The sequence below is a fragment of the Pediococcus ethanolidurans genome, from assembly GCF_964062635.1.
In the GTDB taxonomy this organism is placed as follows: Bacteria; Bacillota; Bacilli; order Lactobacillales; family Lactobacillaceae; genus Pediococcus; species Pediococcus ethanolidurans.
In genome coordinates this window covers 1-55735 of sequence record NZ_OZ061251.1, presented here as the reverse complement: position 1 = coordinate 55735, position 55735 = coordinate 1, and the positions used below count along the sequence as shown (strand labels likewise).

The following is a 55735-nucleotide window of genomic DNA, read 5'->3' as shown; positions in this document are numbered from 1 at the left end:
ATTAGAACGCCAATGTCCTGATGATCCTTCTCAACTCGGTACTTAGCATTTAAGATAATGCCAATGAACCGGCGCATTTGTTGTGGAGTTCGGCACCAGAAGCTAAGTAATTGCACGGCTTCGGGTTCTAAGAAAACGGGGAGCCCACTGTCTTCATCAGTTAAGAAGTCATTAGCATGGTTCACCAAATCCTTGTTTTGCTTTTCTAGTTCTGCTGGTGAGAATTGGGCTGTGGAAAAGTCCAACTTTTGAGTATCTATATTATATCTATTAGTATCTATATTATTAGTATAGTCTAGATCTTGTCTCTTTTTGAGAAGTCCGCTTGTACCAAGAGATTCAGACGTATCAGAAACGGTATCATACGGGTTTCTCTTTTTGAGAAGTCCGCTTGTACCAAGGGGTTCAACGGTATCATACGGGTTTCTCTTTTTGAGAAGTCCGCTTGTACCAAGGGGTTTAGGCGATTTTATTGGCTCTCGCTTAATATAAACGTCTTTTGCTGTTACTTCCAAATCTGCCAAATATAATCTATTTGGTTCGTTTTTGCCTGATCTTGGATTAAAACCCATATGTTTTTGATACAAAAGGTTTGCGTCCATTAATTCGTGTTTAATCTTATTGATTTTATTATTTGACCAGTTTCGTAAATCTTTTAGTTCATTGTTTGTGTATATGAAATATACGTTGTTATTTTCGTCAACCCAATTATTGCTTAGTGAGTAACTTAGACGATCGCGTAATACCGAATAAAGTAAAATGGCACTATCGCTAAGATCCTTATATTTTTCTCCTTGGAGTAAGATCTGCGGCAAAGCGTAGAACTTTACTTCATAGGCTCTTTTAGCATTTGTAAAGTTAAAGTTTGATTGATCCATAATAAAAGCTCCCTTTCTTAACTGACACAGGCCGTCTTAAAAGAGAGTTGCTAAAACATCTGACTTGTTTTAAAATACAAATCTGATATGCTTTAACTGAATTACAAAGCGAACATTGGACGTGATCGGCTTTGTAAATTCACCGGCATGTGTCTATTCGGGTTGCCTATACGGCAACTTTTTTAATTTCTAACAACAAAAATGGACTAAATAGCATTGGTTAGCTACTTAGTCCATTGGATTTAATTTGTTTTTAACTATCCTTCACTTGTCCCATAGGACTGGTTTGCGGTATAATTAACCTACAAATTAAGAACAATGTTCAGACGATTTTAACTTGGCGGTCTAAATTGTCTGAATCTAAGTAGCTCTCTATTAGCTACTTGTTAAACCTAAAATCCCCGATTCCTCGTGAATCGGGGATTTTTCTGTTTAGCTTGATCTCTTTATTTGGTTGTCAAATTAATCTTAGTCTAGCATAGCGCTTACTTACAGGCAACCGTATTTGGTTCAGTGCACTTTACTAGCTTTTACCTAAGCGCAAATTAATCAAACAAATAAATTGTGCATTTGCTTGTTTGATTAATTATTTATTTAATTACTAAATTGCATCTATGATTGAAGCTAAGAATTCTGAACGATTTTTAAATCCGTTTTTTCGGGCAGCCGTATCCATTTTTTTTAGTTGGCTTTCAGTAATTGAGAAGGTAACTGATCGCTTACGCTCTACTTCCTTTCGGCTGATATTTTTCAAAAATGCGACTGCATCTTTCTTGTTGTCTTTCAATGTAGTTTCGTAACTTTCTCTCATTTCTTCGTCTTTTTTATGATTGAATGAATCTAAACTCATAATCTAACTCTCCTTACTTGGTTTTATTTGCTAATTCTTGAAAAAGATGATCGGCGTGTTCTATGAACTTTTGATTTTGCTTTAAAATGGATTCATCATGATTGGCTAATTCAAATATTGAAGCGTGCCTTGCAGTAGCTTTATTAAAGAGCTCTCTTTCAGGAAATATAGTTGCGACTGTTTCATCGCCTTCTATGTGTTTTAGCAAATCGCGAGACATGCTTGTATTATGTCTAATCATATTACCTATAAAGAAAAGCTTTGCGTCAACGTAAGTTTCGCCAGTTCGATAATCAAAAAGTGATTTTCTGAATTTTTCGAGTCGTGTTTCTAGGTCAAACTTGGCATTGTAGCCATGTTCACTGGGTGTAATGGGACTAAGCAGGTAATTACTGATAGCAATAGCGTTTTTAGTGATGGTGCTAAAATCTGGGTGCGTATCAATTAAGATATAGTCATAGTCGGTTAAGCTTAATGAATCGGAGTTGTTTTTAAACCACATGAACAACATCATTTCTTTGTTACTGTTATTTTCTAGATAACTTCCTAAAACATCTAGGTCTATAAAACCGGCTATTAAATCTAGATTCGGTCCGACACTGTCAATTTTTACTTTTTGAGCATTGTCATTTTCTTTAAATGCTTCAGCGATGGTATTGTTTCGTCGTGTCTTTTCAAAAACGGTTGTTAAATTGCACTGATGGTCTAAATCGATTAATAGAACCTTCTTACCATGTTTGGCTAACCAATCACCATAATTTAAAGTCAAGGTTGTTTTACCAACACCACCCTTGATAGCAGTAAAAGTAATAATCTTCATCTTGATACCTCCTTCATCTAGCTTAATTATATCATTAGCAGACAAACAAATAAACAATTTATTAAATAATTAATTCAATGGCTTTGGCCGGCTTAATCACGTACTTCGGCAATATCAACATCACTCATTCTCGGCTGATAAGGCTTAAACTAGTCTGATATGCTTAACACTTCTTTACTGTATATTGATTTAAGTGTACACCGTCAGGCTTTTTTACTGTCTAAATTTAACTAGCACCACGCGTATGAGTATTATAATTGGGTAGATTGTAAAATTAATCCGAACGCTGTTCGGACAAAAAAGATCAGCTTCCTTTAGAACGTGTTTGGATACTTTGACATTCGATTTGATTTTAGTTAAATTAGATCAAAAACAGGAGTTTTTAATCCATGAAAAGCTTTGCACACCATTATAGTAGCGACATCTCTCGTGAACAATTTGAACTAATCCGGACAGATCTAGAAGGCATACGTAAGCGGACTAAGCCAAGAAAGGTTGATTTATATGATATCTTTTGTGCCCTGCTTTATACCTTGAAAAATGGGTGCGTTTGGCGCGATTTACCCAGCGATTTTCCTAAATGGGAAACCGTTTATTATTACTGGTTACTTTGGACTAAAACGCCATCTCCTGCTGGTATCACTCCTCTGGATAAGGTTTTAAAAAAATTGTCAGCCAACATCGGTTGGCTCAGAAGCGTTCAGTTTATACATCGTTCATCATTCTAGATGCTCAAAGTGTCAAGAATACCGATCCTGCTGAAAGTAGCGGCTACGATGGTGGTAAAAAGGTGAGTGGGATTAAGCGCCATCTTGCTGTAGATATCAATGGGCTGCCGATGGCAGTCCATGTGACAACCGCCAATGTTTCTGAGCGTGATGGCGCCAATGCGCTACTGGCGTTAAACAAATCACAGTTTGACCTGGTTCAACGAGTAATGGCCGATGGTGGTTATACTGGTAACAACTTTGCTCAATCAGTTCAGGCAATGATTAACGCTGAAGTCATTATTGCTAAACAGAGTGACCTTAGGCACGGTCAAGTGACCCCGCAACGCTGGGTTATCGAACGCAGTTTTAGCTGGCTAGGAAAATATCGGCGCTTCTGGCGCAATTGTGAGCGAAAGCTGAACACCAGTAAGATGATGATTAGCTTAGCCTTCCTGCGAATACTCTTGAAAAGATTCTAAACACATTCTAATGCAGCAAAGGCACAACAAAAAGCCGCTGAAGAGCAACAGAAGCAACAAGAACAGCAATTAGCTCAGCAACGACAACAACTCCAAGCCCTGCAAAACCAGCTGAAAGACGCTGACGACCAACTTAAAGAACGGAAACAACAACGAATTAAAGCCGCTCAACAGGAAATCGACCAAAACGACTTACTTGATAATAATGACCAACCAATTACAGTAAACGAAAATAACGTAGCTGAAATGGAACAAGAGCTCGACAGCTGGCGTCAAGAACAGCGTGCTGATTGGGAAAAAGACAAACAAAACCATCAAGATGAACTTGATAATCTAAACCAGGAGATAACTACTGCTCGTACTAAAAAGGCTGAATTATCAAGTACCAATCAACAATTAACCGCTCAAAATCAACAACTCCAGGCCACTAACAAAACAGTTCAGAATCAAATTGACGGTTACAAGAACCAATTAATTAATACGATTGTCGAAAATGACCCGACCCACAAGGTTGAGCAACCACTTCTCCAACCAAACGAGGTCGCCCAAGAAGTTCAAACTGATACTGGCCGGCAGCAACACTTCCGACAAACCCTTAAATATCTAATGGACACGGCTACTAAATCCCTACAAAAGATTAAAAATAAAGCCACCGAATTCATCAAACAAGTAACCAAAACTCTCACAACACCATCTACTAAAGAATTAAACCAACCAATATCAAACCTGCACAGCGCCCAACTTGACACAAACAGTATTCGACCCTCAAAACACCCCTTCGATTATCATAAAGAACGGCAACTTGAAAATGACCCTATTATCAAACTAAAAAAGGCCATACTACTGGCCAATAACCAACAATTACAACAAGCTGACAAGCAAATTGATGATGATTACCAATTATAAAAACTACTAATGTCCAATTATCCTAGAGAAGGCTAAAGTATGAGTAAAAGTTAACATATATAATCCCAGAATTAGCAAGAAATTTAGTATTTCAACATCTTTGTAATTTTACCTTCACGGTTCTAGTTAAAACTGGTTAGCACAACGCTAGACACTATGATGGCGCAGTTTTTAAACAAATAGATAGCATTGAATAGCATTACTAAGATAAGCCTAAAGCACAAGAAAAACAGCCTTATCCAACAACTAAAGACACAATTAATGAAGGCATGTGTGTTTTTAGAAAATAACTAAATTACGTTGGAAATACGGTAGTTTGGGCTTATAGGAGTAACTTTACAATACTTCTCTTAATTATGGCTTAACCGTTCATATCCTGCTTCCACGAATTCATTTAACATTTGAACATCATGAAACCATTTTTCGTCTTTTACAAACTTGTGGGCGCGATTCACTGCGAAAGAACCGTGAATTACATATCTAAATAAGGTTTCCGCTTCTTCTCTTGAAAGATGTGTTTTTTCAATTACAAGTGGTAGTACTTTCTCGCGCTCATTTATCATTATTCTGCCAATTATATATTCACTTAAATCTGGATCCATCAATAATTTTCGATACTTACCATTATCACCAATTCGCTGACATGCTGGTACTAATGATTCGTTGCTTTTTAAATAATTAAATGATTTATCCTTTCCCATAAAAAATGGTGAAGAATTGGTCTCAGTTAACAGCAATGCATCGTTAAGTACATCATTTAAGACATCAGTTGTTGAAGAGTAATGGATATAGAAGGTAGACCGGGTGATTTCAGCTTCACGACAAATACGTGCGATATTGACATGTGAAAATGAATCTTTATTGACTATGTTCAAGAAAGCGTCCTTAATTAATTTCAATGTATAGAGCGTACGTCTATCCGTTTTTCTGTTTTTCATCACGAATCCATCCTAAATACAGAAATGTTCAATAATATCTTTTTGGTCTGGGAACATTTTCAGTAACTTATCTTTCTTTGGTACTAGAATAGCACCATCACCTTTAGTAGGCATTTCAGTGCTAATCTGTGAAAAACCAACGCCCATATTATTAGTACATTCGATTGCAGTAAAAGTGCCCGGATCGACATAGAAGCCATGAACTTCGCCTTTTCTTTTGTTGAGTCCCAATGTAACTTTGTAATACTTCCCGTCTTGAGTAAAGCAGTGAACAATTGCAGCATCTCCGATGGAATACATCATTGATTGTCCATACTGAATTGCATGCAAATAAGATGGATGCCTTGAATCAATAGTCAGATACATTGGAAAGCTACCAGGTCTAAATCCTGGGTCTGCCATATAATTTGGATAAAATTGCTGCATCACTTTTTCTTGTTCTGCCTTTTGTTCAGGGGTCAATTTTGGTTTGGGTTTCCTTTTCGTCGGTCCTTGCGTTGTTGCACCATAGCTTTGACCAGATAAAATTTCCTTAAAAGCATCACTAATTGAAGCGGAATACCCGATACTACGATCAGCAATCAAGTCTGGAATATTTAGTTCTCCTTTATTAATCGTGATATAACGACTATTGCTAGTAGCAGCTACTAGTTGCATACTTGGTGCCTTGATCATTTGGTTGCGTGGACCAATTCCCAATTCAATGACTACTAATTTCTTATCTTGGTATTTTTGGATAAAGTTTTCAAACGCACTAACTTGCTTTTGATCAATTTGAAAGTTTGGATTAGCAGTAGTGTTAATTTTAAGTGGCGCACCGCATTTTTCACAAGTAGGAATATCAGCCTCGGTTAAAGTCCCTGCTTGATCTTTAGTGTAAAACTCATGGATTTTCTGAGCTAAATCAACTACACCATGTTGCTTAGGATGAGCACTGCAAATCCCTTTTAGCCAGTTTCCTTCAACTTCAAAGACATTGTCAAAACCAGCTAAGGAGAAATGATGGTCAGCATTTGAGGTCCAAGCAAAGTATGGCTTATCGCCAATAATGCCGTGCAAATCTTTCATATAGACGCTAGGTTGATATCTTTTACTGTAGTATTCAACCGTTCTAGCAATTACACGCCAATAGTCTAATTGACTTGGATATTGAAAGCTAAACGCAGCAATAAGATTCGGCAAGTGGTACTTATCAACCAAATCCCCTAAGACTTCCCTTAATTTTGCATCGCTAGCAAATAAATTTAATCCTTCAGAAATAGATAAACCATTGCTTGCAGTTACTAAAATTGCATCAGCATCGTTAATCCATTTTTTTGTTGTCTTAGCAGCTTCCTTAGTCATTTTGGTCCTCCTTAACTTTTATGCTTGCTTCTTTAAGAGCCTTATTAATATCCTCTCTAATCAATAAAGAACAATCTTGAATAGCCGGATTAGTTTGTACATCTCGTGGATTAATATTGATATAGAAAGAGTTAGGCATATATTGTGTCATTTCCCAGAAGGGTTCTTGAATAAACATTGGTGTCATACGGCCAACTCCCATTTCAAGAAAGAGCAACTTTTCACCACGATGAGCAGCCATAAATTGGTTCCATTTTTTATGTTCTTCGTAGTACTTTTGATCTTCCAAAAATTCCGGACCACGAACCCATGGCATAAGCGGTGCACCATCGACGTCACTTTTAGGAATTAACTTGCTTGGCAATCGGTGGTTTTCAATCTTACCGTACAAAACATCTAACATTCCCTTTGTCGGATACAGCTTACGATCATTCGTTGGCCGCGAACTCTGGAAATAATTCCACGAGCCTTGAATTTCACTAACCTGATCTTCGGGAAAGTACTTAGTAAAAAGCATATCTTGGTTAGTAGTGACGTAATGAGCTGATTTATTACCAATCAAAGTTTTTAAGTATTCATAAGTTGGCTTTTGTGGAGGAATTTCTATCATCATCTTGTATAATTCAAGATAAAATGCCCAATGCTCTTCTTCTGATTCAAAATGGTTATAGAATCCTTGAAATAATCCTTGAAAACCATACTTTTTCGCAAAATATTTCATATTATCCATATACAAGGGACTATCTTGATACCAGAAGTCCAGGGCAGTAGCTCTGGACATTCCACTTCCTGCACCAACAATAATAGCGTCTGCATCATTCACACGCTTAACTAATTCATCTATTTTGTTCATAACTACCTCACTAAAAAATACATACACTATGTTTTCAAATTTTAATAAAATTAAAACATGTCTTGAATAAGCGGTTAAGAACAGTTTCAAACAATATGACTAGTTGTAAACACAATTTCTATATTTGTAGTGAACTTTTCAACGCATAAAATCTAATATCAGCAATTAAATACCAAAATCTAAGAATACGTTACTGTTTTACCAAAGGACATTTAACATTCCCATATCGCACATCGTTTTAATAAAACTAGAATATATTAATATTTTCTGATATTTAAAGGATTCCCTATTTGTTGATACACCGACAATAAAGGTGCCTTATTTTGTAAACAACTGAAAGATGATAAAAGAATGATGAATTTGCTGAATTAATTTAAGCTTTTGATTATATAACTTTTGTGATAAATCGACGGGATATTCTTGTGGATTCAATTGACGTTTATATTCGCCCCATAAGTTATCTAGTTCTTTTCGAGCATACCTTCTTACATCAGTAAGATCGGGTTGATGATATATTAATTGTCCTTGTCTAAGAACGTGTTTGGATACTTTGACATTCGATTTGATTTTAGTTAAATTAGATCAAAAACAGGAGTTTTTAATCCATGAAAAGCTTTGCACACCATTATAGTAGCGACATCTCTCGTGAACAATTTGAACTAATCCGGACAGATCTAGAAGGCATACGTAAGCGGACTAAGCCAAGAAAGGTTGATTTATATGATATCTTTTGTGCCCTGCTTTATACCTTGAAAAATGGGTGCGTTTGGCGCGATTTACCCAGCGATTTTCCTAAATGGGAAACCGTTTATTATTACTGGTTACTTTGGACTAAAACGCCATCTCCTGCTGGTATCACTCCTCTGGATAAGGTTTTAAAAAAATTGTCAGCCAACATCGGTTGGCTCAGAAGCGTTCAGTTTATACATCGTTCATCATTCTAGATGCTCAAAGTGTCAAGAATACCGATCCTGCTGAAAGTAGCGGCTACGATGGTGGTAAAAAGGTGAGTGGGATTAAGCGCCATCTTGCTGTAGATATCAATGGGCTGCCGATGGCAGTCCATGTGACAACCGCCAATGTTTCTGAGCGTGATGGCGCCAATGCGCTACTGGCGTTAAACAAATCACAGTTTGACCTGGTTCAACGAGTAATGGCCGATGGTGGTTATACTGGTAACAACTTTGCTCAATCAGTTCAGGCAATGATTAACGCTGAAGTCATTATTGCTAAACAGAGTGACCTTAGGCACGGTCAAGTGACCCCGCAACGCTGGGTTATCGAACGCAGTTTTAGCTGGCTAGGAAAATATCGGCGCTTCTGGCGCAATTGTGAGCGAAAGCTGAACACCAGTAAGATGATGATTAGCTTAGCCTTCCTGCGAATACTCTTGAAAAGATTCTAAACACGTTCTTAGGGCGTTAAAGTAACGTCTCAAGGCTTTAGTCATTAAAGATTTAAGTTCTTCGTCATCCAGTGAGATTATGACGCCAATATCTTTACGATCCTTCTCAACTCGGTACTTAGCATTTAAGATAATACCAACGAAGCGACGCATCTGTTGCGGGGTACGGCACCAAAAACTAAGCAGTATTCATCATGTTACAGCACCCAAGTAAAAGCTACAGAAGATAAAAACATTCATCCTCAAAATATGTAACCTAGAAAAAAGGCCTCCAGTGTTAAACCGGGAGCCTTTTTTAGTATACCAATTTCTACTTCACATAAGGCGGCTTATCCCAAGTGACCCCCTCACTCCCTGATAAAACAACGATCCGTTATTTGTCCTTTGTGAAATTTGACGGGAGAGGAGTGGTCTAGATGAAAAATCCCCAAAAAATCAGTAAACTCACTTTGTGAATTTAACCGCCTAAACTCCTAGACCATTGCGCCAATCGTGCCTGACACCAGTCCAAAAAATCCCGTTCTGAAATCGTTGGTGTTCCCGTCAATAACTTTTTTGTGATGGGTTCCTCACCTAAAGCCGTCTCAATTAACCCAACCACTAAATAATCTGTCTGTTTCGTAACCCAATTTTGTGGTTTCGCCCCAAAGACTTTCGCCAAACTAAAAGCTTGATCCCGATTCATGGTAGTTAGACGTCCGGTAAAAGCAATCTCACAATCTCTTAAATCAAGCATTTTAAATCATCAACTTTCTTGATTCTAATGTTGGTTTTGACTTGACGGGTTATGGTTTTCCATTCAGTTTAGAGGGAGTGACGTTTTGAGCGCAGAATTGTTCCCTGGAAACAGCTATTTGAAATAACTGAACCAGAGTACAATTCTACTACTAAAAGTTTCCCCTTAGTTCGTCGGTCGTTAACGCCCGTCGCTTGTCTGTACAATTGCGGTATTGCTACCACCACTCATTATAAACCTACGTTTTCGGTTTAGCCTACTAAAAAACGCCCTAGAAGGCGTTGATGATACGTATTTATTTTTGTTCGATCACCAACTAATCAATGGCACCAAGCCGAAGCTTCGTTTTACCACCCGCGCCGTTAATGGTCGCGCTCACCATTCACCACCCAGCCGTACAGATAGCCTTGTTGTGGTATAGCCAGACTTATTGAAGTCGCCCTGGCAAACGTGTCCCCTTGGATTTAGACCCCAGCTTGTCCCCTAGGGCTTTAAAAATCGCACCGGCCATGATATGATAGTCATTAAACAATGATGACTTTTATGTGGCGCTCACCGATTCCCGTCGGTGGGTGTTTTTTTATGTTCTATTTTATGTAACCAATATTACTCGTTGTTTGTTGATAAATCAACATTTCTTTTTATGTATCCTTGTATCCTTGTATCCTTGTATATTCATATCCTTGTATCTAAGTATCCTTGTATCCTTGTATCTAAGTATATTAGGATACTTGCAGTCAATCTTAATTTAACGGCTTTTGATAAGAAATGTATCCTTGTATCCTTGTATCCTTGCATCTTTGTATGTTATCATCCTTGTATCCAAGTATCCTTGTATATTAGGATACTTAATTGGAGGTCAGTATAATGGGTAAAGTAATTACTTTTGGAAATTTTAAAGGTGGCACCGGTAAAACAACAAATGCCACGCTTGCATGCCTGGCACTAGCTCGTGCTGGTAAAAAAACGCTATTAATTGATTTCGATCCTCAAGCAAACGCTACAGATATTTACTTTAAAACCGCGGCTAATTTAGGCCACGATGATATTAAATTTAATCAAACCTTGCTTGCATCAATCCAAGAAGAGGACTTATCAAGATCGTTGGTTACTTTGGATAAAAACATTGACTTTATTCCATCAAGCGCAGATTTTTCATTGTACCCACGGATTATGGAAAAAAAGTTTAAAAATAATTATAAAGATAGAGTTACATATTTTAGCAAGCTACTTGCTTCACTAAAAGAAAAATATGATTTTGTGGTATTTGATTTGCCACCGACTATTTCCTTAATTTCTGATAGCGCCTTATACGCTTCAGATTGGGTTCTGATTATCCTTCAAACTCAAGAGCACAGTCTTCAGGGTGCCGAATCGTTTCTAAAATATATACAGGAACAGGTAATCGATGAATACGAAGCACCTAGTTTGAATTTACTCGGTATACTTCCTGTGCTATTAAAGAATGGGGCGCCTGTTGATCACAGCACATTAGAAGTAGCAGAAGAAGAATTTGGGAAAGAAAACATGTTAAAAACCCTAATTCGTAATATGGAAAGAATCAAAAGATATTCAATCAGAGGTGTATTTCTAAAAGATCAGTTCGATAAAAAAATAATTAGATTATACGATTCTGTGGCACAAGAAATTATTGAAAGGGCGGACTAGCATGGTGGAACTTTTACACAATCCTAACTCAAATAAAAGCAAAATAATTCCTAGAAAATCGGCGCCCCAGCCCCAAAAAGAAATTTCCATATCTTCTCTAAACGAATCAAACAAAACGAAGTCTAAACAAATAGATGGTGTTACTTTTGATACTACGCTCAGAATTGACAATCATCTAAAAAACTTTATGAAAGCTATGGTAATTTTAGGGTATAGCTCAACTCAACAAAACGGATTAGCCCAATTACAAAAAACTTTTTTTGAATCGTTAAATGAGTCTGAACAAAATACGCTTACGACTCAAATACAGACTTTGGAAACCGGCGATGCTAACAAAGTAAAAAGTAAATAATCACGTGCTCTCAGACGACACGTTCACCTTTTAGATGTATACTTGTCCGTTTAAATTAAGCAGAATGCACACAAAAAAGTCCTCTATTATGCGGAATAGAGGGCTTTTCTGAAATCAGTACATACAGGCTTTGCTTAGGAGCGTTGCTTGTGTCCATTTAGGACATACACAATCATATAACAATCAATGAGAGCGTAAAATATCTTGTGTAAATGCATAAAAGATTTCTGAATTGTATAGAAATAGGGAATGCCTTCCCTTATGATATTTAGTAACCACAGAAAACATCACAGGAGGCATTCCCCATGAATGAACTTACCACAGAACTTACCACAGAAATTATCGCTGTACTAGCCCAAAAGCAAGATTTGGACGAAGTTTTTCGTCACCACCTCGAAATTGCGATTAACCAGCTGCTTCAAACCGAATTGGCAGAGTTTTTGGGTTACGAACGCTACTCATACGCTGGGATTAACACTGGTAATAACCGCAACGGCAGTTATGAGCGCTCGTTTGATACGAAGTACGGCCAACTTAACTTAACCATTCCTCGAGATCGCAATGGCCGGTTTGAAAATCATACCTTGCCAGCCTACGGTCGGCACAGTGATAATTTAGAAACAACGGTCATTCAGTTGTATACCAAGGGAATTACCACTGCTGAAATTGCCGAACTCATTGAGAAAATGTACGGTGCTCACTACTCCAAAGCCACGGTTTCCAACATGACTAAAGCCGTCAATGAACAGGTTCAAGCTTTCCAGCAACGTCGACTGGCTTCACAATATGCGGCCATCTTCTTAGATGCCACTTACTTGCCGTTAAAGCGGGATACCGTTCAAAAAGAAGCCGTTCATATTGCGATTGGCATTCGTCCAGATGGTACGAAAGAAGTGCTGAACTACCAAGTGGCGCCAACGGAATCGACTGGAATCTGGACTGAACTGCTGGGAACCTTGATCAAGCAGGGCGTTAAAGATGTGCTGTTGTTTGTGGGGGTTAGTTGGTTTGGATGAAGGCTTGAATCGGCATTTCCCTAAAGCCAAACGACAACGTTGCCTGGTTCATGTTGGGCGGAATCTGATGAACAAAGTTCGCGTAAAAGACCGCAAGGCCGTGATCAGTGACTTTAAACAAGTTCATCGGGCCGCCAACCGTGAAGCAGCCGAACTGAAACTGAATGAGTTCGCCAACAACTGGCATCAGACCTATCCCAAATTAATCAAAGATCTGCTTAAAATGCCGAATTTACTCACTTTCATGGACTTTCCACCAGCTATCCGGCAATCACTATACTCCACTAACCTGATTGAGAACTTTAATAAGCATCTCAAGCGCACCACCCACCACAAAGAACAATTTCCAACGGAAGATTCACTGGATCGCTTCCTGGTTTCTCGGTTTAATGTTTATGGTAGATTGCAAATTTAATCCGAATTTTTGGACAAATTTGTCAGCATAACCCGATACGGTGTTTGCCAGTCGAGTATTTTAAGCGGTCGCTGGTTAATTTAGAGTAACGTCGTCGTTAAATCTTGAGCACTAATGTGCTCAAAACGAGTCCCTTTAGGATAAAAATAACGTAAATTCCGATTAAAGCGTTCATTACTACCACGTTCAGCTGGAGTATAAGCATGGCAGTAATAGGTCTTAATACCATATTGTGATTCAAGTGATACTAGCCCACTAAACTCAGTGCCACGGTCCACAGTAAAGCTGTGCACCGGACCATTAAAAGTGGTTAGGAACTTAGTTAGTGCTTCATTAACAGTCGCTGTCGTCCGATCTTTTAACCGGTATGCCCAAAGGAACCGTGATTTGCGATCGATTAAAGTTAATAAAACTGCCTTACTATGCCCACGAGGACCAACGACTGTATCTAGTTCAAAATCGCCGATGCGATTACGTTGATTAATCATCATGGGACGCTGTTCAATTGATCGCCCCAAAGATTGATTATATTTGGATCGTTGGTCAACGTTACGCCGTTGGCGTACGCCATGTTCAGGTAGATCATTCAAGGAGAAACCAATTCTCCCCTGATTTAGCCAATTATAAATAGATTTAGTAGCTAGTTTAAATTCGTGAGCAATCATTCCTGGTGACCAGCTTAGACGTAAATGGTTGAGAATTTTTTGCTTTAACTCATCGCTCAGCTTAGTTTTCCGACCACATCGTGATCGCTTGTATTCGGCATCTGTTTGTGCTAATTCAGCCTGATAAGGTTGACATCGAGATAATTCATAAGAAATTGTTGACGGTGATCGGTTCAGCCGAACGCCCATTTGGATATTGGACAGCCCTAGTTCACAAAAGGTTTCGATTTTAATTCGTTCGGAATAGGTTATACTAGACAAAAGATCAGCTCCTAAAAGATGGGTTTGTGGTAAACACCATTTTAAAGGAAGCTGATCTTTTTTGTCCGAACAGCGTTCGGATTAATTTTACAATCTACCATAAACCAATGAAAATTATTCTAATTTTCATTGTATCCAAATTTTTTATTTCTGGAATCAAACACTTTCTTCCACCAAGACTCACGACGCAAAATAAATGAATCATCCACTCTTGAATTATAATTTTCTAATATTGAATATTGAAAATTCTTTTTCACATATTCAAATCCAGCTTCTTTAATAAGCTCCTGTAGGCACTTATTTCCACCGTGACCATTACTAATGTAGCTTCTCCATCTATCTAAAAGCATGCCGTTTTTACTAGTTGCAGAACCAACATATAGCTTTCCATTAGATACATCACGAATTAAATATACCGCTTTTTGATTTGAAAGAGCGGTAATCCACTCACTTTTATTTTTTTCTAATACCAACTTTAACTGCTGATATGAAAGGCATACACTATCATAACCTGGAAAACCATCATTCTTATATACATCTGGTAAAACTTGAGAAACAACCAATTTTTCAAGTTTACTTTCCGCGTTAACAACTGAAGCTTGGAAATCTTTATGATATTTAATTAAAACCCTTCCATATAATGGACGATACCGTTTCAATTCCTTTCCAGCATAATTTATTCCATGAATTACACTTAACTCTTCCGTAACTAATTTAACTGTTGTCAGAAGATAAATATCTCCCTTTACTCTAACCAAATTAATTGCAACATCATTAACATTAAAATAACGTTTCTGATTTCTCCAAAATAACCATTGATTATTAATCAGCTCAGGATTCGCTTGAAACACGTCTATTGGATCTTCTTCGGTATTCCATTGATTAAACTTAATTTTTACATTTTCTAGGTTAGACAAACCTAACAAATCATTTAAATAAATAGCATGTGTACTCAACAAAAAAACTCCTAACCATTATGAATTTAATGTTGACGGGTTACGGTTTTCTGTTCAGTTTAGAGGGAGTGACGTTTTGAGCGCAGAATTGTTCCCTGGAAACAGTTATTTGGAATAACTGAACCAGAGTGCAATTCTATGCTAAGGTTTCCCCCTAGTTCGTCGGTCGTTAACGCCCGTCGCTTGTCTGTACAATTGCGGTATTGCTACCACCACTCATTATAAACCTACGTTTTCGGTTTAGCCTACTAAAAAACGCCCTAGTAGGCGTTGGCAATACGTATTTATTTTTGTTCGATCACCAACTAATCAATGGCACCAAGCCGAAGCTTCGTTTTACCACCCGCGCCGTTAATGGTTGCGCTCACCATTCACCACCCAGCCGTACAGATAACCTTGTTGTGGTATAGCCAGACTTATTGACGTCGCACTGGCAAACGTGTCCCCTTAATATTTATACTCTAGCTTGTCCCCTAGAATGGTCCGCGAGAAGCAATTGAATGTCAAGACTTGCAATTTGAGAGTCTATACCGTACAATTAATACATAAATTGGGTGTTGTTCCCGCGAAGGTAGATGGTCGCGGGGCTTCTTTTGTATATTCAGTTATTTTAGGTCTGGCTTAATTGCTAGGCCTTTTTTAATACAAGGATATTGTAGCTCCTTATTAGGCGAGTGTCAACTTTTATTTTCACAGCACTATAGCACTAGGTTGTTCCAGAACTACTGCACTATAAGGCTACTGCACTATAAGGCTACTGCACTATGTAGTGCTGTAGGGCCTTGATATGTCGGTGATAACATCACGTTTTTAATATGCTGTATAGCACTACAGAACTACAGAACTACAGTACAACTGCACTATTGACATACAGAACTATGTAGTGCTATAATTATAAACAGAAATGGAGGCTAGAACAACATGACTCAAGTTATTACTTTTGGCAATTTTAAAGGTGGGGTAGGAAAAACTAGTAATTCTACAATGGTTGCTTTAGAACTTAGCAATCGTGATTTTAAGACTTTACTAGTAGATTTGGACCCTCAAGGTAACGCTACAAATTTGTACTTAAAAACAAAACTAAATATCAGCAATGAAGTTGGGCATTTCGACAGGACTTTAATGTCTAGTGTAGAAGATGGCAATCTAGATAGCTCAATCATCAACATCAAAGATAATTTGGACTTGCTAGCATCAGCACCTGACTTCTCGTTATATCCGAGATACATGGAAAAGCTCCATAGTTATAATGATAGGGTGAAAGAATTTGATAGGCTTTTAACGCCTCTAAAAGCTAAATATGACTATGTAATCATTGACATACCGCCGACAATTAGTTTAATAACCGACAGCGCACTATATGCTTCGGACTATTGTCTTATTGTTATGCAGACACATGAACATAGTTTTGAAGGTGCTGAGGCATTTATCAAATACATTCAAGAAGAAGTCATTGACGAGTATCAAGCACCAAGACTTGAGTTAGTTGGAATCCTAGCTGTCTTACTGCAAGCGGGAGCACCAGTTGATGAAGCAACGGTAGCTAACGCAATCTCGGAATTTGGCGAAGATAACTTATTTAAAACTAGAATTCACTCAATGCAGCGTTTAAAGCGGTACGGGATTACAGGAATTACATTTAAATCAAAGTTTGATAAACGTGTATTTGCAGTTTATAAAGATGTAACTGATGAACTACTAAAACGAATTGAGGTAATTGAACATGGCTAACTCTCTTATTCGGTCTAACAGAAACAAAGCAACTGCCATTCCCAAGCCAACTAAGCAAGCTAAAGCATCAGATTTTGACAAAAGTGCTAGTGACAATAGAGCAGTCAGCTCAGTAACATTTGACACCAATTTAAAAATTAGCAACCACACTAGGAACAAACTCCAAGCGATGGCAATGATTGGATACGCTGAAAATCAGCGACTATCCGTTGATACTGCTATTCAGTCATTCTATGAGGAGCTGTCTACGAATGAACAACGTGAATTTGACTTACAGGTTAGCACACTAGAAACAAGAGATGTAAAACTGAAAAGTAGGAACAGCTAGCACATAATCATAATTTAGGTGGAATCGTTATACTATTATTGTAGAGATAAACAAGGAGGAATTAAAATGAGTTATTCAGAAGCAATGGCTAAACACTACTATTTAAAAGAGTTTGCTGATAAATTGGACTCTAATAAGCCTGCTAAAATTGCTATTCAGCATGAGATAAACAGCCTAGAACTTAAAAAACAATGGTTGGAAGAGTTCTTAAACAGCGAGGACGATAAAGAAAAGAGATAATTAAAAATGTTCGGAAGTTTATTACAATTATTGGGACTATCAAGGTGGTATCACCATGAACAGCACGCAGATAGGTTGAATGCTCGTAAAGCTAGTGGTAAATCAGTCTTTAGTTATGATGACCTCAAAGGATTACGCAAGTTGGCATTCTGGCTATTTGTATTCAGCATATTCCTAAATTGGGGGCATGTTCGGTGCTATTATGCTAATTGCATGGCTAGCAATGTGGGCAATAAGTATAATCTTTTAGTTTCGTTGTAAATTAAAAGCTATCTCAAATTACTGAGGTAGCTTTTTTATGGTTGATATAATTATTGTATTGGGTCTCCCGGTGCATGAATTTTACCTGTAGAACTAACTCCCCAAGCAAGCCCGTCATCGTTTACAAAGCTCCAAGAACCATTGTCGCCTTCACTTGCGTTCAAGTCATCTAGTGATGTACCTCCAAAATCATCATCCCCATTGCCTCGAGATTTAGCCCAGTTTCTTAGAATCTGCTTGGCTTGGGATTCAGTTAAGGCTGTAGAACTAGTTGTAGACTGAGTAGAAGAAGACTCTGATGAACTAGAGTTTTCGACTGATGAGCTACTTTCAGAAGAATCCATGTCATCATTAGTAGAATTTGCTGTTGTGTTCTTATTTTGAGTAATTAATTTTTGTTCAGTCAAATTATTTGAACTGGCAATGTTATGTGTAAATTTAGTATAGGCCAACTTATTGTCAGAGTTCAGGTACTCAATGTAGCCATTACCTAAAGTACCTTGTTCGGGCATCTTTTGAAATAGCTGGTTGATACTCTTTGTCTCACCGGCCTTGATTGTTAGAGTGCCTGTTTTATCAGATATAATTTTATTTGATGGCAGGACGCAAATGAATTTAGATTGGTCAAATTTGATGTTCTTATTCGTATTATTCTTAATGGTAGCAGACACAACATAAACGGGGTCTGCCGTATTGTCCTCGGTGTCATCTTGATTTAATTTAAAAGTAAATTTAACATTTCTTTTGGCACTATTTGATAAATTCTGAAAGTAACTGGTCTTAATAGTGCGTGTGCTGGTTTTAGAGCTAGAGCTAGTTTCCTTTTGGCTGCTACTATTAGTAGTACATCCGCTAAGTAACAAGGTTAGCATAGTTGCACTTAATATTAATGACTTTTTTATTTGGCTCTATGATATTTGGTGTTGATGGATAAAATCCATCGACGCCTTTTTTGTAAAACAAACTAAAAAGGGCATACTGCCCTGTGCTACAATCAAGTTGACGAAAACCAATTGAAAGCGAGTGAACAGTATGTCCCAAGACCAGTCTACTAGACTTTTACTTCAAATTAAAGATAAAAATATAACTCATTTGCGTGTTAGTGATACTAAGCGCGATGCGCTTAGAGTTTATGGAACTCTTTCCTACAAACTCAATGTTTGTCCGTATTGTGCTCAACGACAGGTCGTTTGTAATGGTCATAAAATAGTATATGTTAGGCTACCAAACGTTAGCGAGCGCACCGTTATTTTGATTCTCCGCAAACAACGTTTTCGCTGCAAGGCGTGTGGTAAAACAAGTATCGCCCAAACACCAGTCGTTAGAAGACAACATCAAATCTCTGAAAATACGCGACATGCTATCGACAAGACTTTAATTGAAGATCGAACGATGAGAAGTATTGCAGATCAGTATAATGTTTCGACTAACTTCGTTAGTCGCCGCATTTTAGCGCTCGGTAAGCAGACCATGCCAGCGTATGACGGTCTTCCGCAAACCTTATGCATTGATGAATTTCGATCAACTTCTAACCAAATGAGCTTCATTACAATTGATGGACAAAAGCATGATATTATCACCATTTTACCTGGCCGACAGACTAATGAAATTAAACAATTTTTCCTAAACCATTATTCACTAAAAAATCGTGAACAGGTTACCCAGGCTGTAATGGATCTCAATGCACAATACCAAACTTTTATTCATTATCTATTTCCTAACGCCAAGTTAATCGTCGACAACTTTCACTTAGTTCAAATGACCTTACGAGCCTTGAACCAAACTCGTGTCCAGTTAATGAAAAAGTATCACCCAAATACCCCCGAATACCGGGTGCTAAAATCGTATTGGCGCCTGTACCTTATGAACTATGAAGCTCTCGAGAAAAGTCAACCACAATGGTTTTCACATTTACGAAACAGACTGACTCAAGAACAACTTATCTGGTCTGGTTTAAATCTCAGTCATGAGTTTGAAAATACTTACTTCACCGCTCATAAACTCGTCGAAGCTTTTCGTAGTCGAGACTATGCAGCTTTTACTGCGACGCTTGATGAGGTTGAGAACGTTAGTCCTCAACTCTTTACGACCATCAAAACATTTATTAAAAATAAAAAGCTCATCCAAAATATGACCAGTAGTACACTTTCCAACGGTCCCATTGAAGGCGTCAATCGAAAGATTAAACAGATTAAGCGGACAGCATACGGATACCGGAATTGGAAAAACTTTGTTTTTCGTATTCAAATTGAATTTAAAATCAGATTAAAGAAAAGGAACCCCGTTCGCAAGTGAACGAAGTTCCACATAAACCCTCCATCAACACCCGTTGACAAAGAGCCTTTTGTTTTCCATTATATCAAAAGGCGGTCTAGTGAGAATCCGAAGATTCTCACTAGACCGTCTTATTTGTGGAGACTTATGTCACAGCCTCTTTTTGATTTATTCGTGATCCTAAACAGCAAGTTATAAGTGGTCGTTACAATTTCTATTTTGTAAACTCAAGTTCACCAAGAGCACGTTGGGCTGCTAAGTTCAATAGGCTCCACTGTCGGTCAAAGCCTGGCTGGAAGAAAAAGTCAGCTTCGGCTAAATCTTCCAGTTTTAATCCTTGTTGGATGGCTAATGAAATAACATTACCTTGGGCAGTGATATCATAAGTTGACAATACAGCACCACCTAATAGTTGATGAGTGTTTGGATTGTAATCCAGCTCTACGTAGACCTCTGTATTTCCCTTCTCCATAGGGACATAAGCTGGACGTAAAGTGTCTTTGTAAAAAGATGTGTTAATCTTAATATCGGCCTTTTGGGCTGTGGTCATATTCAGACCTGATGTGGCAAAGTGATAGTCGAAAACACTTAATGCTGATGAGCCGACCACTCCTGAAAATGGCATAGACGGTGTGTTCTCAAAGATGTGTTCCACTACATAACGGGCTTCACGTCGGGCAACCGTGGCTAAAGCTATCGGCATGTTCCTCTGAGCAGGAATTGAATAGGCCAACACCGCATCACCTATGGCATAGACATCAGGCAGATTAGTTCTCAAATATTTGTCAGTTTTAATCCACCCGCGCTTATCTAGTTCAACCGTTCCCTTTAACCAATCAGTATTAGGTTTAACTCCAACAGCTTGAATGATCAAGTCACTAGGATATTCTGCATCGTTGGTCTTAACAGCAGAAACCGATTCAGTCCCTTCATAGCATTCAATCTTAGCGCCAGTGACAACTTGAACGCCTTTGCTAGTCAATTCTTTTGATAAAATATCTGTTAATTCGGTATCTAGGTAGTTGCCCAGAGGCCGATTAATCATGTCGATTAATGTAACATTCTTTCCAGCTTTGATGCTGGCTTCAGCAGCTTCAACACCAATGTAACCAGCACCAATAACAGTAATATTTTTAACATCTGGGTCAGATAATTTTGCTTTGATCTTTTCTGCCCAATCCTTGCCGCGCATTGAATAAACGTTTTTTAGCTCATGACCAGGAACGGGTAAATCGTTTGGAGTTACGCCTGAGCTTAAGATTAATTTATCGTAATCATAGCTCTGTATCTTACCGGATCTTAAATCTTTCACGGTAACTTGCTTATTTTCTGGATTTATTTTGGTCACTTCATGATTGGCATATACTTCTGTCCCAAATTTTTCGAGATCTGCAGGTTTAAAATTACGGACATCATTAATACTCGTTACACTGTTTTCTAAATATAATTCCATACCACAGGACATAAAAGAAATAAAATCTCCCGCTTCGAATAGTTTAATATCTAGGTTTGAGTATTTGTGAGTAAGTTCCAAAACCGACTGATGGCCGCCGTGCGAGGCACCAACAACAATAACTTTTGTCTTCGACATAAAAAATATAGCCTCCTAATAGATGGGTGACAAATAATAAATCGTTAATGATGGACATTTTGTTCTAAAGTACATTCGTGATGACGCAATGATTCACCGATATCTCATCCAGATACTAAGCCTTCTTCTCTCGAATGGAGCCCACCAGATCATCTGTAGCTGGAGCGTTCGCAAGCAATGCGCGAACATCATCAAGATTCACCTTAACATTCCAAACTAAAACACCAACTAACTTATCGGTATCTATGAAATAGACAAGCGATCCATGCGTTCGCCGATCAAAAATCAATCGCAATTTAGGATCAATATTACCGATTGCTTGCCAGGAAATATCAAAAATCATGGAATAGAAGTATGGGGTATGCTGATAGCTCATGTGAGCACCTGCCATATTACGGCCAACTAATTCACCAGAAAGTCGGGCATGGTCCACGTGCTCAATCCGTTGCCGACCCAAGATGTGATCTGGATAAGAGGCAATATCTCCAGCAGACCAGATGGCTGGGTCACTAGTATTGAGATACTCATTAACTTTCACACCACCATCAGCTAAATCCAAACAACTGTCTTCAGCTAAACTAATCCGCGGCGTAACGCCTAACCCAACAATGATCGTATCGGCTACGATCACCGTACCATCCTTTGTCAATAGAGTCAAGTGGTCACCTTGGCGTTGATATGATTGGACAAACTGACCACTCATCAGTGTGACACCATTGCGTTTGAACGTGGCTTCATACTCAGTCCGAATAGACTCAGGAAATTTACCCTCACCCAGCGCTTTTTCTGGAAAAATCATCGTAACTTCAGTCTCATTTTGGGTCAGTGACGATGCGAGCTCTGTACCAACATATCCACCACCAATGATCACAACTCGCTTGTTCGGACCACTAAATTTACGTAACTTGCGATAATCTGACCACTGTCTAAAGACTAGCACATGTGGATCAGAAGGTCCCTGGATTTGTCTAGGTTCTCCGCCAGTTGCTAGCAATAGCTGTTCATACTTGATTTGCTCACTATCTGCCAATGTAATGACCTTATCTTGCCGATTAATAGCCGTAACCGTTGTCTTGAACTTAAAAGTCACATTGGGATAATTTTCAGCACCAATCTGAATGTTCTCTTCAGTAAATTCATCATCTAGCCATAGTTTTTTACTCAGTGCCGGTCGTTCATATGGGACATCCGCCTCTTGCGAAATAATTAAGATCTCACCCTCTGAATCTTCCTGTCGAATTCCCTTGATGGCATAGCCAGCAACCACTCCGCCACCAACAATGACGTATCGATAGCTGTTTGTCTGATCCAAATCACTCATCTAATCGCCTCCATAACTTTACTTTTTCTAGGATCATTGTAATATAAAAACGCCATGATTCGAAAAATAACGATCAGAATTGTCAATCGTTGCTTGCTTTTATCAGAATAATAATTTTATTTACATACTGCTACAAAGCTATCAAATATCACTATGATCCAGATTTAGAATTGCGGATAACACAGCATAAAATAATATTATTTTAATTAAAAAACCTCAATTTTTAAGGTAATCATTTTTGATTTTAATTTGAAGTAACAATATTCGAAGAGTTGTCATTTTTCTTGGTCATTTCTCGGATTTTAGTGGAGTTAGAAGTTTCAAGTGGTCCGCTCTGCTATGATTCTCTCATGTAAACATCATCTTTGTATATTGAATTTCTTTCGATATCTGATAAAGGTCGTCCGCTTAATCCCTGTATTACGGGCAACATCTACATCACTCATACCCGTTTGATAAAGCTTAAAAGCGTGTTGCAAACGGGGATCATCTTTGGCATATTGGGGTTTGCGCCCATGATATTTACCCTGCTGCTTAGCTAAGGCAATCCCTTGTTGCTGGCGCTCAATGATTCGCTTACGTTCACTTTCGGCCTGATACTTATAGAGTTCAATAATCAAGTTGGTCATCAGTTGACGTAAATTTGGGTCAGCAATCCCTGTCATGGACGGCAAATTTAACACATCTAGGGTGGCACCCTTATTTTGAATGGAGTTCATGATCTTAGTCAAATCATGGTTGTTTCTGCCTAAGCGATCTAATTCAGTGACCATTACAATATCACCCTCACGAATATAGGCCAGCATTTTTTGCAGTTCTGGCCGATTAGTGTTAGCCCCACTTAATTTATCCGTAAATAATTTATCAACGTCTTTTAAAGCCGCTAACTGTCGATCTAAATGTTGCTCCTTGGAACTCACACGCGCATAACCGATTTTAGCCATTTCCAATTCTCCTTTTGGACAGTTCTAATGAACACTTGTAATTCCTAGTATAGCACAGAAATAAAAAAGACCATTAGGGTATACCCTAGTGGCCATTTAACATCCTTCTAAAACTCATCAGAAATACTTTCATGGTTAAACTTGGGGTTTAACCTTATTGATTTAACATCCTTCTAAAACTCATAAACTTTAGAATTATGCCTAATAATGGGGTTTAACCTTATTGATTTAACATCCTTTGGATTTAGGTCAAGAATCTGGACACATTTTATGTATAATTTAAGCGACTAATTTTTCCTTTTCATTTGGAGTTAAATAATCAATGCTACTGTGAATTCGAGCACTGTTATAAAAGCTCTCAATGTAGCTGAATATTGCAGCATTTGCTTCTTCAAAATCCTGATAATGGTGTTGGTAAACCTCTTCTTTTTTCAAACTGGCGTGAAATGATTCCAAACATGAATTGTCATAGGGACAGCCACGCTTGCTATAAGAATGGCGAATATGGTGTTGCGCTAAGATCTGTTCAAAGCCAGCACTGCGGTACTGGCTACCCAGATCGGTATGCACAATTAAGTTATTAGTCGTCTTTCTAGTTTCAAAGGCTTGTTGAAAAGTGCTGATCACAAGATCAGCAGTCATATGACGGCTGATTTTATGGGCAATGATTTTACGTGAATATAAATCCTGAATGCTTGATAAATAACACCAGCCATTGGCTTTGGTGTGAATATAAGTTATGTCTGCACACCACTTTTGATTTGGACTGGTTGTACGAAAATCTTGCGCGAGTATATTTGAATAATCAGTCGTATCAATATCATTAGTTTGTTGATAATGCCACTTCTTGCGCGTGATTGATTTTAACCCCATTTGGCGCATTAATCGTTGAACTAGCTTAATACTGGCAGTCTTACCTTCTTTTTGTAACGCTTTTAGAATTTTAGGTGCCCCGTAGATACGTCTAGAATTAAAGTAAATGCGTTTAATCGACTGGCTAAGTGTCTTACGACGCTTGGCTTGTGGCGATACATGATTCTGCTGATGTTCATAGTAAGTTGAGCGTGGAACTGAGAGTACTTTACAGGTTTCTTTGATACTATGGTGCTTCAAATTAATATCAACGGCTGTCTGCCAGTCATCTGGGTTTACTTTTTGGCGAATATGGTTAAGGCTTTTTTTAAGATGTCATTCTCACTTTCTAGCTGTTTCAAACGTTTTTGCAACGCTAAAACATCTGATTTGGAAATTCCACTTCCTTTGTCTTCTTTAGGGTCTACACTTTCTGGTATTGGTGAATAACTAATACCGGTTTTTTGTCTGTTTTGAAAATCAGAAAAATAAAAAAGGACATCTGTCCTCTTTGTGCTACGATTTAATCGCCAAAACAAATCGAAAAGAGGAAATTCAGATGTCCCTAACTAATTCTATCTTATGCTTATTCGAAATAACAGACCCAAACTTAATTGTCACTGGTATTTCTAAAGAACGGTGTTCCACAAACCAACGTATTCATGTCGTCCATGCAACTTTGTCTTATCAACTTTTAAAGTGCCCACATTGTGGCCATAAAAGCTTAATTAAAAACGGAACTCACATGAGTCACCTGCGTTTAGGAACCTTATCCGGTGGTCGTTACGAAATGCATTTAAAACGTCAAAGATACCAATGTAAAGATTGTTCAAAAACCTGTGGTGCTAAAACTAAGTTGGTTAATCGTAACGAAACTTTCACACATAATATCAAACATCAAGTGATCGTTTTGGCACGCGATATGTTGACGAGTAAAGAAATTGCTAAACTTTGTGGAATTTCGCCAAGCAGTGTTCAACGAATCCTAAATGCCAATATTCACTTAGCCTATCGTGTTAAACATCTCCCAGAGAATCTTTGCTTTGATGAATTTCGTTCCTGTAATCACTGGATGTCCTTTAATTGTTGCGATGCCGTTAGTCATCGCCGAATTGTTACTTTAAAAGATCGGCTAAGTAAAGATATCATTGACTACTTTGAAGCTCGTTTTTCGGTTCAAGAACGTGCCCAAGTTCAATCAGTGACGATTGACATGAATGCTGAATATGGCAGCTTCATTCATCGCTTATTTCCCAATGCGGCCACGATTATCGATCGTTTCCATATTATTCAACTGGCTGGGCGTGCCTTAGATAATGAACGCACGCAGACCATTCGTACTATCCAAGATAAGCATTCACGAATTTATCATATTTTAAAATCTCAATGGCGTTTATTTCATCTTGATGAAATAAAAGTTAATGATTCTAAGGCTGTTTATTTACGCGGAATTAACGAGTATATGACGCAACAAAACGCCATTGATTTAGCTCTAGACGCTTTTCCCAGATTTAGATCTGTGTATCAAACCTATCAAGGTATCTTAAGTGCCATACACCAAAAGGATGCTAATGCGTTCCAATCCTTACTTACTAACTACCAACCCACTAGTAATCAAATGGACATAACGATCAACACGTTTATCAAAAATGGTTCAGCCCTTCTAAACAGTTGTCGTTATCCATTTTCCAACGGTCCAATTGAAGGACTTAATCGTAAAATCAAGGCATTAAAGCGTAACTGTTTTGGTTTTCGAAATATTGACAACTTCTTTATCCGGATTAGTTTAATTCATGAGTAAACAAAAAGCACATTCACCGAAGTGAATGTGCCGTTCAAAATCTCCACCAATACGATTTGACAGAGACCCATCTAATATTCAAAACCAGAATATTAGATGGGCTGGCTTATATTCTGGGATCTAACCGCTGATTTGATCACTCTCTTTAAATAAGATGCACACCCTTATCAACGTAAACCACGTCGCCGGTCATTCCAGTTGCCAGATCACTCATCAAAAAGGCAGCCACATTTCCGATTTCGGTTGTTGTAACGCTCTTTTGATCAACGGTTCTCGACTCCGATTCCTTTAACAATTCACCATGATGCTTAATGCCGGTAACTGCTAATGTCTTAACCGCACCCGCAGAAATTGCGTTTACTCGAATCCCATTCACCCCTAAATCTGAAGCTAAATAGCGAACGTTGGCTTCCAAGGCCGCTTTGGCAACACCCATCATATTGTAATTTGGAATGGCCCGAGTTGAACCAAAATAAGTCAAAGTTACAATACTTGAAGGGTCATTTAGGATTGGTTGTGCATAACGACTCACTGCAATCAATGAGTAGGCACTAATGTTTTGAGCCAAATCGTATCCTTCACGAGTAGTATGTACCAGCCCAGACGTCAATGTCTCACGGTCAGCATAAGCGATTGCATGAATCACACCATCAATTTTGCCATACTTATTACCAATCTCTTCGAATGCATTTTTAATGTTGTCATCATCAGCAACGTCACATTCTACTAATTCTGAATCTTCAGGAACAAATCGTTGTAAGCTCTTCTTAATTCGATCATTTTGATAAGTTAAAATAACCTTAGCGCCTTGATCAATAATTGCCTGGGTACATCCCCAAGCAATACTGCGTTTATTTGCGACCCCCATGATCACAATTGTTTTTCCATCTAAAAAGCCACTCATTTAATTCGGCCTCCAAATAATTTTTCTTTTAAAAATTCCGGTAACGTTGCTCACGTTGGCGTAATAACTCGTCAATCGGTAAATTAGCCAGTTCATTAAACTGATTTGCCAGAAAGTCACGTAGTGGGCCTAAATTCTCACCAGAGTGGTATTCATGAATAATCTGATCAATAATACCATTTTCTTGTAACCATTCTGATGTTAAATTTAAGGCTTCAGCTGCTTGCTGGACCTTTGATGAATCCTTCCACATGATGCTGGCATAGCCTTCAGGTGACAAAACGGAATAAATACTATCTTCAAACATAAATACTTTGTCGCCACAGGCAAGCGCAATCGCGCCACCACTACCACCCTCACCAACAATGATACTAATGTACGGTACCTTTAGTTGCATGCCCACTTGTAAGCACTTGGCAATTGCAGAACCAATACCGTGATATTCAGCATCCACATCCGGCCAAGCGCCAGGCGTATTCACCAGCGCCAAAATCGGTCGATGGAATTTTTCCGCCTGTTGCATTAATCGAAGCGCTTTACGATAGCCTTCCGGTTCAGGGCTACCGAAATGACGCTTGATATTTTCTTCCGTATCAGCACCCTTACGAATCCCAACCACCGTAATCGGTACATCCTTTAACAATCCAATGCCACCGATTACTGCTTGATCATCGCCATCAGACCGATCTCCATGGAGTTCAAAAAAATCAGTTGTCAAACCACGAATGAGTTCATCCGTTGAAATTTTATGACTGTCACGGGCTGCCTGAACACGTTGATAAGCTGTTTTTTTAGCCATGACTAGCCTCCCTCTGATGCAGTCGCAAAAATTGAGAGATTGTCTGCTTTAAATTGGTCCGCGGAACAATCGCATCGATAAAGCCGTGATCCAAAACAGTTTCAGCCCTTTGAAAATTCTTGGGTGGCTGCTTCATAATTGTTTGTTCAATGACTCGGCGACCAGCAAATCCAACCAAAGCATGAGATTCGGCTAAAATAATGTCGCCCTGCATTGCAAAACTGGCAGTAACGCCACCAGTCGTTGGATCACAAAGAACCACCAGATAAAACAGTCCGGCTTTGCTGTGAGCCTCAACAGCCTGGGACACCTTTGCCATTTGCATCAGTGACTTGATCCCTTCCTGCATCCTCGCACCACCAGAAGCCGTAAACATGACAACCGGCAACTTTTCAGTGGTTGCTTTTTCGAACAATCGAACAATTTTTTCACCAGTGGCACTGCCAAGACTACCCATGATAAAGAATGGGTCCATAATTCCGGCCGCCACTTTTTGATGATCCAGTGACCCGATTCCAGTCAAGACACTTTCCTTAATTCCGGTTACCTTTTTTGCTTTTGCAATTTTACCCCGATACTTCTTATCGTCATATTGGTCGGGAACCGTTACGTCTGCATCCATTTCGTCAAAGGTATCAAACGTAATCTTAGCCCGCCTGCGAGCCGTAATTCGAAAACCAAATCCACAATTAGGGCAGGTTCGCTGCTTGCCCATTCTCATCGAAAAAAACGTTGTATGGCAAATTGGGCATTCTTTCATTAAGTTATCGGGGATTTTATCCATTCGCTTTTTTAATTCATCACGACTGGGCATTTTAAACCGACTTTGCAGCATTTAATCCCCTCCTACCAGCAAGAACATCATTTTCAATAAAACTAGTTGAGTAGGTTCCCTGTTTAAATCGATCAGATGTAACTAACTCATATAAAAAGGCTTGATTGGTTATGACACCCGTAATTTCAAGCTCACTTAACACCCGTTTCATCTTCGCAATGACCGCATTCCGGTCATTTAAATGAACGATTAATTTAGCGATCATTGAATCATAAAAAGGTGAAATAAAACTGCCGTTGGTCACACCAGCATCAATTCGGACACTCAATGACCCATCAGGGAAAAATAAATGGGTAATTTTCCCGGGTTGAGGAGCAAAGTTGTTTTCGGGGTCTTCGGCATTTAATCGACACTCCAAAGCATGTCCCTTAACAGTCGCATCTGCTTGAACAAAGGGTAATACTTCATTAGCAGCAACGGCTAACTGACCCTTTACCAGCTCAATGCCGGTAACTTCTTCGGTAATCGTATGTTCAACCTGAAGACGAGTATTCATTTCCATAAAGTAAAAATGGTGATCGTGATCCATCAAAAATTCGTAGGTCCCAGTATTTGTATAACCAAGTTTAAGCGTTGCCTTGGCAACAATTTCACCTAATTCCTGACGTTCTTCAGGAGAAATCAAAATACATGGACTTTCTTCAATTACCTTTTGATGATTTCGTTGCAGAGAACAGTCACGTTCCGGTAAATAGACAACGTGGCCAAAATTATCCGCAATCACCTGCATTTCAACATGTTTGGCATCTCGGATTAGTTTTTCAACATACATACTATCATCACCAAATGATGCCTTGGCCTCACGTTGGCACTGCTCGAATGAATCACGAAGCTCTTCTGGCCGATCAACCTCACGGATACCTTTACCACCACCACCGGCAGCGGATTTCAATAAAACTGGGAAACCAATTTTTTCAGCAATCCGTTCAGCTTGATCAACTGAAGTGACATCACCCTCGCTACCAGGGATCACCGGAACGCCCGCGGACTTCATTGCCTCTCTGGCGTTAGCCTTGTCACCCATCAGTGAAATCAATTGATGGCTAGGACCAATGAATTGAATATGACAAGACTCACACATTTCCGCAAACTCAGCATTCTCAGAGAGAAAACCGTACCCGGGATGAATGGCTTCACAACCAGTTAAAGTTGCGGCACTCATAATTTGGGCCATATTTAAATAAGAATCACTCGGCTGGGCACCGCCAATACAGATCGCCTCATCAGCTAAATGAACAAACAAGCTCTCCTTATCAGCACTGGAATAAACAGCAACTGCTTCAATATTCATGTCATGAAGTGCTCTGATAATTTGCACAGCAATTTCGCCACGATTTGCCACTAATACTTTTTTAAACATATGCTCACCTTCTTGTACTTAAAAACGTTTTGGAACGCCATTTGGATTCATTCCCGAAATGAGCCAGGTTTCTCATTCCACCGCAAATATCAGGTCGGCCTCACAAATCACTTGACCGTCTCGAATAATCGATCCGTGACCTAATCCAATGTTCATTTTGAGCTTTTTCATTTCCACTTCAAAGATTAACCGGTCGCCTGGTCGAAAATCATCTTGAAAAGTGGCGTTTTTTATGCCGCCAAAAAACACATTTTTCCCTTGATATTTTGGTAATGACAGAATGGCAGCAACCCCAGTCTGAGCCATTGCCTCAATCATAATTGGCCGTGGGACAACTAACCGGTTAACCGGCTGGTTGGCAAAGAACCATTCATTAATGGAAATCAGTTTCACCGATCTTGCCTTAACACCTGCTTGAACATCCAAAAAGCGGTCAATCATTTCAAAAGGATAGCGTTGGGGAATCACATCATTTACGTTGGGTGTCATTATTATCTATCCCTTCTTAACTTGAAACAGTGGTTGATCATACTCAACCATACTGCCATCCTCAACCAAGATATTTGAAATTGTTCCTGAAACATCACTCTTAACTTCATTGATCATCTTCATTGCTTCAATAACGCAGACAACGTCCCCTTTTTCAACTTTATCGCCCTGCTTTTTAAAGGCAGGCTTATCGGGACTTGGCGCGAAATAGATAACACCTACCAGCGGTGCTTTAATTTCGGCGACATCAGCTGCCGAATTAACAGCTGGCGTTGTTGATTCATTCTGTGATTGTTTTGACGTCGGTTTAGGTGCGCTAACAGTGTCATTAGGTGTTGTTAATGTTGGCTCACCTACAACAACTTGGTCACCAGCCTCACGTTTACTCAATGCCAATTTAAAATCATCCTGCGTTAACTCAAAGTTTTTGAGTGATGATTTATCAAACTTATCTAATAACCGTTCAATTTCCTTCTCGTCCATAACTTTAATCACATCCCTTAAATGCAATTACAGCGTTGTGTCCTCCAAATCCAAATGAGTTACTGATTGCATAGTTAACAGTTGTTTTCTTATTGGTGTCATCAACTAAATCAACATCACATTCTTCATCTTGGTTAACAACACCCACATTTACCGGCATTTGGTTTCTTTGAATTGCGCCGATTGTTGCAACAGCCTCAATCGCACCGGCTGCGCCCAATGCGTGGCCAGTCATCCCTTTGGTACTGCTTACCTTAACATGATCATTCTTTGAGAAGACCACATTGATTGCCTTGGATTCAGCGCTGTCATTGGCATGAGTACTTGTTCCGTGCGCGTTAATATAGTCAACATCAGTGGCATCAATTTCAGCCTCGTCAATGGCCATTTGCATTGCCCGTTTAGCGCCGGTTCCCTCTGGATCAGGCGCTGTCATATGGTAAGCATCACTAGTCGTTCCATAACCAACAATCTCAGCAAGGATCTTAGCGCCACGTGCTTTGGCATGGTCATAACTTTCCAAGACCAGGGTTCCAGAACCTTCACCCATTACAAAACCATTTCGGTCTTTATCAAACGGAATTGACGCTTTCATTGGATCTTCGGTCTTCGATAATGCCGTAATTGCAGCAAATCCTGAAATACCAATTTCATTTACTGAAGCTTCAGTTCCGCCTGCAATCATTGCCTCAGCTTTTCCTTCTTTAATATATTCAAAGGCATTGCCAATTGCATTAGTCCCTGACGAACAGGCAGTCACAATAGCTTGACTGGTGTTACGGGCCTTGAAGGCAATTGAAATATCACCGGCAGCCATATTAACAATGGAATTAGGCACAAAGAGAGGTGATACCCGCTTAGGTCCTTTGTCGTGCATCTTGATGACTTGCTCTTGAATGGTCGTCAAACCACCAATTCCTGAACCATAAATGACGCCTAGTTCCTCTGGTTTGATATTGTCTTCATTCAAGCCAGCCATTTCCATCGCTTCGTGAGCACTATATAGCGCGTAATTGACAAACAGATCATTTCGCTTTGCGGTTTTTCGGTCCAAGCGCTTCATTGCGTCAAAGTCCTTGACTTCACCGGCAACAGAAATTCCAGTTGCTTCTGCATCAAATTTGGTAATCTTATTAATGCCAACCTTCGAATTTAATAAGTTGGTCAGAAAACTATCAACATCATTTCCGAGTGGGGTAACGGCACCCATTCCAGTAACAACGACTCTGTTCATGAATTTATCTCCTTTAGCAATTAAATTGTTAATCCACCATCAATTGTGATGACTTGACCTGTTAAATAATCATTATGCACCAAGAACGAAACTGCGTCGGCAATTTCTTCCGGTCGGCCAAATCGTTTCAACGGAATTTGATCAGTGAATTCTTTTTGACGACGTTCGCTCATTTTTCCAGTCATATCGGTTTCAATCATTCCCGGAGCAACAGCATTACAACGAATATTACGTAAAGCCCCTTCACGAGCGGCTGTTTTTGTCAAACCGACTAGTCCAGCTTTACTAGCGGAATAATTAGCCTGCCCAATATTACCATGCAAGCCTGAAATACTGGAAATGTTGACAATGACACCAGAACGACTCTTTTGCATTGACTTCATTGCAAACTTGGTCATGTTAAACGCGCCAATTAAATTTGTGTCAATAACTGCTTTAAAATCCGACAGCTTAGTGCGGCTCAATAATTTGTCGCGGTTAATGCCCGCATTGTTTACTAAAACATCAATTTGACCATATTTTTCCAGCAAACTGTCAATCATTGCTTGGGCATCATCTTCGTTGGCCACGTCGCCAACCAAATTATCAAAAGTAACTCCCTGATCACTTAATTGCTGCTTCACATCATCATCTAAAGCATGGTGCGTATTTAAAACAACTGTCATACCATCTTTTGAAAGCCTTTTGGCAATCGCTAATCCGATCCCCTTTGCGGCACCGGTTACTAATGCAATTTGTTTTGCTTCACTCATTATTTCACCAACTTTACATTTGATCTGACATCATTCAATGTCTTAACACTATCAATATGTAGTGTGTCAACAGTTGATAACGATTTTGCAAACTTCATCAACGTATCACCCGGACCGATTTCAATCATCGTATCACTGCCCAAATTGACTAAGGCTTTGAGGCAATCAATGAAATGGGTCGGATTAACCAACTGATCAACCAGCGTCTGTTTCATATTGGCAACATCAAATTGGGTCATTGTTGTATTACTAATAACAGGAAACTTAAACTCATGAAAGTCAACAGTTTGAATTCGATCAGCTAATAAATCACTTGCTTCTTGCATAAACGGAGTATGAGAAGCAACCGTCATTTTTAACGGAACAACCCGCTTAATCCCATGTTCATGAAGATAAGTGGTTGCTGCGTCCAAACCGGCCTGTGTACCCCCGATAACAATCTGCGAATCGGTATTAAAATTAGCTGGGTAAATATCACCTGCTTGAGCACCAACCCGGCAGGCTTCACGGACTAAATCAGCGTTTGCCTTAAGAACAGCTGCCATTTTACCCGGATGATCTTTTCCTGCTTTATCCATATAGCGAGAACGATCACGAACCAGCTTTAGCGCATCAGCAAACTGAACACCACGAGCAGCTATAATTGCACTATATTCGCCAAGGCTCAATCCAGCAGCGCCCACTGGTGATCCGAATTCTTTTTCAAGAATCCGAAAAATACCGGTACTCATTGCGACAATGGCGACCTGGACATTATTGGGATCATCCATAACCTCTGATTTACTCAAATCCATATTAAGTGCAGCAGAAGCTTCCTCAATGGTTTGACGATAAATTACCTCTTGTTGGTAAAGGTCCTGCCCCATCTCGGGAAATTGTTTTCCCTGACCGCTAAATAAATAACTTAATCTCAAAGTATCAACCTACTTAGTTTGTTGTTTAAAAACGTAATCTACCAAATCACCAACAGTTTCCATACCTTTGTCAGTTTCAGTTTCAATTTCGATATCATAAGTATCTTCAATTTTGTCAACAACTTCGAAGATATCCAAACTGTCAAGATAAAGATCATTCTTGAAATTAGTGTCTTCTTTAATTTTGTCTGCATCAACATCCAATTGGTCCACGATAATATCCTTTACCTTGTTAAATACTTCTTCTTTAGTCATCATTAATTTCCTCCAATATAGTTGTTTGTTTTTAATTTGATTAATTAATTTTCTATGAGCAATATCGTTAATAAGTCAGTAACATGGTTCCAACTGTTAAGCCACCACCGAAGCCACTTAACGCAATTGTATCGCCACGTTTGATAATGTTGTGTTTTACTAGCTGATCCAACAAGATCGGTTCGCTGGCAGCTGCGGTATTCCCAAATTCACCGATGTTAACCGGAAATTTGGTCATTGGCAGCTCGAGTTCATCCGCAATCCGCTCGACAATTCGAACGTTCGCTTGATGAAGGACATAGTGGTCAACATCTGTCGGTGCTAATTTAGCCACCGATAATGCATGGTTAACCGAATCGGGAACATTCTTAACCGCGAATTGATAAACACGCCGACCATTCATCTTAAAGAACGGCTTGAATGGTTGATGATCTGATGAAAATGGTGATGGCTGACCAGTCTTACCAGCCGTTAAATAGCCACCAAGACTGCCAAGGGTTGTCATACTATCTGCAAGATATGACCCATCAGCAGTTGTCTCGTTCGTAACCAAAACCCCACCGGCACCATCACCAAACAAAACGGCAGTGGATCGATCAGACCAATCCAAAAGCTTACTTAACGTTTCACCACCAATTAAAATGGCATTCTTTTTATGATCTGCCATCAGCATTTGCCGAATTAGCTTCAATCCATAAACAAACCCTGAGCAGGCTGCATCAATATCAAACGCCATCGCCTTAGTAGCACCAATGTTTCCTTGCACAGTTGCACTGGTAGAAGGTGTTAAATAATCAGGTGACATGGTTGCAACAACGATCAAATCAATATCGTCAGGCTGCAGTTCGCTTTGAGCAAGTAATTGCTGAGCAACGCTGGTACAAAGTGAGCTTGTAGTTTCAGTAACAGCAATATGCCGACGCTTAATTCCCGTTCGCTTAACGATCCACTCATCAGAGGTGTCCATCATCGTTGAAAGTTCATGATTATCAACAACTCGCTCAGGCACTTGACTCGCCGTAGCTACTATTTTAAAATCTTCAAATTTCATTTTGATGAAACCTCGTCAATAAATTTCTCAACGTTAACCAATGCCTGCCGCATCTTTCGAATATCGGATCCGTCAAATCCCTTTAAGCAACTTTCAACCAACTGGCGATGGAACGCATAGTGGGCACGATAAAGCAATCTGCCCTTACTCGTCAGCCCAAGGTTGATAATCCGACGGTCCTGTTGGTTAATCATTCGAATGATGTAGCCTTTTTTCTCAAGGTTATTAAGATTGGCAGTTAACGTCCCTTTACTTAACTTCAAAACACGTGATACTTCTGAAGTTGTTTTCCGATCATGAAGGCCAATTGTATGAATAAGATGCAATTCTTTTGCAGTGATGTCCTTAAATCGACTCTTTCGAATTTCACTCTCTTCAATTCGCATTATCTGATCATAAATATCTATCAAAGCCTCACTTATGAAATTGTAATCATCTTTAATTTCATCACTCGTCGAATTCATTCATTAAATCTCCTCATTCACTCTCGGTCTAAATCTTTTTATCTGGATTTGGAACAATGAACGTTAAGTCGGCGGAACAAGCCACTTTGTCTTCAACTTTGGCAGCGCATTTAACTTTACCCATGTTGTCACGCTGTTTTTCCATTTCAACATGTAGCTTCAAAACATCACCCGGACGAACAACTTTTCTGAATTTGGCATTATCAATGGCACCAAGGTAAGCTGTCTTGCCACGATATTTTTCCGTCTTGAGAATTAAAATCGAAGCTGCTTGAGCAAGCGACTCGATAATTAATACGCCGGGCATAACTGGATTTCCAGGAAAATGGCCTTGGAAAAATTCCTCGTTAATTGTGACGTTTTTGGTACAAACGATCGATTCACCCGGATTTAATTCATCGACTTTATCCATAAACAAAATTGGATATCGATTGGGAATTAGATCCATAATTTTAGCTGCATCTAATACACTCATTGCTTTCTTCCTTTCGGTTGCAAAACTGATCAAGTATCACGCCAGATTAATTCGACTTTCGAACTAAATTGTCAAAAAAATTTGGTTGATTTCACTTCATCCATGTCCAAATTTTGAACATCTCACATCATAACCTAAAATAGTTTGAAATTCAAACTATTTTGGTTAATGGCGTAATAACCGATAAAACTAAGAACTGAAACTTGAAAGCTAATAATCACGCCAAAGGCGTGTGGTTATTGGCTTTTTTGGCAAAAAAATAAACGCAAGCTCTCCTGCGTTGTATACTTTAGTCGACCAAAACCAAGATACAAAGGAGACTTACGTCATGAATATTATAAGACAAAAAAATACAGAAAACGAGCTTCACAATATTGTTCATCAATTTACTTCCCTCATTGGTCTATCTAAACTCACCAAGTTGGTGAATTATCGCCGGCATTCAGAAATCAGCTTGATGAAGGTCATTGAATGGCTGCTCACGACAAAGTTCCTGGGACGCTCGCTTTATCGAGCCCATGAAACACCTAACTTTACCAGTCGCACCGTCAGAAATAATTTGAACGATGGCCGGATCAATTGGCAACGCTTGATTTGTCAAGTTGGGAGTCATTTAATCAAGCATTTACGACCGTTTATTGACCGCCGGCGGCGGTTAGCATTGATCATTGACGATACACTCTTTTCCCGTGAGTACGCCACCCAAACCGAATTACTAGCGCGAGTCTTTGACCATGACAAACAGTTATATATTAAGGGATACCGGGCTTTAACTTTGGGTTGGAGTGACGCCAATACATTCTTACCGATCAACTTTGCATTAATGTCTTCCAAGAAGCCACAAAACGTCCTTGGAAAATCAGCTAAAACAACCGATCAACGAACAATTGCTGGCCGGAGACGTCGCCAAGCACAGCAAAAAATGAACCTCGTTTCATTGCAACTTGTCAAGCAAGCCCTCGCAAATGGCGTTCTAGCTGACTATGTGTTATTTGATAGCTGGTATAGCTCACCAAAAATGTTCTATGAATTAACCAAGTTGGGATTAAACGGCGTGGGCATGCTTAAACGGTCCAGCAAAATTTACTATCAATATCGCGGACGGCAATATTCAGTTAAAGCATTATACAAGCGACTGCAGGCCTCAAAATATCAACCCAAGCAAGCTTATCAATACAGCTGCTTTGTCGAAGCGCACGTCGGGAACCAAAAATTCAAGCTTCGCTTGGTATTTGTGGCTAATCGGGCCCGTCAAGATGACTACCTAGTACTGGCAACGACTCAGTTAGGCCTTCAGCCACAAGAGATCATTCAACTATACGCCCGAAGATGGCAAATTGAGAATTACTTTAAAGTTGCCAAGCAATACTTGCGGCTCGACAAATCACAAGTTCAAAATTATGACGGGCTTTGTGGCCATTTAGCAAGGATCACCCCCACATACGTGGGGAATACACTAAACGATCCCCGTCATAACAGCATTTATAAATTAGTGAATGCCAGTTTTACATGAGTTTGATTCCTAATTCAAGAGTTATTTGAGCACCAGATAATACATAATATGAGCTGCTTTTAATTTAAAAGTGGTCTTCATAAATAATGGTGCCTACATGCTAATAAAAAATAGCCGCTTTAGCTCCGCAAGCTAGCGGTTGTTTAATATCGTCATATAGCTCGACATAGGAATCCTTGTTCATATGGGCACTCACAGTATAGCATAACAACTGGTTAACGTTGCACGCCTTGATCCACCTGCTTGCTCTTATGTTTTTAAGTTTTGTTGTGCTTATTAGGTAGATTGTAAAATTAATCCGAACGCTGTTCGGACAAAAAAGATCAGCTTCCTTTAAAATGGTGTTTACCACAAACCCATCTTTTAGGAGCTGATCTTTTGTCTAGTATAACCTATTCCGAACGAATTAAAATCGAAACCTTTTGTGAACTAGGGCTGTCCAATATCCAAATGGGCGTTCGGCTGAACCGATCACCGTCAACAATTTCTTATGAATTATCTCGATGTCAACCTTATCAGGCTGAATTAGCACAAACAGATGCCGAATACAAGCGATCACGATGTGGTCGGAAAACTAAGCTGAGCGATGAGTTAAAGCAAAAAATTCTCAACCATTTACGTCTAAGCTGGTCACCAGGAATGATTGCTCACGAATTTAAACTAGCTAATAAATCTATTTATAATTGGCTAAATCAGGGGAGAATTGATTTCTCCTTGAATGATCTACCTGAACATGGCGTACGCCAACGGCGTAACGTTGACCAACGATCCAAATATAATCAATCTTTGGGGCGATCAATTGAACAGCGTCCCATGATGATTAATCAACGTAATCGCATCGGCGATTTTGAACTAGATACAGTCGTTGGTCCTCGTGGGCATAGTAAGGCAGTTTTATTAACTTTAATCGATCGCAAATCACGGTTCCTTTGGGCATACCGGTTAAAAGATCGGACGACAGCGACTGTTAATGAAGCACTAACTAAGTTCCTAACCACTTTTAATGGTCCGGTGCACAGCTTTACTGTGGACCGTGGCACTGAGTTTAGTGGGCTAGTATCACTTGAATCACAATATGGTATTAAGACCTATTACTGCCATGCTTATACTCCAGCTGAACGTGGTAGTAATGAACGCTTTAATCGGAATTTACGTTATTTTTATCCTAAAGGGACTCGTTTTGAGCACATTAGTGCTCAAGATTTAACGACGACGTTACTCTAAATTAACCAGCGACCGCTTAAAATACTCGACTGGCAAACACCGTATCAGGTTATGCTGACAAATTTGTCCAAAAATTCGGATTAAATTTGCAATCTACCATACGCTCTCTTAAAAGTTGTCTCAGGAATCAGCTTACATCCAATATCAAATAATAAAAAATTATGTTACAATTCCACTTAGAAGGGAAGTGTTTATTATGTTAGAAAAAAGCGCAGATTTAGGAGACTACGGTCCAGCACCCTTTGCACCTGATTTAAAATCGGCTGCTTTGGAAAATGAAAATTATCGAACTACTTTGTGGACCGGGGATCATTTTCAAATCACATTAATGGCTATCCCAGCCGGAGGTGGTGATATTGGTATGGAAATTCATCATGGTAATGATCAACTTATTTACTTAGTAGCCGGTATTGGCCACGTTAAAATGGGGAAAGATAAAGATCATTTAACAGTTGATCAGGAAATTCATCCGGGAGAGGCTGTAGTTGTTCCTGATAACACTTGGCATAACGTGATCAACGCTGGAAAACAGACCATGAAGGTCTTCTCTATTTATTCACCGGTCAAGCACCAAAAAGGAACTAATGAAGCCACTAAAGCCGATGCAATTAAGCAGGAGGGCCCTCTGGAGGGTACTGGTGAATAAGACAAATTATTTATCAAAAGATATGATTTATGTCAAGAACTAATGGTATTCTTTGATAAATAATTTGAATTAGAATTTTTTCTGAACTATGCAATTAATAATTTTTTAGTTGCATTTAGCAATCGGGACTTATACAACCGAAAGAGCGGAACATAGTTCCACCCTTTTAATTTCAAAATATGTAAAGAGCTGTTATAAAAATTTTTAGTGGAATTTTTATAACAGCTCTTTATTTTTTACACAAAATAAAGTCTGTAAATCTTTCTAAGACCTATTTCGATATATTCTTAAAAATAATCTACTTATCTCTTTAATTTTTAATTATTCTTAGAACGTTTAGTTAATTTTGACGCATAAATTATAAATGATTATGAATTATTTAAAATAAAGTTCGTTTTGCCTAAAATCATATTTACATTAGCTTAAATTGTGATAAAATTTAGTATGTATTTTAAGGAGGTTTTATAAAATGGTAAAAGATAAATCTCCAAAGAAGCAACATTTGATTCACTATGCAAATGGTCCTTCTTTGGAGGAGATTAATGGATCAATTACAGTTCCAAAAGATCAAGGCTTTTGGAAAACGTTATTTATGTATTCCGGACCCGGTGCTTTAGTTGCGGTAGGCTATATGGATCCTGGTAATTGGTCAACTTCTATTACCGGTGGCCAAAATTTTCAATATTTATTAATGTCCGTAATCTTAATGTCGAGTTTAATTGCCATGTTACTTCAATATATGGCGGCTAAACTGGGCATTGTGTCGCAAATGGACTTAGCTCAAGCTACACGAGCACGAACAAGTAAAAGTTTAGGAATTGTTTTATGGATTTTAACAGAATTTGCAATCATGGCAACTGATATTGCTGAAGTTATTGGGGCCGCGATTGCTTTATATTTGTTATTTCATATTCCATTAGTCTATGCAGTGTTTATTACTGTGTTTGATGTTCTGTTATTGCTATTATTAACTAAAGTCGGTTTCCGCAAAATCGAAGCAATTGTCGTTTGTTTAATTTTAGTAATTTTGTTTGTCTTTGCTTACGAAGTCGCTTTATCACACCCAGATTGGGCTGGCGTTTTCAAGGGATTGATTCCAACTGGTGAAACTTTTGCCGGTTCACCTAATATTGGTGGTCAAAATCCTTTGAGTGGGGCCTTAGGAATTATTGGTGCGACAGTTATGCCCCATAATCTTTATCTGCATTCAGCTATTTCTCAAACACGAAAAGTCGATCATAATGATCAAGATGATATTGCTCGAACAGTGAGATTTTCTACTTGGGACTCTAACATTCAACTTTCATTCGCTTTTGTTGTTAACTCACTGTTATTAATCATGGGAGTCGCTGTGTTTAAAACCGGTGCCGTAAAGGATCCTTCTTTCTTTGGACTCTTTCAAGCATTGTCTGATTCCTCTGTTTTAAGTAACGGTATTTTAATTGCCGTTGCTAAATCTGGTGCTTTGTCAATTTTATTTGCAGTAGCACTATTAGCTTCTGGTCAAAATTCAACGATCACGGGTACTTTAACTGGACAAGTCATCATGGAGGGGTTCATCCACATGAAGATGCCATTATGGTTGCGTCGATTAGTTACCCGTCTAATTTCAGTTATTCCCGTATTAATTTGTGTAGCTATGACTAGTAAAGAAACACCAATTCAACAACATGAGGCACTAAATACCTTAATGAATAATTCCCAAGTCTTTCTAGCCTTTGACTTACCATTTTCAATGTTGCCATTATTAATGATGACTGATAATAACAAGGAAATGGGCGATCGTTTTAAAAATACTCTGTGGGTTAAAATATTAGGATGGTTCTCAGTTATTGCTTTAACTATTTTGAATATGAAGGGATTACCAGATAATATTATAGCTTTCTTCGGTGCCAATCCTTCTGCAAGTCAAGTATCATTAGCTCATATGATTGCTTATCTCATTATTGTTGGCATTGTTGCCTTATTAATTTGGACTGTTGTTGATTTATATAAAAGTCGCAATAAAATGCCTAAACGGTTTGAAACCACTGCGGAACATTATAATGAAAGTGAAGATGTGTAATTTAGAACCTAATAGATTGGAAGGATATTATTATGTCTAATAATTCTCAGCACACAAAATTCCAACGAATTTTAGTGGGTGTAGATGATTCACCAGATGCTCAGCTGGCTTTTCAGTATGCAATTGCTGAAGCTTATCAAGCCAAAGCTTCCTTGATTATCACTTCAATTCTTGAACACGATGATGTTAATGTTTATCAAGCTTTAAATAAAGATTATGTTCATGGAGAACGTAAAGAATTAGTTGAACACCTTGAACATTATCGTAAGTTAGCTTTAGAAGCAGGCGTGGATCAAGTCGATACAGTAGTTGATGAAGGCGATCCTGGAGAAACTATTGTTAAGAATGTTATTCCTGCGGCCAAAGCAGACCTATTAGTAATTGGTTCGTTAGCTAAAAAGGGGCTTAAAAAGTATTTTGGCTCGCAAGCGGCTTATATGGCTAAATATGCTCCGATTTCTGTCATGGTGGTTCGCTAGATTAATAGTTGGTTCTCTTGCTTAGCTAAGCACCCTTAATTATTTTGGGTTAAGAGTGACAATTAATGCACGACAAAGTGTCACTCTCTCAATCCCCTAAAAGACCCCTTCAATTAAGTGTTGAAGGGGTCTTTTAGTGTGTTGGAGGCTCTAGAACATCTGTTTGCTCCTCAACTATTGTTGGTGAATTTAAACAAAAATCATTATTTGGGTTCTGAATTATCGATTTATATTTGCTTGTTTTTTCGTGTCGTTCATGTTAAAAGTTCCTTAGGCTAGTTTATTTTAGTAATATCATTAAACTGTCATTATTCACGATTACTTAACTTGGTAGCGTCAAGAATCTTGTGTAAATGAAATGCCTTCGTACATATAATATGTATCTAACTTAAATAAATGATGCTTCCAAGGTGTCCTGGAGTCCTTTGAACCCTCGGTGGATCCGCTTCAGAGACTTCTCGTTATAAACATTAAACTGAGAAACCAGGAAGCGATCCAGTGAATCTTCCGTTGGAAATTGTTCTTTGTGGTGGGTGGTGCGCTTGAGATGCTTATTAAAGTTCTCAATCAGGTTAGTGGAGTATAGTGATTGCCGGATAGCTGGTGGAAAGTCCATGAAAGTGAGTAAATTCGGCATTTTAAGCAGATCTTTGATTAATTTGGGATAGGTCTGATGCTAGTTGTTGGCGAACTCATTCAGTTTCAGTTCGGCTGCTTCACGGTTGGCGGCCCGATGAACTTGTTTAAAGTCACTGATCACGGCCTTGCGGTCTTTTACGCGAACCTTGTTCATCAGATTCCGCCCAACATGAACCAGGCAACGTTGTCGTTTGGCTTTAGGGAAATGCCGATTCAAGCCTTCATCCAAACCAACTAACCCCCACAAACAACAGCACATCTTTAACGCCCTGCTTGATCAAGGTTCCCAGCAGTTCAGTCCAGATTCCAGTCGATTCCGTTGGCGCCACTTGGTAGTTCAGCACTTCTTTCGTACCATCTGGACGAATGCCAATCGCAATATGAACGGCTTCTTTTTGAACGGTATCCCGCTTTAACGGCAAGTAAGTGGCATCTAAGAAGATGGCCGCATATTGTGAAGCCAGTCGACGTTGCTGGAAAGCTTGAACCTGTTCATTGACGGCTTTAGTCATGTTGGAAACCGTGGCTTTGGAGTAGTGAGCACCGTACATTTTCTCAATGAGTTCGGCAATTTCAGCAGTGGTAATTCCCTTGGTATACAACTGAATGACCGTTGTTTCTAAATTATCACTGTGCCGACCGTAGGCTGGCAAGGTATGATTTTCAAACCGGCCATTGCGATCTCGAGGAATGGTTAAGTTAAGTTGGCCGTACTTCGTATCAAACGAGCGCTCATAACTGCCGTTGCGGTTATTACCAGTGTTAATCCCAGCGTATGAGTAGCGTTCGTAACCCCAAAACTCTGCCAATTCGGTTTGAAGCAGCTGGTTAATCGCAATTTCGAGGTGGTGACGAAAAACTTCGTCCAAATCTTGCTTTTGGGCTAGTGCAGCGATAATTTCTGTGGTAAGTTCATTCATGGGGAATGCCTCCTGTGATGTTTTCTGTGGTTACTAAATATCATAAGGGAAGGCATTCCCTATTTCTATACAATTCAGAAATCTTTTATGCATTTACACAAGATATTTTACGCTCTCGTTTGTACTTTTCACACACTTAAACACACCAAGTTATTGTTCCCATGACAATAGCTTGGCGTGTTTTATTGTTTAAAAATGGCAAATAGAAAGTTTAATTTGATCAGTCTTGAAAACTTGAGCTGCTTTGATTTTTCCAGTACTAAGGTGTCCTCTGTAGGCGCAATTTTGTTAGTTGCTCTTTCCCATTTGTTTATGTGGATGGTTTGAATTTACAGGTCTACGCGACTCACACCGTAGAAAGTTATAATCAGAAGCCAACTTCAAAAATCTATCATGGAATAATAGTAGTATTGACAGCCTCATAATATAGTGTAGAATACTATTTATAAGGTTATCAAGACTATATGGAGGGAAAATGAAAAAAATTGGACTATTAGTCGATTCCGCATCAGATATTCCCGCGGAAATAAAAAATCAAGTAAATGTTGAAGTTGTTCCCTTAGTTGTGACAGCAAACAACCACGAGTATCTGGATCGTGTGACTATTCAACCTCAGGAAGTGTATCAACTAATTGAAGATGGTTATATTCCTAAAACAGCTAGTCCAACTCTTGGACTGGTATCACAATATATCAAAAAATTGCAGCAACGAGGTTATAAAAAAATCATTGCTATTACAATCTCCAGCGGCTTATCAGTTACAAATAAGGTTTTTAAAATAGCTTCTGAAAATGTCAATAACGCAATCATAACAGTTATTGATTCAAAAAGTATTGGTATTGGTAGTGGATTGATTGCAGCATACGCAGAAGACTTAATTAATGCTAATTATGATTACCAAGAAATCACTAAGCGAGTTCAACAGTCCGTGCTAAAAAGTAAAGTCTATTTTTATATTGCAACATTAAAATATCTTAGAATTGGCGGTAGGATTGGCAAAGTGGCTGGGATGGTGGGATCAGTTTTAAATATTAAACCAGTCATATCGTGCGACTCAGATGGCATATATTACCCAGTAGCAAAAGCTCGTTCTGAAAAGAAAGCAATTTCAAGGTTATTAAAGCTGGCTATCGAAGATGCTTCAACAAACGAAAGTTTTAGGCTTGCAGTCGTTCAGGGCAATGACAAAGCGATTTCAAGTCATGTACTAACCGAACTTAGAAATAGCTTTCCAAAACATACCATTTATACTGGTGATGTTTCCCCAGCATTATGTGTACACACAGGCCCAGGGCTAATTGGAATTGCAGTTCAGATTGATTAATATTTCTGTGCAAGGAGGATGACTAAGTTGCCTTTCGCTAAAAATAATTTCCCGAGATTACCGTTATGGAGCGAATTACCAAGCTTCAATTTACATTTGGATCAATTATTAGACATCACCAATTCTTTTGTTGAACCCATGATTGAGGAAAAAATTACCAAGACAATGATGCATAATTATTTTAAAGCAGGGATTATTGAGGCTCCAATCAAGAAGAGATATGCACGAAAACATTTGGCAGGAGCAATTGTGGTCGGTGTATTTAAAAATGTATTCTCACTATCAGAAATAGAGCAAGGATTGCGACTAATTCTTGCGGATACTTCACCTGCAGAAGGCTATGATAACTTTGTAAAAATATTTAATAACCAGAGTTCTCAAGAAACAATAAAAATGCCCCCTGTAGCCAATATTAGTTTAGAACCCACATCTACTATGCTTATACAGTATAGTGCGACTCAATCGGTTTTGTTTTGGTTTTTAGCAAGACGTCTTATTCAGAAAAATCAGGATCTATAGGAAAATTATTACGTATTTTTGTATATGATATTTTAGTTATATAATTTATTTTTTTAATGGAGGGATATTTGTGCTAGACAAAGTGGTTTACAAGGAATTATTCAGTAAAGCATTCGACATAACGATTGAAGTAACTTATTGGAATGGGAAAAAAGAAAAATATGGCGCTGGAGTTCCTGAAATTAAGGTACAATTTAAACACGAAATTCCAATTAAATCGCTAACCAGTCAGCCTACCTTGGTTCTAGGTGAGGCTTATATGAATGGTGACATAGAGATTGATGGAAGTATACAAACATTAATCGCATCGGCTTACCGGAAAAAAGACAGTTTTTTAACTCATAATTCATTCTTAAAACACTTACCCAAAATATCGCATTCTGAAAAAAATAGTGAAAAAGATATTCAAAAACATTATGACATAGGTAACGATTTTTATAAGCTATGGTTAGATGACACAATGACCTATTCTTGTGCTTATTTTGAGAAAGAATCCGACACTTTGAAACAAGCACAATTGAACAAGGTCCGGTATATCTTACGTAAGCTAGCCACTAATCCTGGTCGTAAACTATTGGATATTGGTAGTGGATGGGGAACTTTATTATTCATGGCTGCTGAAGAGTTTGGACTAGATGCAACAGGTATTACCTTGAGCCAAGAACAATATAACTATACACAATCACAAATAAAGGAACGACACTTAGAAAATCAGGTCCACGTAATATTGGAAGACTATCGTGAAGTATCTGGTCAATACGATTACGTAACATCTGTGGGCATGTTTGAACATGTTGGTAAAGAAAACTTAGGACTATATTTTAAAAAGGTTCAAGAATTTTTGGCCCCAGGAGGACAAGCATTGATTCACGGCATTACTGGACAACATGAAGGTGCTGGTGTGGATCCATTTATTAATCAATACATCTTTCCAGGAGGATACATTCCCAATGTTGCTGAAAATATTAAGCACATTATGGATGCCCAATTGCAATTTTCAGATATTGAACCCTTACGACGCCATTACCAAAAAACATTGGAAATCTGGTACCAAAACTATCAGAAGGTTCGGAATCAAGTCATCGAAAAATATGGTGAACGTTTTGATCGAATGTGGAGTCTATACTTACAAGCTTGTGCCGCTTCCTTCGAATCAGGCAATATAGATGTTATTCAGTACTTATTAGTGAATGCACCTAGTGGTACAGGATTGCCGATGAAACGCAATTACATTTATAATTAACTATTACTAGGAAAATTATTCAAATAATGTTCAAAAAAGGGCACCTGTTTAAAAAATGAGTTGTAGTAAACTCCATTTTTTAAATCAGGTGCCCTTCCCTAGTATTAACTTATTTAGAGTAGGAAAAACACTTTCGATAGTAGCTACAGTTTAAAGCGGCAATATCAAAATCATTGTGGTAGTGCTCATAACGTCCCGTATTATCAACACATAATCCATAAATTAAGCTATCCAATATGATCTCCTTTATACTTAAAACCAGTTTTGATTACTTCACCGCTTGTAAAGGTTTGAAATGTTCCATCTATCCTTTTAATGGTTATACCACCATTATCTTCAATCTTCTGAGCAACTCCCTGAATAACTTCTGACCCAGTATTTAAAGAAACCACTTTTCCTAAAACAATCGATTTTTTCCGGTACTCCGCCAATAGTTGGGGGTTCGTATAGTCTAAAAATCCGTTTATAATTGCTTGGATTATTTCGGCAATTAATTGATTGCGGTTAACTGAATTGTCATTATCGATAGCTTGGGCTTTGATTGCCAACTCTTTTGGAAACTTGACAGTTGTTAAATTTATTCCCACACCAACAATGAAAGCTGAGGCCGCCCCCAGTTCAAGATCAAAAATGGACTCCGTAATAATTCCGCCCACCTTATGATAATTTAGATAGATGTCATTTACCCATTTAAACTGAAATTCTTTATTTGGATAAAACTTTTCAAGCACATGGGTGATGCTCACGGCAATCCCAGTTGTTAGTAGTCCGGGTTGAATAACAGTTTGTTGTTGGTTAGGCAGAATAATACTGAGATAAAGGCCTGTAGTCGGTGGTGAATAAAAAGAGCGACCTCGTCTTCCATAACCGTTAGTCTGCTTATCGGCAACAAAAACGGTTGGCCTGGTAATACAGTGCTTACTAGAAAATTGCTTTGCTAAATCTTGGGTTGATGTAACTTCTTTAAAGACATGCAGATTATCTGTTAATTGCTTATGGCTGTAAATATTAATTAAGTCGGCTTCTAAATACGGTGCTGTATGAAGCATGTACCCACGTTTCTTACGACTAACAATTGGATAATCTCGTTTGTTTTTTAAATTATTAATAGCCTTCCAGATGGTTTCACGACTGACTTGAAACTTTTTAGCTAGATAGTCACCAGATACCCACGTATCTAAATTAGTCAAAAGTTCTAACACCACTTTTTCTTGGGTTGATTTATTTTTCATCAAACCACCTCCTAATTAAATAGCGATAAACAATAACTAAAATAAGCTTAAATGCATTGCTTTTCTAATACGGCGAACAATAATAACTGCTAAAGCACTTTTAATAAGATCTCCTGGTATAAATGCTAAGTTTGAAATAAGAGCGGCAATCAGCGTAATGTGAGACTGGTAAGAGAGCCATATAGCACCCACCAAATCAATAAAAATCACTCCGGCTAATAATAAAATGAGCAGTTCAAATATCCAAGACTTATTGTAAATCTGAAAACGATTAATTAATAGACCAATTAGTAATGGCGTAAATAACCAAGCTATAAGATAGCCGCCAGTTGGTCCAATAAAGACAGCCATACCACCATTACCACCAGAAAGTATGGGCATACCGATGAAGGCTAATAATAAAAATAGACATACTGAGATGGTCCCATACCTAGGTCCCAACAACTCACCACTCATCATCACTCCCATGTTTTGTAAAACGATAGGTACTGGAATAAATCCCAACGAAATACCAGGGAAGAAGCCTAATATAATTAAGATTGCTACCATCATTGCAGATAACGTTAATAATCTTGTGGTGTTACTACGTTTCAATATGATCACTCCAAGTATGGATTTTTCAAAAACAGTGTTATTATAGCTATTAGTAACCCATTAGTCAAATAAAGGGTTACTAAAATTCGAATAATGGAAGGGAGACTGCTAATTTTGATTAGTTTGAAAACAGGCGATCTGTTACTTGTTAAAAAAGCACAAAATAAACTGTCAGAGATGATCATTAGAGGCACAAAACAAACGTTTTTAGATCGACCACTAGCTTATTACCATATCGGGATAGTAGAAAAAGAAGGCACTGACTTTTTTGTTCTCCATGCAACCAAAGACCATGGTTGCATTCGTCAACCGTTAGATCTATTTATTTCCGAAGAAGGATTGATTGACGTTTATCGGAAGAGTAGCCCTTTAATAAATCCCCTCAAAATACTAAAACGAGCCAAGTCCATGTTAGAAGCACCATACAATCTGAGCTTCAGATTAGATCAGCCAGGATATTACTGTTCGGACTACGTGGTTAATGCATTTAAAGATGAAAATATATTTCATCTATCCCCAATGGTATTTGGCCCTAACGGCTCTGTTTTGCCTGAATGGCAACAGTATTATGAAAATTTAGACTTGCCGGTACCTAATGGTCAGTTAGGGAGTAGTCCGAACTCACTAATTAGCCAAGGCCATCTCAAATTTATAGGAGCTATCAACAGCTGACTTTTAATACAGACAATTATTTGGCCATTTAGGTGAACGATTACGTGAGTTTAAAACACGATCTTGCTGGATATCCCATATCCCTGATATTAAAAAGACTACAATCTAGATAGCTGGTTAATACGGCTATCTGGATGTAAATAGTTTGCCTTATAATCTTGGAAAAACTATGTTTTATTTTTATCTCAGTGCTCAATAATCGAGTCTACAAGGTAAATAGGAGAGCGTAAAATATCAACGACATCATAACCGGTTCCCATGATTCCGATATACTTCAATCGTGATGTTTTGCTGCTCCATTTCTTGGGTAGGGTAAAGTCCTCGCCTTGCTTGGGTTTCACAATGTAAAACTTTTGTTTATTTATGACAGTTACTTGTGGTGTTTCTAAGAACACCTCGGCAACTTTTTGCGCTTGCTGTTGGTGATTGATTTGTTGCTTAATGGCTGCACTGCCAGTTAATTGTGTTGGGACATCAGCGATCAATTTCACTACGAACTTCTTAATTTGGCTCAAAAAGTTATCCGGGGTGCGTTCTTCGGTACTGATTTGCTGTAACGCTTGCTCCCATTTAGCCGTCATTTCTGGACTAGTTAGCAAGGGTTCGAGTTCAACCGATTTACATAAAGTGATCCCCGCTTCACTGACGTGGAGCTTGTTCTTTTCAGTAACTAAATAGCCGCGCTTCTTTAACACTTCCAGCACATTTGCCCGGGTTGCACTCGTTCCAATGCCTTGCACATCTTTAAGAATCGCTTGGGCTTCTTCATCATCAAGTGTTTTACCGGCCGTCTTCATTGCCGTAATTAAGGTACCTTCGGTAAAGGGTACCGGTGGTGTCGTTTCTTTTTGCGGTGTTTGCAGATTCGCTTGAGCTTGGTCGCCTTGGTGAACGATCGGTAGGGTGGCTGCCTCTTGCTGGTCGGTTTTGTGATCATCAAATAAAGCTTGCCAACCTTGCTTAGTTGGGACCTTACCGGTTGCTTTAAAATTGGCGTCACCAACTTGGGTGATAATGGTGGTTTCCTCGTACTCGTACGGATCAGAAAACATGGCTAATGTGGTTCTTAAAACCAAATCATAGACCTGTTGCTGTAATTTAGGTAAGGCAGCTAATTGATCTTTCGTCGGGACAACTTTTGTCATGATAATGGCGTAGTGTTCTTCAACTTTTTTTCCATTAACATAACGCTTATTTGGCGTGGTATTGGTTAAAGCGACTTGCTTAGAGACTAACCCCAGATACTTCGTCAGATTAGCCACTAAATACTCAAATTCTTCATCAGTGATATAAGCACAATCGGTTCGGAGATAGCTAAGGAACTTAGCTTCGTATAAACTCTGAATGGCGGCTAAGGTTTGGCCGGCACTGGCATGATACCGTTTATTCATGGCACTTTGCAGACTGGATAGTGAGAATAGTTGTGGACTAGCACGCTTTTTGTCTTGTTTTTGGACGTCCTTGATTAAACCGGCCTGCGAGCCTTTCTGAACGCGCTTAGCTTGCATGAATGTTATTAGTCCTGCTTCATCTTTAAATCGCTGATAGGGGTCTAATTTTGCGACAAATTTTTGCTGATTAGCAAGAATTTCAGCATTTAGTTCAAAATAGGGTTCCGGCTTAAAGTTTTTGATTGCCTGGTCTCTTTGATAAACCATATACAAAGTTGGCGTCTGTACTCGACCAATCGAGTACACCCCGCGCACCCCGTTTTGTCTTAATAGCAAGGTGTATAAAGGGCTGCCATTCATTCCAATTAACCAATCGCTAATTTTGTGATTACAAGTGCATGCCCCCATCTTCATGCCGGTTTCGAGTTTGGTGTTGCCGCTGCTTTTTCGTCATTTCCCACTCGGTTTCTTTTAAGCCGCGTTCTTGTTTTTGCCGTTGGTAATCTTCATCACGAGCATATAGAACAGTCATGATCGCGTCACTAAAGGCCGTCTTTAAGTAATAGTCTGGACTAACTGGCTTGTAGTTCAGTGGTTGATAATGTCCGATATTTGCTTTTCTGTACTGGTCGTCCTTGGCTTGTTGCTCTTTTAACTGCATTTGAATTTTCTCGATCTGACTGTTCTTAATCGTCGGATCAGCTTTGCATTCGCCAAAAAAGAGTTGTTTAGTGCCATCATGCTTTAAAACCCGTTGTAAGTGATGATTTTCTAACTGATCTAAGCTAAGCTGTCCCGATAAATAAGCTAGTCCTTGTTGATGTTCTTGGGGACTGAACACCTGTGGTGGATTTGCTTGCCACTGTTCAATTGTTTCAGCCTGACATGGCTTTAAAACAGGATCATAGTACATCACGGCTGTATAGGCTTGTTCCTGTTTAGTCATTGGTAATTCATCTAAATCGCCTTTGGGAAAGGCCCTTTTCAATACTTCATGGTATTGCGTTTTAATGACTTGCTTAACAGCCATGATTGTTCGCAAATCTTTGACTGCGCGAGTAATCTTTTGCTGCTCGGTTGGTGAATACTTTTCTAGTAGACCTTGATCAACGTGTTCTAGACTTTCTAAGCTATCATCATGAATCATCAGCGTATATTTAAGCTCGATTTTGACTTTCTTTTCTTGTTGCATTAATAACTTAAAACCAACGTATGGCCGCTTAGTAAAGGTCAATAATTGTTGGGCCAACAAATCATCACGAATATTCATTAAACGTTCGTTTAATTCACTACCCTTGAAAACTGTTTGTTCGCTATCGGTTTCCTTAATTAATTCTCGTCTTTCAGCTTGCGTGGTCTGTTCAAAATTAAGCTCTGGATAAAGTTTTTTCGTAGTGCGATCAACTACTTTATTTAAGAGTTCATCTGCTTTTTTGAGTGAGCTTTCTTGTTGGTTAATTGTCAATAATTGTTTAGTCACATCTTCACCAACCGCATGTTTAATTAAGGTGCTGTTTTTCCAATTAAATAGCATGCGCCGCTTATCATCTAATTTCTCCAAACTGATATAAGTTTTCAGTTCATGGCTTAACTCTTTAACTACCCGTTTTTCATTAAACGAGAAGTGTTTACTTAGGCTATCTAAATGACCTCTATTGATTACTTTTTCTTGGTTGTTTTTATAGCCAGCTTTGGACTTACGATAGTTCTTAACTTGTTGGTTAAATTCTTTTCTTTCATGCCGCTTACTATTAATTCCCTCATGTTGAGTTGGTGTATCATCTATTCCCTCCTCGATAAATGATTTTTCGCTGATCCGATCGGGAATATTTTTTTGCTCTAAAGCCTGATTTACACTTGCCGCCCAATTGTGCCGCCATTGATTGATTTTTTCTTTTTTATCCCAATCAACTAACCACACCTTTCTTGATCTTGGGAAACGACTATTTCCTGTATAAGTCTTGTTCCCGTTTTCGTCTAATATGTTTTCTCGTTTACTTTTCAATCCCCACGTTCCGTCTGGGTTAAATGGACGGTTAGTTAACATCACATGAGCGTGCGGATTATCTGGGTGATCTCTATGAATTGCCACATCAGCAACCATACCTTCATCAACAAAATTTTCTTGTACATATTTTGTCAATAATTTTTTCTGTTCATCTTCACTTAATTCAACTGGTAGAGCCACGTTAAACTCTTTAGCGTACCGTGAGTTTGCTCGACGGTCTTTTCTTTCAACTTCGTTCCATAATTTCTCTCTATCACTCGCCCATTCTGGCGCATTCTTTGGTGTTAAAATAAAGCTTTCTGGCATAACCGACCGAGCATAAAAATAACTTCGGCCTTCTTTTTGATCGAATAATTTTTCGCCACTTCGATAACTTGCTCCAGCAATTGCGCTTCTTCCTTTTCCAGCACTAATATTACTAAAGCTCATGTGAAAAATTGCCATGTCGGTCACCACCTTTCTTTGGGTTTATGGGTTTGATTTTGTTGTCGCCAACGGCGACTTCTAATACAAGTGTTTATCACAATAACACAACCAACTTTAGTTGTTGTGTGTAAGTGCGCATTGACCTCGTTACACTCAGTCTTCTGATTCTCTTGACTTTAATTTAGTGTATGCCTTCCGCTTCGCTATTTCAAATTTTATACTTTGACTTAACGTTTCTTATATGATATAGTTTCGGTGATTATTTCTAATATGATTGGAGGGATCGTTATGTCTCAAAGTAACTTAGAAAAACAAGAAGCTAAATTAAAAGCCCTCAATCAAAAAATTAAGGACGAAAAAAATAAGATTGAACAACGGCTAGGTAAACAAATCATCAGTCAAGCCAATTTAGATTATGCTAATTTGTCTAACGATCAGATTAAGCTTTTAGCCAAGCAATTTTCTGAATTTTTAAAGGTAAAGTCCGTAGATCATTAGCCATACGAGATGGGGAAATTCCATGTCTAATCAATATGAAAAACTAGTCGAGCAGCAAGCGCGTTTAAAACAAAAAATTGAGCGGGAAGATTTTAAATTACGGCAATCTAAATACTATGAAAATCGGCAAGCCCGCAAAGCCCGTTCTCGCCGACTAATTCAAAAAGGGGCTTTATTAGAAAAGTACTTTCAAGCTAATAACCTATCGGTCGAACAAACCGAAGAACTTTTAAAAACATTTGCCGATTACGTTAATACCCATAAACCGAATAAACTCAAAAACGATCAACCTAATAACTAGGCCGATCGTTTTTATTTTCTGGATCATTTTTGGGCTTGATTTCTGGGTTCTGATCCGCAAAATCTTTTAACTGTTTTTGAATTCTTTTACTAGTTTTGTCTTTAACTGATTTAAGCGCTAAGTTTGCTCTAATTTGTAATCCTTGAATGCCATTGTCATATGTCCACCGTTTAATTTTAGCCATGTCATTAGTTCGATAATAATTGGCAATTAGTTCGTTCCATTGATCCCACTTATCTAACGGCACATTGATTAGGCCTGCACCACCGTCAATCATAATTTTATTAGCACTTAAAGTCGCCGTCCTTTTGTTCCCGTCCCAAAAGATTTGTTGGCGCATATTATGATACATGACAGTCAATGCTTTATCAGTAATCGTCGTTCGTGGATCAGCCAAGATTTTTTGTAAAAAGGATTGTTCTTGTTTTTCGTTAATTAAAGGTGGTTCAAAAAAGTCTTCACTACCTAAATCAACTCCTCCTTTCCCTTGCCGTAATTCTCCCGGTACTAAGGCGTCTTCCGCTGCCACAATCTTGTTGATTTGTTTTTCCATGGTTAACGTTAAAGGGGAATTTTGAGCAGTGATATATTGCCACCCACGCTTTAAATTAACAATCGTCAAAACATCTTCAACAGGTACTCCTGCTACGCTCATACCGTCCATAATAGTTTGTGTTTGTGGCAAAGTGGTATTAACGCCTTCAAAACGAGCATTAGTATGCACTAACTTGGTAAAGTTTGCTCGGGCAAACCGTTGGTTTTCTGCAGCTGTGAATTTATACTTGTCCATATATGTTCGAGTTTTAGCCATATTTTGTGCCTCCTTTCTATTTCAGTCACTGATTATTTGACCTGTCCATGTTAAATCACGAAATGCTTTTCGTTGATAATTTGCTCTTGGCGTTTATCTAAGAGGTAAGTGGGTAACGCGTCAAACAGCTTGCGTTTATCAGGATCTGGATTATATGCCGCTTGTTCCCAAATGTCTTGAATATTGACTGCCCAGGGGTCAGCCAACAATTGATCAATTGTTTCGATTTCTTTGCTGGGTTTGGTCATTTAAAAAGCTCCTATCCCGTTTTTCTAGCTCAGCTATCGTCAATTTGGCCACTCAAGGCACCTATTTTTACTTCTAAGCGATTTTAAAGTAGTTTTAATATAATTATGCATGTAACACTTAAAATGGCTTAAATGAGTCCATATGACGTTTAATTTCAAGAACGCTCATTGTCAGTTTTCTGTTCTTCGGGGTGTTTGGCCGCATATTCTCTAGCCGCTTGTTTATTCCACCAAACGCCAAATAGGTTTTGCATGGTGCCGTACAAGTAGTTTTCCACGTTCTTGATATGCTTTTCATTGCTTCTTAGGGCGTTAAAGTAGCGTCTCAAGGCTTTAGTCATCAAAGATTTTAGTTCTTCATCGTCTAGTGGG

At 38.7% G+C, this 55735-nt stretch carries 53 protein-coding genes and 8 pseudogenes; 23 read left to right on the top strand and 38 right to left on the bottom strand.

Going from position 1 to position 55735, the window contains the following annotated elements; translation table 11 throughout:
* The 3 genes from AB3219_RS11125 to AB3219_RS11115 all read right to left on the bottom strand — a co-directional run.
* Positions 1-878: replication initiator protein A (locus tag AB3219_RS11125; RefSeq protein ID WP_367369477.1), on the bottom strand; the 878-nt coding region annotated here is incomplete at its 3' end.
* A 601-nt stretch (positions 879-1479) separates the two neighbouring features.
* The gene (locus tag AB3219_RS11120) at positions 1480-1728 is read right to left on the bottom strand and encodes a ribbon-helix-helix domain-containing protein (protein ID WP_002825834.1); all 249 of its coding nucleotides are present in this window, start codon (positions 1726-1728) and stop codon (positions 1480-1482) included.
* A gap of 13 nt (positions 1729-1741) precedes the next feature.
* Positions 1742-2548, bottom strand: coding sequence for a ParA family protein (locus AB3219_RS11115; protein ID WP_021730698.1), 807 nt, complete (start codon positions 2546-2548; stop codon positions 1742-1744).
* Between the two features lie 389 nt (positions 2549-2937).
* Here AB3219_RS11115 and AB3219_RS11110 point away from each other — a divergent pair.
* Together AB3219_RS11110 and AB3219_RS11105 are read left to right on the top strand one after the other, a co-directional pair.
* Positions 2938-3737 (top strand): IS5 family transposase gene (locus AB3219_RS11110; protein ID WP_367369476.1). Its coding sequence is split into 2 segments (ribosomal slippage): positions 2938-3208 and positions 3208-3737, totalling 801 coding nucleotides; the frame shifts between segments, so codons are not numbered across the junction.
* Positions 3738-3983: 246 nt separating this feature from the next.
* Positions 3984-4643, top strand: coding sequence for a hypothetical protein (locus AB3219_RS11105; protein WP_225914161.1), 660 nt, complete (start codon positions 3984-3986; stop codon positions 4641-4643).
* Positions 4644-4993: 350 nt separating this feature from the next.
* Here the strand turns inward: AB3219_RS11105 and AB3219_RS11100 are convergent, their stop codons facing one another.
* From AB3219_RS11100 to AB3219_RS11085, 4 genes are all read right to left on the bottom strand, one after another.
* Complete coding sequence (locus AB3219_RS11100; protein ID WP_054519343.1) at positions 4994-5581, bottom strand: TetR/AcrR family transcriptional regulator; 588 nt, start codon at positions 5579-5581, stop codon at positions 4994-4996.
* A 12-nt stretch (positions 5582-5593) separates the two neighbouring features.
* A complete protein-coding gene (locus AB3219_RS11095; RefSeq protein WP_225914160.1) occupies positions 5594-6925 on the bottom strand; it encodes a Sir2 silent information regulator family NAD-dependent deacetylase in 1332 nt (443 codons plus the stop codon).
* Positions 6918-7778: a hypothetical protein gene (locus AB3219_RS11090; RefSeq protein WP_054519344.1), complete on the bottom strand. Its 861-nt coding sequence runs from the start codon at positions 7776-7778 to the stop codon at positions 6918-6920. The genes AB3219_RS11095 and AB3219_RS11090 overlap by 8 nt, the downstream gene beginning before the upstream one ends.
* Positions 7779-8096: 318 nt before the next feature.
* Positions 8097-8294, bottom strand: a complete 198-nt coding sequence (locus tag AB3219_RS11085) for a hypothetical protein (protein WP_263986886.1) — start codon at positions 8292-8294, stop codon at positions 8097-8099.
* Positions 8295-8383: 89 nt separating this feature from the next.
* Here AB3219_RS11085 and AB3219_RS11080 point away from each other — a divergent pair.
* A protein-coding gene (locus tag AB3219_RS11080) for an IS5 family transposase (RefSeq protein ID WP_367369476.1) occupies positions 8384-9183 on the top strand; the annotation gives its coding sequence in 2 pieces (ribosomal slippage) (positions 8384-8654 and positions 8654-9183; 801 coding nt in all).
* Positions 9184-9186: 3 nt separating this feature from the next.
* On the opposite strand, the pseudogene AB3219_RS11075 reads toward AB3219_RS11080, so the two are convergent.
* Positions 9187-9369 (bottom strand): annotated as a pseudogene (locus AB3219_RS11075) (plasmid replication initiation protein); the annotation flags it as partial.
* Positions 9370-9640: 271 nt separating this feature from the next.
* Entirely contained in the window at positions 9641-9919 is a 279-nt protein-coding gene (locus AB3219_RS11070; RefSeq protein ID WP_024855821.1) for a BRCT domain-containing protein, read from the bottom strand.
* Positions 9920-10786: 867 nt separating this feature from the next.
* On the opposite strand from AB3219_RS11070, the gene AB3219_RS11065 reads away from it, so the two are divergent.
* The 3 genes and pseudogenes from AB3219_RS11065 to AB3219_RS11055 form a co-directional block, all read left to right on the top strand.
* Entirely contained in the window at positions 10787-11587 is an 801-nt protein-coding gene (locus AB3219_RS11065) for a ParA family protein (RefSeq protein WP_233670575.1), read from the top strand.
* Between the two features lies 1 nt (position 11588).
* Entirely contained in the window at positions 11589-11939 is a 351-nt protein-coding gene (locus AB3219_RS11060; protein WP_367369475.1) for a DUF5388 domain-containing protein, read from the top strand.
* A gap of 305 nt (positions 11940-12244) precedes the next feature.
* Positions 12245-13346: pseudogene (locus tag AB3219_RS11055) on the top strand (IS256 family transposase); the annotation flags it as partial.
* Between the two features lie 20 nt (positions 13347-13366).
* On the opposite strand, the pseudogene AB3219_RS11050 reads toward AB3219_RS11055, so the two are convergent.
* Together AB3219_RS11050 and AB3219_RS11045 are read right to left on the bottom strand one after the other, a co-directional pair.
* Positions 13367-14296: pseudogene (locus AB3219_RS11050) on the bottom strand (IS30-like element ISLpl1 family transposase).
* A gap of 119 nt (positions 14297-14415) precedes the next feature.
* The gene (locus AB3219_RS11045; protein WP_179286828.1) at positions 14416-15252 is read right to left on the bottom strand and encodes a GIY-YIG nuclease family protein; all 837 of its coding nucleotides are present in this window, start codon (positions 15250-15252) and stop codon (positions 14416-14418) included.
* A gap of 921 nt (positions 15253-16173) precedes the next feature.
* On the opposite strand from AB3219_RS11045, the gene AB3219_RS11040 reads away from it, so the two are divergent.
* The 4 genes from AB3219_RS11040 to AB3219_RS11025 all read left to right on the top strand — a co-directional run bounded on the left by AB3219_RS11040 (position 16174) and on the right by AB3219_RS11025 (position 17812).
* Positions 16174-16983, top strand: a complete 810-nt coding sequence (locus tag AB3219_RS11040) for a ParA family protein (protein WP_367369474.1) — start codon at positions 16174-16176, stop codon at positions 16981-16983.
* Positions 16976-17311, top strand: a complete 336-nt coding sequence (locus tag AB3219_RS11035; RefSeq protein ID WP_057879148.1) for a DUF5388 domain-containing protein — start codon at positions 16976-16978, stop codon at positions 17309-17311. The genes AB3219_RS11040 and AB3219_RS11035 overlap by 8 nt, the downstream gene beginning before the upstream one ends.
* Before the next feature lie 66 nt (positions 17312-17377).
* The gene (locus AB3219_RS11030; protein WP_367369473.1) at positions 17378-17551 is read left to right on the top strand and encodes a hypothetical protein; all 174 of its coding nucleotides are present in this window, start codon (positions 17378-17380) and stop codon (positions 17549-17551) included.
* A 6-nt stretch (positions 17552-17557) separates the two neighbouring features.
* Positions 17558-17812, top strand: a complete 255-nt coding sequence (locus AB3219_RS11025) for a hypothetical protein (protein ID WP_367369472.1) — start codon at positions 17558-17560, stop codon at positions 17810-17812.
* Between the two features lie 50 nt (positions 17813-17862).
* Here AB3219_RS11025 and AB3219_RS11020 read toward each other — a convergent pair whose 3' ends face one another.
* On the bottom strand, positions 17863-18684 hold the full coding sequence (locus tag AB3219_RS11020) for a hypothetical protein (protein ID WP_367369471.1): 822 nt from the start codon (positions 18682-18684) through the stop codon (positions 17863-17865).
* 160 nt (positions 18685-18844) lie between these two features.
* On the opposite strand from AB3219_RS11020, the gene AB3219_RS11015 reads away from it, so the two are divergent.
* Positions 18845-20107 carry an ISL3 family transposase gene (locus tag AB3219_RS11015; RefSeq protein ID WP_367369470.1) on the top strand — a complete coding sequence of 421 codons (1263 nt, stop codon included), beginning with the start codon at positions 18845-18847 and terminating at the stop codon, positions 20105-20107.
* 193 nt (positions 20108-20300) lie between these two features.
* On the opposite strand, the gene AB3219_RS11010 is transcribed toward AB3219_RS11015, so the two are convergent.
* The 5 genes from AB3219_RS11010 to AB3219_RS10990 form a co-directional block, all read right to left on the bottom strand.
* The gene (locus tag AB3219_RS11010) at positions 20301-21677 is read right to left on the bottom strand and encodes an FAD-dependent oxidoreductase (protein WP_024855732.1); all 1377 of its coding nucleotides are present in this window, start codon (positions 21675-21677) and stop codon (positions 20301-20303) included.
* A gap of 115 nt (positions 21678-21792) precedes the next feature.
* Complete coding sequence (locus AB3219_RS11005; protein ID WP_367369469.1) at positions 21793-22998, bottom strand: NAD(P)/FAD-dependent oxidoreductase; 1206 nt, start codon at positions 22996-22998, stop codon at positions 21793-21795.
* 359 nt (positions 22999-23357) lie between these two features.
* A complete protein-coding gene (locus AB3219_RS11000) occupies positions 23358-23942 on the bottom strand; it encodes a recombinase family protein (protein WP_087127705.1) in 585 nt (194 codons plus the stop codon).
* Between the two features lie 279 nt (positions 23943-24221).
* Positions 24222-25106, bottom strand: coding sequence for an IS3 family transposase (locus tag AB3219_RS10995; RefSeq protein ID WP_143445935.1), 885 nt, complete (start codon positions 25104-25106; stop codon positions 24222-24224).
* A complete protein-coding gene (locus tag AB3219_RS10990; protein ID WP_062904598.1) occupies positions 25091-25333 on the bottom strand; it encodes a hypothetical protein in 243 nt (80 codons plus the stop codon). Before AB3219_RS10990 ends, AB3219_RS10995 begins: the two co-directional genes overlap by 16 nt.
* Before the next feature lie 20 nt (positions 25334-25353).
* Between AB3219_RS10990 and AB3219_RS10985 the strand changes: the two genes are divergently transcribed.
* On the top strand, positions 25354-26595 hold the full coding sequence (locus AB3219_RS10985) for an ISL3 family transposase (protein WP_063697918.1): 1242 nt from the start codon (positions 25354-25356) through the stop codon (positions 26593-26595).
* A gap of 145 nt (positions 26596-26740) precedes the next feature.
* Here AB3219_RS10985 and fabI read toward each other — a convergent pair whose 3' ends face one another.
* From fabI to fabZ, 13 genes are all read right to left on the bottom strand, one after another.
* The gene (fabI, locus tag AB3219_RS10980; RefSeq protein ID WP_056973839.1) at positions 26741-27499 is read right to left on the bottom strand and encodes an enoyl-ACP reductase FabI; all 759 of its coding nucleotides are present in this window, start codon (positions 27497-27499) and stop codon (positions 26741-26743) included.
* 28 nt (positions 27500-27527) lie between these two features.
* Positions 27528-28298: a carboxyltransferase subunit alpha gene (gene accA, locus AB3219_RS10975; protein ID WP_125584106.1), complete on the bottom strand. Its 771-nt coding sequence runs from the start codon at positions 28296-28298 to the stop codon at positions 27528-27530.
* The gene (locus AB3219_RS10970) at positions 28291-29133 is read right to left on the bottom strand and encodes an acetyl-CoA carboxylase carboxyltransferase subunit beta (RefSeq protein WP_056973843.1); all 843 of its coding nucleotides are present in this window, start codon (positions 29131-29133) and stop codon (positions 28291-28293) included. The genes accA and AB3219_RS10970 overlap by 8 nt, the downstream gene beginning before the upstream one ends.
* On the bottom strand, positions 29114-30493 hold the full coding sequence (locus AB3219_RS10965) for an acetyl/propionyl/methylcrotonyl-CoA carboxylase subunit alpha (protein WP_125584107.1): 1380 nt from the start codon (positions 30491-30493) through the stop codon (positions 29114-29116). The genes AB3219_RS10970 and AB3219_RS10965 overlap by 20 nt, the downstream gene beginning before the upstream one ends.
* 72 nt (positions 30494-30565) lie before the next feature.
* Complete coding sequence (locus tag AB3219_RS10960; RefSeq protein ID WP_056973850.1) at positions 30566-30982, bottom strand: 3-hydroxyacyl-ACP dehydratase FabZ family protein; 417 nt, start codon at positions 30980-30982, stop codon at positions 30566-30568.
* Between the two features lie 6 nt (positions 30983-30988).
* The gene (gene accB / locus AB3219_RS10955; RefSeq protein WP_056973865.1) at positions 30989-31465 is read right to left on the bottom strand and encodes an acetyl-CoA carboxylase biotin carboxyl carrier protein; all 477 of its coding nucleotides are present in this window, start codon (positions 31463-31465) and stop codon (positions 30989-30991) included.
* Positions 31466-31469: 4 nt separating this feature from the next.
* On the bottom strand, positions 31470-32699 hold the full coding sequence (fabF, locus tag AB3219_RS10950; protein WP_057877457.1) for a beta-ketoacyl-ACP synthase II: 1230 nt from the start codon (positions 32697-32699) through the stop codon (positions 31470-31472).
* A gap of 20 nt (positions 32700-32719) precedes the next feature.
* Positions 32720-33451 carry a 3-oxoacyl-[acyl-carrier-protein] reductase gene (gene fabG / locus AB3219_RS10945; protein ID WP_056973854.1) on the bottom strand — a complete coding sequence of 244 codons (732 nt, stop codon included), beginning with the start codon at positions 33449-33451 and terminating at the stop codon, positions 32720-32722.
* On the bottom strand, positions 33451-34365 hold the full coding sequence (locus tag AB3219_RS10940; protein WP_056986344.1) for an ACP S-malonyltransferase: 915 nt from the start codon (positions 34363-34365) through the stop codon (positions 33451-33453). Before AB3219_RS10940 ends, fabG begins: the two co-directional genes overlap by 1 nt.
* 9 nt (positions 34366-34374) lie before the next feature.
* Positions 34375-34620, bottom strand: coding sequence for an acyl carrier protein (acpP, locus tag AB3219_RS10935; RefSeq protein WP_056986348.1), 246 nt, complete (start codon positions 34618-34620; stop codon positions 34375-34377).
* 67 nt (positions 34621-34687) lie between these two features.
* Positions 34688-35671 (bottom strand): beta-ketoacyl-ACP synthase III, encoded by a 984-nt coding sequence (locus AB3219_RS10930; protein ID WP_056973858.1) that lies wholly within the window; start codon positions 35669-35671, stop codon positions 34688-34690.
* Positions 35668-36135 carry a MarR family winged helix-turn-helix transcriptional regulator gene (locus AB3219_RS10925; RefSeq protein WP_056973860.1) on the bottom strand — a complete coding sequence of 156 codons (468 nt, stop codon included), beginning with the start codon at positions 36133-36135 and terminating at the stop codon, positions 35668-35670. Before AB3219_RS10925 ends, AB3219_RS10930 begins: the two co-directional genes overlap by 4 nt.
* Before the next feature lie 28 nt (positions 36136-36163).
* Positions 36164-36610: a 3-hydroxyacyl-ACP dehydratase FabZ gene (gene fabZ, locus AB3219_RS10920; RefSeq protein WP_056973862.1), complete on the bottom strand. Its 447-nt coding sequence runs from the start codon at positions 36608-36610 to the stop codon at positions 36164-36166.
* A 328-nt stretch (positions 36611-36938) separates the two neighbouring features.
* Between fabZ and AB3219_RS10915 the strand changes: the two are divergent.
* The 5 genes and pseudogenes from AB3219_RS10915 to AB3219_RS10895 all read left to right on the top strand — a co-directional run.
* A pseudogene (locus tag AB3219_RS10915) lies at positions 36939-38018 on the top strand (transposase); the annotation flags it as partial.
* Positions 38019-38501: 483 nt separating this feature from the next.
* Positions 38502-39431, top strand: a pseudogene (locus tag AB3219_RS10910) (IS30-like element ISLpl1 family transposase).
* A gap of 112 nt (positions 39432-39543) precedes the next feature.
* Complete coding sequence (locus AB3219_RS10905; RefSeq protein WP_003600575.1) at positions 39544-39993, top strand: cupin domain-containing protein; 450 nt, start codon at positions 39544-39546, stop codon at positions 39991-39993.
* 469 nt (positions 39994-40462) lie between these two features.
* Positions 40463-42058 carry an Nramp family divalent metal transporter gene (locus AB3219_RS10900; protein ID WP_340600244.1) on the top strand — a complete coding sequence of 532 codons (1596 nt, stop codon included), beginning with the start codon at positions 40463-40465 and terminating at the stop codon, positions 42056-42058.
* Positions 42059-42090: 32 nt separating this feature from the next.
* A complete protein-coding gene (locus AB3219_RS10895; RefSeq protein ID WP_260275083.1) occupies positions 42091-42537 on the top strand; it encodes a universal stress protein in 447 nt (148 codons plus the stop codon).
* 388 nt (positions 42538-42925) lie between these two features.
* Here AB3219_RS10895 and AB3219_RS10890 read toward each other — a convergent pair.
* A pseudogene (locus AB3219_RS10890) lies at positions 42926-44096 on the bottom strand (IS256 family transposase).
* A 475-nt stretch (positions 44097-44571) separates the two neighbouring features.
* Here AB3219_RS10890 and AB3219_RS10885 point away from each other — a divergent pair.
* From AB3219_RS10885 to AB3219_RS10875, 3 genes are all read left to right on the top strand, one after another.
* Positions 44572-45420, top strand: coding sequence for a DegV family protein (locus AB3219_RS10885; protein WP_010010280.1), 849 nt, complete (start codon positions 44572-44574; stop codon positions 45418-45420).
* Positions 45421-45447: 27 nt separating this feature from the next.
* Positions 45448-45939 carry a DUF1836 domain-containing protein gene (locus AB3219_RS10880; protein ID WP_010010281.1) on the top strand — a complete coding sequence of 164 codons (492 nt, stop codon included), beginning with the start codon at positions 45448-45450 and terminating at the stop codon, positions 45937-45939.
* Positions 45940-46009: 70 nt separating this feature from the next.
* Complete coding sequence (locus AB3219_RS10875) at positions 46010-47182, top strand: cyclopropane-fatty-acyl-phospholipid synthase family protein (RefSeq protein WP_010010282.1); 1173 nt, start codon at positions 46010-46012, stop codon at positions 47180-47182.
* A gap of 227 nt (positions 47183-47409) precedes the next feature.
* On the opposite strand, the gene AB3219_RS10870 is transcribed toward AB3219_RS10875, so the two are convergent.
* Complete coding sequence (locus AB3219_RS10870; protein ID WP_007124647.1) at positions 47410-48414, bottom strand: biotin--[acetyl-CoA-carboxylase] ligase; 1005 nt, start codon at positions 48412-48414, stop codon at positions 47410-47412.
* Positions 48415-48450: 36 nt separating this feature from the next.
* The gene (locus AB3219_RS10865; protein WP_181407284.1) at positions 48451-48966 is read right to left on the bottom strand and encodes a biotin transporter BioY; all 516 of its coding nucleotides are present in this window, start codon (positions 48964-48966) and stop codon (positions 48451-48453) included.
* Positions 48967-49122: 156 nt separating this feature from the next.
* On the opposite strand from AB3219_RS10865, the gene AB3219_RS10860 reads away from it, so the two are divergent.
* Entirely contained in the window at positions 49123-49680 is a 558-nt protein-coding gene (locus AB3219_RS10860; protein ID WP_367369468.1) for a YiiX/YebB-like N1pC/P60 family cysteine hydrolase, read from the top strand.
* Positions 49681-49865: 185 nt separating this feature from the next.
* Here the strand turns inward: AB3219_RS10860 and AB3219_RS10855 are convergent.
* Both AB3219_RS10855 and mobQ read right to left on the bottom strand, forming a co-directional pair.
* Positions 49866-51455: pseudogene (locus tag AB3219_RS10855) on the bottom strand (DNA topoisomerase); the annotation flags it as partial.
* Positions 51456-51459: 4 nt separating this feature from the next.
* Positions 51460-53523, bottom strand: a complete 2064-nt coding sequence (mobQ, locus tag AB3219_RS10850) for a MobQ family relaxase (protein WP_367369467.1) — start codon at positions 53521-53523, stop codon at positions 51460-51462.
* Positions 53524-53775: 252 nt separating this feature from the next.
* On the opposite strand from mobQ, the gene AB3219_RS10845 reads away from it, so the two are divergent.
* Both AB3219_RS10845 and AB3219_RS10840 read left to right on the top strand, forming a co-directional pair.
* On the top strand, positions 53776-54003 hold the full coding sequence (locus AB3219_RS10845) for a hypothetical protein (protein ID WP_003555660.1): 228 nt from the start codon (positions 53776-53778) through the stop codon (positions 54001-54003).
* Between the two features lie 22 nt (positions 54004-54025).
* Positions 54026-54304 (top strand): hypothetical protein, encoded by a 279-nt coding sequence (locus AB3219_RS10840; RefSeq protein WP_260289867.1) that lies wholly within the window; start codon positions 54026-54028, stop codon positions 54302-54304.
* On the opposite strand, the gene AB3219_RS10835 is transcribed toward AB3219_RS10840, so the two are convergent.
* From AB3219_RS10835 to AB3219_RS10825, 3 genes and pseudogenes are all read right to left on the bottom strand, one after another.
* Positions 54294-55115 carry a Fic family protein gene (locus tag AB3219_RS10835; RefSeq protein WP_021731053.1) on the bottom strand — a complete coding sequence of 274 codons (822 nt, stop codon included), beginning with the start codon at positions 55113-55115 and terminating at the stop codon, positions 54294-54296. The genes AB3219_RS10840 and AB3219_RS10835 overlap by 11 nt on opposite strands.
* A gap of 50 nt (positions 55116-55165) precedes the next feature.
* Positions 55166-55363 (bottom strand): hypothetical protein, encoded by a 198-nt coding sequence (locus AB3219_RS10830; protein ID WP_054519257.1) that lies wholly within the window; start codon positions 55361-55363, stop codon positions 55166-55168.
* Positions 55364-55518: 155 nt separating this feature from the next.
* Positions 55519-55735 (bottom strand): annotated as a pseudogene (locus AB3219_RS10825) (plasmid replication initiation protein); the annotation flags it as partial.

Coding starts and splice junctions, on each gene's coding strand:
- AB3219_RS10970 (WP_056973843.1), bottom strand. CDS start 29,133: ATGCTGCAAAGTCGGTTTAAAATGCCCAGTCGTGATGAATTAAAAAAG.
- AB3219_RS10895 (WP_260275083.1), top strand. CDS start 42,091: ATGTCTAATAATTCTCAGCACACAAAATTCCAACGAATTTTAGTGGGT.
- AB3219_RS10865 (WP_181407284.1), bottom strand. CDS start 48,966: ATGATGGTAGCAATCTTAATTATATTAGGCTTCTTCCCTGGTATTTCG.
- AB3219_RS10925 (WP_056973860.1), bottom strand. CDS start 36,135: ATGAATTCGACGAGTGATGAAATTAAAGATGATTACAATTTCATAAGT.
- AB3219_RS11070 (WP_024855821.1), bottom strand. CDS start 9,919: ATGCTTGATTTAAGAGATTGTGAGATTGCTTTTACCGGACGTCTAACT.
- AB3219_RS11065 (WP_233670575.1), top strand. CDS start 10,787: ATGGGTAAAGTAATTACTTTTGGAAATTTTAAAGGTGGCACCGGTAAA.
- fabI (WP_056973839.1), bottom strand. CDS start 27,499: ATGAGTGGCTTTTTAGATGGAAAAACAATTGTGATCATGGGGGTCGCA.
- AB3219_RS11040 (WP_367369474.1), top strand. CDS start 16,174: ATGACTCAAGTTATTACTTTTGGCAATTTTAAAGGTGGGGTAGGAAAA.
- AB3219_RS10885 (WP_010010280.1), top strand. CDS start 44,572: ATGAAAAAAATTGGACTATTAGTCGATTCCGCATCAGATATTCCCGCG.
- AB3219_RS11030 (WP_367369473.1), top strand. CDS start 17,378: ATGAGTTATTCAGAAGCAATGGCTAAACACTACTATTTAAAAGAGTTT.
- AB3219_RS10900 (WP_340600244.1), top strand. CDS start 40,463: ATGGTAAAAGATAAATCTCCAAAGAAGCAACATTTGATTCACTATGCA.
- fabG (WP_056973854.1), bottom strand. CDS start 33,451: ATGAGTGAAGCAAAACAAATTGCATTAGTAACCGGTGCCGCAAAGGGG.
- AB3219_RS11020 (WP_367369471.1), bottom strand. CDS start 18,684: ATGCTAACCTTGTTACTTAGCGGATGTACTACTAATAGTAGCAGCCAA.
- AB3219_RS10960 (WP_056973850.1), bottom strand. CDS start 30,982: ATGACACCCAACGTAAATGATGTGATTCCCCAACGCTATCCTTTTGAA.
- AB3219_RS10845 (WP_003555660.1), top strand. CDS start 53,776: ATGATTGGAGGGATCGTTATGTCTCAAAGTAACTTAGAAAAACAAGAA.
- AB3219_RS10840 (WP_260289867.1), top strand. CDS start 54,026: ATGTCTAATCAATATGAAAAACTAGTCGAGCAGCAAGCGCGTTTAAAA.
- AB3219_RS10965 (WP_125584107.1), bottom strand. CDS start 30,493: ATGTTTAAAAAAGTATTAGTGGCAAATCGTGGCGAAATTGCTGTGCAA.
- AB3219_RS11015 (WP_367369470.1), top strand. CDS start 18,845: ATGTCCCAAGACCAGTCTACTAGACTTTTACTTCAAATTAAAGATAAA.
- AB3219_RS11115 (WP_021730698.1), bottom strand. CDS start 2,548: ATGAAGATTATTACTTTTACTGCTATCAAGGGTGGTGTTGGTAAAACA.
- AB3219_RS11035 (WP_057879148.1), top strand. CDS start 16,976: ATGGCTAACTCTCTTATTCGGTCTAACAGAAACAAAGCAACTGCCATT.
- AB3219_RS11095 (WP_225914160.1), bottom strand. CDS start 6,925: ATGACTAAGGAAGCTGCTAAGACAACAAAAAAATGGATTAACGATGCT.
- accB (WP_056973865.1), bottom strand. CDS start 31,465: ATGGACGAGAAGGAAATTGAACGGTTATTAGATAAGTTTGATAAATCA.
- AB3219_RS11090 (WP_054519344.1), bottom strand. CDS start 7,778: ATGAACAAAATAGATGAATTAGTTAAGCGTGTGAATGATGCAGACGCT.
- AB3219_RS10930 (WP_056973858.1), bottom strand. CDS start 35,671: ATGAAATTTGAAGATTTTAAAATAGTAGCTACGGCGAGTCAAGTGCCT.
- AB3219_RS10905 (WP_003600575.1), top strand. CDS start 39,544: ATGTTAGAAAAAAGCGCAGATTTAGGAGACTACGGTCCAGCACCCTTT.
- AB3219_RS11000 (WP_087127705.1), bottom strand. CDS start 23,942: ATGGCTAAAATCGGTTATGCGCGTGTGAGTTCCAAGGAGCAACATTTA.
- AB3219_RS11060 (WP_367369475.1), top strand. CDS start 11,589: ATGGTGGAACTTTTACACAATCCTAACTCAAATAAAAGCAAAATAATT.
- AB3219_RS10830 (WP_054519257.1), bottom strand. CDS start 55,363: ATGACCAAACCCAGCAAAGAAATCGAAACAATTGATCAATTGTTGGCT.
- AB3219_RS11105 (WP_225914161.1), top strand. CDS start 3,984: ATGGAACAAGAGCTCGACAGCTGGCGTCAAGAACAGCGTGCTGATTGG.
- acpP (WP_056986348.1), bottom strand. CDS start 34,620: ATGACTAAAGAAGAAGTATTTAACAAGGTAAAGGATATTATCGTGGAC.
- AB3219_RS11005 (WP_367369469.1), bottom strand. CDS start 22,998: ATGAGTGATTTGGATCAGACAAACAGCTATCGATACGTCATTGTTGGT.
- mobQ (WP_367369467.1), bottom strand. CDS start 53,523: ATGGCAATTTTTCACATGAGCTTTAGTAATATTAGTGCTGGAAAAGGA.
- AB3219_RS11100 (WP_054519343.1), bottom strand. CDS start 5,581: ATGAAAAACAGAAAAACGGATAGACGTACGCTCTATACATTGAAATTA.
- AB3219_RS11025 (WP_367369472.1), top strand. CDS start 17,558: ATGTTCGGAAGTTTATTACAATTATTGGGACTATCAAGGTGGTATCAC.
- AB3219_RS11120 (WP_002825834.1), bottom strand. CDS start 1,728: ATGAGTTTAGATTCATTCAATCATAAAAAAGACGAAGAAATGAGAGAA.
- AB3219_RS10870 (WP_007124647.1), bottom strand. CDS start 48,414: ATGAAAAATAAATCAACCCAAGAAAAAGTGGTGTTAGAACTTTTGACT.
- AB3219_RS10835 (WP_021731053.1), bottom strand. CDS start 55,115: ATGGCTAAAACTCGAACATATATGGACAAGTATAAATTCACAGCTGCA.
- accA (WP_125584106.1), bottom strand. CDS start 28,298: ATGGCTAAAAAAACAGCTTATCAACGTGTTCAGGCAGCCCGTGACAGT.
- AB3219_RS11010 (WP_024855732.1), bottom strand. CDS start 21,677: ATGTCGAAGACAAAAGTTATTGTTGTTGGTGCCTCGCACGGCGGCCAT.
- AB3219_RS10985 (WP_063697918.1), top strand. CDS start 25,354: ATGTCCCTAACTAATTCTATCTTATGCTTATTCGAAATAACAGACCCA.
- fabZ (WP_056973862.1), bottom strand. CDS start 36,610: ATGAGTGTATTAGATGCAGCTAAAATTATGGATCTAATTCCCAATCGA.
- fabF (WP_057877457.1), bottom strand. CDS start 32,699: ATGAACAGAGTCGTTGTTACTGGAATGGGTGCCGTTACCCCACTCGGA.